A 56298-nucleotide genomic window follows, 5' to 3' on the forward strand; every position below is an offset into this window, starting at 1 on the left:
CGTTCATCCTGTGATTCGCGATCCGCAGCCGGTTTGGCACCCAGATGGATCCCGCGCAGACCGATGCGCACGAACACCAGCACCGGCACGGTGAGCATCGCCATCACAAAGAAGGTGCTCTGCCAGCCGAAGGCATTCAGCAGCCAGATAGAGAGAGGGAAACCAATCGCCGCGCCTACCGGGGTACCCAGCAGCCACAACATGGTGGCTCGCGCCTGCAGATGCTGCGGGAAGTTATGCCGCACAATGGCAAACGCCAGCGGAAACAGCGGCCCTTCTGCCACGCCCAGCAAAATGCGCAGGACGATCATGACCGTGTAGTTATGGGTAAACCCCATGGCCACCATCAGCACGCACCACACCACCATCATGCCGGTGAGCAGGCGAAGCGGCGCAATCTTGTCCCCCAGTCCGCTTAAAAAGACCGATGAGAAGCCGTAGCTCAGCAGGAAGGCGCTCATCAGAATGCCGAGGCGCGTGGTGTCAAAATCAATGCCCATCGCCTGCTGGAAATGGCTGTCGGAAAAGAGCGCCGCAATGCTGATTTTGTCGAAAAATGCCAGCAGCACGCAGGCCAGCAATGACAGCGGGATGGCCCAGCGCACCGCTTTTTCGGGCGTGCGGGTGCCCTCACCGCTTGCCTCAACCGGCGCGGTGTTAGTCTCAAATGTGGTCATGTCTCCCCCTACGGGTGCGGGTTAGCTATCTCAATGACATCAGTGAAAAAGTCGGGTCAGCCAGCGGCACCGCGGACAGATCCCTTCCGGCAGCCATCCAGCGCTTCGCCAGCTTGACGGTACGCGCATCGTTGAACGCCACCAGCTGGGTCAGCCGTCCGTTTTCATCCAGTGAGAAAAACAGCGCATTATCCCGGGCAAGGGTTGTGCAGCCGGCTTGCGGAATACCGAGGATCTGAATGTTGTGCTGGTATTGATCCGACCACAGCCACGGCGCGTCGTCATAGCCGGGGGCATCGGGATTGAGCATCGCCTTTGCCGTGGCAACCGCCTGATTCTGGGCAAAGGCCCACGACTGAATGCACAGCCCATAGTGATGGTGCTGGGCCACATCACCGGCAGCAAAAATAAACGGATCCGACGTTCGCCCCTGAGCATCCACCACGATCCCGCGCTCAGTCTGCAGACCCGCATCGCGTGCAAGCTCGAGATTGAGATCAACACCGATCCCGACGACCACGGCATCAAAGGTTTCACGCTGGCCGTCACAGTGAATGACCGGCAGACCATTGTTATCTTCCAGCTCCAGCGTTCCGCAGCCGATGCGGATATCCACGCCCTGTTCGCGGTGAAGTGTTTCCAGCTGCTGCGATACCTCGGCACTCACCGAACGCATGCACAGCGCGGGCTGCTGCTCAAACAGCGTCACGTCGACGCCACATTTACGCGCGGAGGCCGCAATCTCCAGGCCAATCCAGCCTCCGCCGATAATCGCCAGGTTTTGACTCTCTGCCAGGCGCGCCTTCAGCCGCTGTGCGTCCTGCCAGTGGCGCAGGGTATAGACCTGCGGGTGGGCCGCCCACGCGTCGCCCGGCAGACGCGCCCGACCACCGGTAGCGATTAAAAGAATGTTGTAACTAAGGCATTCACCGTTGCTTAAGCGCACCGTTTTCGCGTGACGATCGAGAGATTCCGCGCGCACCGGTCGGCACCATGTCAGGTTCAATGCCTGTTGCGCCGCTTCAGGAAAGAGACGCGGTAGCGGCGCGTCCGGCTCCAGTAACGCAGCCTTGGACAGCGGCGGGCGTTCGTAGAAATCCCACGCCTCTTCCGCCACGACGCAAATCTCGCCGTCGAAGCCTTCGTCACGCAGGGTTTTCGCCGCCCAGCCACCTGCCTGACCGCCGCCAATAATGACAATGCGCGAGGTCATACCGCCTCCGGCTTTTTCTGCTGACGGCGAGTGTCGTGGTCAATCCCACCCTCTACCGCCCACTCGGTGAACGACACCAGCGAATGTTCCAGCTCGCGCGGCTGCCAGTTTTCGGTGAGGTAATCATCGTTGGTGTAGTATTCAAACGCCCCGCCAGTTGGGCTGTTGACGTACCAGAAATAGGCCGAGGAGACCGGATGACGCCCCGGGCCAATAAAGGTGCTCCAGGCGTTTTTGTTCATCGCTATCCCACCACCAATCACCTCGTGAATGTCGCGTACGGTAAAGGCAACGTGGTTCAGACCCCGCTTACGGTGAGGCAGCTGAAGAAGGAACAGGTTGTGATGCCCGCCGCGCACGCCACAGCGCAGGAACACCGCACGGTTGATGTAGCGGTCAGACACCTGGAACCCAAGCACCTCACGGTAGAACGTCTCCACCGCCGCCAGCTCCTCCACGAAGAACACCACGTGGCCCACGTTAATAGGCTGGGCGCGATCGTAGACCGGGCTTGGCGTGTCGATACGGCGGGCATCGCCCCACTGGTTAATCGGCTCGACGTTCAGCTCCACCGGGACCTGATGGCTGACCTGTACGCGCAGGGTCATGCCGTTCGGATCGCGGCACTCCAGCGCGTCGCCCACCTCACGAAAACCGGGCTGCTTCTCAAGCTTCGGGCGCAGCGCCTCCAGATCGTCCCGGGTGGCGACTGCCCAGGTCATCCGGCGCAACGTATTTCCTGCTTCAAACGCTGGCGGCAGGTCAGGGCTGTCGACAGGATTAAGCTCCACGCGCGCGCCGCTCAGGGTAGTAAAACGCTGGCCGCTGGCATCGCCCGTCAGGCCAAAATCACGCATAAATTTGGCGCAGTGCGTCAGGTTCTCGACGCCAAATTCCAGCTTTTCAATTCCGGTTATACACATCGTTCGTTGCCTCGTCTGGCCCAGATTGGGCGTAAAACATGCCCGACGCAATGAAGCGCCTGGCGTTAACCTGATGATTTAACTGGCCTGTGACAAATACCCTAAGAAGCCAGAAATTTTATCCGCCGCCATGCGGACATCGTTTTGCAGGCGCTCGCGATCGGTCTGCGGGATCTCCTCCGAAGGCACCAGAATGCTCACCACGGCCGCCACCCTTCCGCTGCGGTCATACACCGGATAAACGATGGAGGAGATGCCATGACGGAAGAAGGATTCGCCGATCACATAGCCGCGTGCTTTGTCCTGCTGCACCATCTGCCACAACGCTTCACGGTCGTGGATCTGGCCCGGCGTGTTGCCCGGCAGACGCTCGTGCGGGAACAGCTGTTCGAAATCGGCTCGCGAAATATCGGTCAGCAGCATGCGCCCCAGCGACGTGCAGTGCACCGGCAAACGGGTACCAATGCTCACCTGATTGATGCGAGAACCGGCGGCGCTGACGCGGGCGATATAGATGATGTCGCGCCCGTCGCGGATCGCCAGATGACTGCTGCACTGGCTGACGTCACGCAGCTGCTCGATGACCGGCTGACCGACCTGCGCCACATCCAGTGAGGCGATGTATTCAAAGCCCAGACGCAGGACGTTCATGCCAAGCGAGAAGGTATTGGTTCGCGTGTTGCGCTCCAGAAAACCCATGTATTCCAGCGTTTGTACCACGCGGTAGGCGGTGGCTTTCGGCATATCGACCAGCCTGTGCAGCTCGGCAAAGGTCAGTTCACGGTGCTGCTCGCCAAAGGCCAGCAGCAGCTGTAAGCCTCGCTCCAGCCCGGGCACCAGGTACTTCACTTCGTGATCGCTTGCCATATTTGCTTTACCTCAGTTAAAGACAAAACCGCCGTTGACCGGAATCAGCTGGCCGGTGATAAACCGCGACAGATCGCTTAACAGCCAGACCACGCTGCCGGTGACGTCTTCCGGCTGCTGCGCCCCGGTGAGCGCCCGGCCGTTTTCGTAAAGCTGATGCCGCTCTGCAGGAACATATTCCGTCGCTTCGACGCGGGTTAAGCCCGGGGCGATGGCGTTAATACGAATGCGTTTTTCACCCAGCTCACGTGCCATTGAACGGGTCATGGCAATCACGGCGCCCTTGCTGGCCACGTAGGCCATCAGACGCGGCGCGCCCCACAGCGCGGTATCGGAAGCCACATTGACAATGGCTGCCCCTTCGCGCAGCAGCGGTACCGCATCCCGGGTAACCAGCCAGGTGCCTTTGACGTTAACGCTCATCACCCGGTCCCACAGATCCGGATCGTAATCAAGCATGTCCTTACCGCCGACCCCGGTCGCCATCGCCGCGTTATTGACCAGACCGTCGATCGGTCCCTGTTCGCCAATAGCGCTGAACACCCGCGAAATGGAGAGCGGATCGGCCAGATCGATAACGTGTGATTCAATCGCATAGCCCTTCTCACTTAAGCCATGCGCGCTTTCAGCCAGTTCGCCCTGAAGGATGTCGCACATCACCACCGCCGCGCCCTGCTCTGCGCAGGCTTTCGCGAAATGAAAGCCCAGCCCACGCGCGGCACCGGTCACCACGATGCGTTTCCCGTTCAGCAGCCCATTCATCAGGCGGCTCCCTGCTGAGCTTCACGCGCCGCCAGCTGCTCTTTCGCCGCTTTTTGCATCATGCGGCGCAGGCGCGAAAGGCCCACATCATGCTGGTAAAGGTATTCGTGTTCCCGTGCATCTGGCGCCATGCTCTCCAGCACCACGCGGTCCTGCTCAAGAACTTCCCAGTGCAGTTTTTCCAGACGGTTACGGTACATAAAACGCCACATATCGCGCTGCCAGCCCTGCACGCGGCGGATACGCCAGAAGAAGACGCGGCAGTTATCGTTATCTTCCGGCACCACCATGCCAACAATGAAGAAGTGACCGCCCGGCCCGAAACGCTTCTTATAAGGAATGGACAAACGCATCCAGTAGGTGCCGCTGTTGCCCAGCTCAACCCAGTCGAAGTTGACGCCGCTCTGGCCTTTTTTCTCGAAGATAAACCCGGTTTTCGTTGGCTGCAGAACCATATCCGCTTTGCGATCCCCTTCCGCCATGGAGTGCGACGAAGAGTGCAGATAGGTGCCGTGCATCGGGTCCATCACGTTTTCCAGTGCGTACTGGTAATTGCATTTCCACGCGGCGGTGCAGAGGAAATTGCTGTAGGCGTCGGTGTCAGCCAGTTCGTCCGGGAAGCTCAGTTCGTCGGGTTGCTGATCGGCGGTAACGCCAAACCAAAGGAAGATGGCCCCGTGCACTTCCTGCACGTTGTAGCTGCGCACACACTGCTGGCCGACCAGCGGACATTTGTCCACTGCAGGCACATCCTTCACTTCGCCGTTGCCCGCAACTTCCACGCCGTGATACCAGCAGGCGATACGATCGCCCAGATTCCAGCCCATCGACAGACGCGCGCCACGGTGCGGACAGCGATCTTCCAGCGCCTGCACCTGGCCATCTTTGTTGCGCCAGACCACAATCTGTTCGCCCAGACGGGTGATCCCCACGGGCGCAGACTGAACTTCCCAACTGGCCAGCACCGGGTACCAGAGGCCGCGCAGACCTTTATCAAGATAGTTTTGTACGGTAGTCGTCATCGCATTGCCCTCAGTAGCCGTTAACCTGTAAGAAAGCCTGGAAGCTGGCATCGCTCCATGGCTCGCCCTGCTGATCGTGCATACGTACCGCGTTCAGCCCGTTGACCAGTTCCGGCACGGTTTCAGCCCCCTGTTCGAAAAGGTCTTCCAGCGTGGAAATAAGCGTGATTTCCCAGTTTTCCGGTACGCGGCTGCGGGTCTGCCAGATCAGGTTCTGGTAATCACCGGGCTTATGGATGGCGCCGTTACCGCCCTCAGCCGGAGGGGTAAACTGACGGCTTTCCGGCAGCGCCGGGTTGAAGTTCAGACTTTCGCTCATGCCACTGTCTCCTCGACGAAGGTAATCTGGATCTGGTTTTCAAATACCCGAACCGGGTAACGATTGAGGTTACGTCCGCCGGGGCCGTGCAGGCACTGGCCGGTTTTGACATCGAAAACCGCCTCATGCAGCGGACATTCCACTTTACCGTCCTCGACGAAACCCTGACTCAGCAGCGCGTAAGCGTGCGGGCATACGTCTTCCAGCGCGTAATATTCGCCATCAATCAAATAAACGCCGATCTCTTTGCCCTCGACGTTACCGCTAAAAGGGAAATCTTCCTGTACTTGTTCTGCGTCACATACGCCTATCCAGCTCATCACGATCCTCCAGGCTTTTGTTTCATATATGAAACTCTGTTTCTTATTTAATACGGTCAATATAAAAGCGATGAATGTTTCGTCAAGCGCGAATGTGACGAATTTGTTAATCAGTCGAGGTTTAATTAGCTAAGTGTGCAAGCGATCACGAAAAAATGCAGCGATATGAAATTTTCATTATTAAGGCGTGAATGAATACATTTTTTTGATGATGTTTTATTTTTTAGAATAGAGATTGACTTCTTTTCTTTTTATTCCTTAAAAATTATATACGCGCATACCTATGGCGTTTCACCTGTGAAACTTTTATTTAATTTATCTCATTAAAACAAAGAGTTTCACAGGTGAATCATTTTAGTTACGTGACAATAACGTTCATAAAAAATATAAACAGACAGCACGATTAAGGCGGGTTAAATGACGGCAAGATGGCAAGGCACGGTGGCACTTCTGGTGCTCATTATTATTTCCTACGTTGACCGAGTAAATATCTCGGTGATGATTTTAAACCCTGAATTTGCCGAACATTTTCAGCTAAATGAAAACAGAATGTTACAGGGAATGCTCATGACCTGCTTTTTGCTGGGTTATGGTTTTTCCGCTTTACTATTGACCCCAGTTATCGAAAGCAAATTACATTATCGACAGGGATTGTTAACCAGCATTGCGATATGGGCCGTGGTTTGCGCCATCTCGCCACTGCTGGGGTCGCTGATGGGCATGCTCATCGCCCGCCTGATTTTGGGCATTGCCGAAGGCCCACTCTTTTCACTGAAAACACGCTTTATCAGCGATAACTTTAGCGCCGGGGAGATTGGCAAGCCCAACGCCGTTACCGCGCTGGGCGTTTCACTGGGGCTGGCAGTAGGCTTTCCGCTGATCACCTGGCTGATGGCACACCTTGGCTGGGCGGGCTCATTTTATGCCCTCGCGGCGATCAATCTGGCGCTGGGTGGGGGGTTAATCTGGCGTTTCCTGCCGGCCCCTCAACATTCGGAAAAGCGCCGAACGTCCGGGTTTGTACAGACCTTTACGCTTGCCTGGCAGACGCCGCTTCTGGGCTGGATCCTGCTGGTTGAAATCGCCACGCTGAGTTATCTCTGGGGCAGCAGCGCCTGGCTTCCGGCCTGGCTGCGCGATGAACACCACTTCTCCCTGCACGCGACCGGCTTTCTCGCGGCTATCCCCTTCCTGCTGAGTCTTGGCTCAAAGTTTCTGGGCGGTGTGCTGCTCGATAAAATGCGCCCGGACCAGGCACCGCTGCTGTTTGTGGTGGGCGGGATCTTAACGGCGAGTTCCGTCGTCATGCTGATGCTGAGCCACCAGCCCGGCTGGCTGGCGCTGTTTATGCTCTCTGCCAATATTTTCTGGGGACTTCAGGGGGCCGCCATTCCGGCGGTTATCCAGCATCATGCGGCGCGGGAAGCCGTTGGCAGTGCCTACGGGATCATCAACGGGATTGGGAATATTTGCGCGGCGTTTATTCCGCTGCTGATGGGGATGGTGATGAAATCGGTGGGTTCAGTCAGCTCAGGGTTTTCGGTGCTGGTCGTCTCGCAGGTTATCACCCTGCTGGCAGGAGGCATGTTGCTGCTGCGCATGCGTCGCGCAGCAGCAATCCGGGCGTAAGGCTTATTCGCCTTTTTTCGCGGCCTGGATGTAGAGCATTTCCAGCGCGAGGGTGGCCGCTGCCAGAGCAGTGATCTCTGACTGGTCGTAAGCCGGAGCCACTTCCACCACGTCCATACCCACGATGTTCAGATCCTTCAGGCCGCGCACCAGTTTGATGGCGCGGTCAGAGGTCAGGCCGCCGATCACCGGCGTGCCGGTGCCCGGGGCAAACGCCGGATCCAGGCAGTCGATATCGAAGGTCAGGTAAACCGGCATATCGCCGACAATCTGTTTTACCTGAGCGATGATGTCATCCACGCCGCGATCGTTCACCTGGCCGGCATCCAGCACGGTGAAGCCATTATCTTTATCAAACTCGGTACGAATACCAATCTGCACAGAGTGGTTTGGATCGATCAGACCTTCGTTTGGCGCGGTGAAGAACATGGTGCCATGGTCGAATTCACAGCCGTTCGCGTAGGTGTCGGTATGGGCATCAAAATGCACCAGCGCCATCTTACCGAAGTGCTTCGCGTGAGCACGCAGCAGCGGCAGCGTGACGAAGTGGTCACCCCCGAAGGAGAGCATGCGTTTACCGGCAGCCAGCAGTTTTTCGGCATGGGCCTGCAGTTTTTCACTCATCTCGCGCGCGTCGCCAAAGGCGTACACCAGGTCACCGCAGTCAACCACGTTCAGGCGCTCGCGCATGTCGAAGTTCCACGGGAAGCGGTTGTGCTCCCAGGCCAGGTTAGTGGAGACCTGACGAATAGCTGCCGGACCATGACGGCCACCAGCACGGCCTGACGTGGCCATATCAAACGGCACGCCGGTGATCACCCAGTCAGCGTCACTGTCGTACGGCTGGAAGTTCATCGGGAGACGTAAAAAACCAAACGCGTTAGATACCAGAGAGTTATCGTACTGATGGCCTAAAGTGCTCATGTCCTGACCTCTTTAAAGTCGATACATTAAAAACAGATGAAAAAAAATCCCCTCCGCGTCGTTAAACCCGACGAGGAAGGGATTGATTTGTAAATCGCTTATTGGGGCGAATTATCGCCGCTAATTCATACGGGTTCAAGTGAGTATAGGCGAGGGTACTGCCCCTTGCCCTCACGCCGCCCCTCTCCAACAGAGAGAGGCAGGTTTACTTACTCGTCTTCCAGATAGGTGTATCCGTAAAGACCCGCTTCAAACTCTTCCAGGAACTGCTGCTGCAGCGCATCGTCCAGACCGGTATTTTTCACCTGGTCACGGAACTGGGTCAGCAGCTTTTTCGGATCCAGCTGAACGTATTCGAGCATATCCGCCACGGTGTCCCCCTCGTCGGACAGCTCAACTTCCACGCTGCCGTCAGGGAAGACAAACACGTCAACCGCTTCGGTATCACCGAACAGGTTATGCATGTTGCCGAGGATCTCCTGATAGGCACCAACCATGAAGAAGCCCAGCATCGGCGGGTTCTCCGGATCGTACTCTGGCATAGGCATCGTGGTCGCGATACCGTCGCCGTCGACGTAGTGATCGATAGCACCGTCGGAGTCGCAGGTGATGTCCAGCAGCACCGCACGACGTTCCGGGGCGTGGTTCAGCCCTTCCAGCGGCAGAACCGGGAACAGCTGATCGATACCCCAGGCATCCGGCATCGACTGGAACAGCGAGAAGTTGACGTACATTTTGTCCGCCATGCGCTCCTGCAGTTCGTCAATAATCGGACGGTGGGCACGGTTGCTCGGGTCCAGCTGCTGCTGTACGTCGTGGCACATGTTCAGATAAAGCTGCTCTGCCCATGCGCGTTCCTGCAGGCTGAACGTGCCCGATGAATACCCCACATGAATATCATGCAGGTCCATCTGGCTGTCGTGCAGCCACTCGCGCAGCGAACGGCGGGTACCCGGCTCGTGCATCTCCTGCCAGGTCTCCCACATGCTTTGCAGCGCACGAGGCGCGTCCTCAGCCGGCGGGGTTACCTCGGAAATTTCACTGCGCTCAACGCCGATAATGTTCGATACCAGCACGGTGTGGTGTGCGGTAACCGCGCGACCAGACTCGGTGATCACAGTTGGGTGCGGCAGGCCGTGCTCTTCACAGGCATCGCCAATCGCCCAGATGATGTTATTGGCATATTCGTTCAGGCCGTAGTTCACGGAACAGTCGGACTGCGAGCGGGTACCTTCATAATCCACGCCCAGACCACCGCCCACGTCGAAGCACTGAATGTTTACGCCAAGCTTGTGCAGCTCAACGTAAAAACGTGCTGATTCGCGTACGCCGGTGGCGATGTCGCGAATGTTGGCCATCTGCGAGCCGAGGTGGAAGTGCAACAGCTGAATGCTGTCCAGACGACCACGCTCACGCAGAATCTCAACCAGCTGCAGAACCTGGGTCGCCGCGAGACCAAATTTGGATTTTTCGCCGCCTGAGGACTGCCATTTACCGGAACCCTGCGACGCCAGACGCGCACGCACGCCCAGACGCGGGATAACGTTCAGACGCTCTGCCTCTTCCAGCACGATAGCGATCTCTGTCATCTTCTCGATAACCAGATAGACTTTGTGGCCCATCTTTTCGCCAATCAGCGCCAGACGAATGTATTCACGGTCTTTATAACCGTTACAGACGATCACCGAACGGGTCATGCCAGCATGTGCCAGCACGGCCATCAGCTCCGCTTTGGAACCCGCTTCCAGGCCCAGCGGTTCACCGGAGTGGATCAATGATTCAATCACGCGGCGGTGCTGGTTCACCTTGATAGGGTAAACCAGGAAGTAATCGCCTTTATAGCCGTAAGATTCACGCGCGCGTTTAAACGCGGCGTTAATGGAACGCAGACGATGTTGCAGGATCTGCGGGAAGCAGAACAGTGCAGGCAAACGCTGGCCCTGCGCCTCGCGTGCTTTCACCAGTTTGGCGAGATCCACGCGCGCTTCAGGAACGTCAGGATCCGGGCAAACGCTGATATGGCCCAGTTCGTTGACGTCGTAGTAGTTATTGCCCCACCAGGCAATATTGTAAGTGCGCAGCATCTTGCTGGCTTCCTGGGAGCTCATCGCAACCTCCTGCATGGAACGTAGTACACCCTGTTCGCCCGCTGACGAAGGCGAAAGCGAAGACATGTCGTCAGACATAGCGAACCTCAACTCTTTGTATTAAGTGTAAAACAGTTGACTACTATCGCAGCGTTATACGGCGATAACAACCCATAAACGGATCCATTTCCCAGCAGACTATGCTGAAAACCAGACCGTGCGACCGGTTTCATATTCATATCATTGTAAACACGTGTCCGAACTTAATTATGACAACGTTCGGCGAAACCACGAGAAAACTCTTGTCTTAACAAGAGCGCCCTTGTTCAGTTTTCACAAAGCGTGACCGGCCCTGGAATCCTGAGAAGCCCCGAGATGGGTATAACATCGGCAGGTTTGCAGATTAGAAATGCGGGTTGCGGGAATCAAATACGCGCCAGAACGGCTGCGCTGAATTAGCGGAAAACACTGGTTCATTATCTCGTATCACCTCCACGGCCGCTCCTGCTGAAACGGACCACAAGCCAAAGCTAAAAGTTCACTGCTTAACCCGGCTGGAAGTGGCGACACGATGAGTTCATCGAGCGCTTATTGGTATGAGCCGCGCGCCGCGTTTTATACCGAGAACAGGGGTAAATTGCAAAAGATAAATGCGCGGGTTGCCAGCGCCGTCAGGAAAAATTTCCAGCAGCGAATTCAACTCAGTGAGAGGTTAGTCAAAAAAAACTGGAAATCGGGCGAAGAACTGACCTAAAATAGCCATCCAGATGTTAATCCATCCATACTGATTAACACTCAGACTGCCAGTGTCATTAACCTGCAGGCCTTGGTAGAATTATCTCCTTTGGCTATTCCACACAGCAGCTTGAGCTAAACAAATTCCTTTTAGGTGAAATAAAACATGGCAAAACACCTGTTTACGTCCGAGTCCGTATCAGAAGGACATCCAGATAAAATTGCTGACCAAATCTCCGATGCGGTGCTTGATGCGATCCTGACGCAGGATCCAAAAGCGCGCGTCGCGTGTGAAACCTACGTCAAAACCGGCATGGTTCTGGTTGGCGGTGAGATCACCACCAGCGCATGGGTGGATATCGAAGAGATCACCCGTAACACGGTTCGTGAGATCGGTTATGTCCATTCTGATATGGGCTTTGATGCCAACTCTTGTGCGGTACTGAGCGCAATTGGCAAACAGTCTCCGGACATCAACCAGGGCGTTGACCGTGCCGATCCGCTGGAACAGGGCGCGGGCGACCAGGGCCTGATGTTTGGTTATGCAACCAACGAAACTGACGTGCTGATGCCAGCGCCCGTGACCTACGCACACCGTCTGGTGCAGCGTCAGGCTGAAGTGCGCAAGAATGGCACTCTGCCATGGCTGCGTCCTGATGCGAAAAGCCAGGTGACCTTCCAGTACGACGACGGCAAAATCGTCGGTATTGACGCGGTCGTTCTGTCTACTCAGCATTCCGAAGAGATCGACCAGAAATCCCTGCAGGAAGCAGTGATGGAAGAGATCATCAAGCCGGTTCTGCCAACTGAATGGCTGAGCTCCGCAACCAAATACTTCATCAACCCAACCGGACGCTTTGTTATCGGCGGCCCAATGGGTGACTGCGGTCTGACCGGCCGTAAAATCATCGTTGATACCTACGGCGGCATGGCGCGTCACGGTGGCGGTGCCTTCTCCGGTAAAGACCCGTCTAAAGTTGACCGTTCTGCTGCGTACGCTGCGCGTTATGTTGCGAAAAACATCGTTGCTGCTGGCCTGGCTGACCGCTGTGAGATTCAGGTTTCCTACGCTATCGGCGTGGCTGAACCGACCTCCATCATGGTTGAAACCTTTGGTACCGAGAAAGTGCCATCCGAGCAACTGACGCTGCTGGTGCGCGAGTTCTTCGACCTGCGCCCATACGGTCTGATTCAGATGCTGGATCTGCTGCACCCAATCTACAAAGAAACCGCTGCATACGGTCACTTTGGTCGTGAACATTTCCCATGGGAAAAAACCGACAAAGCCGCTCTGCTACGTGAAGCTGCCGGTCTGAAATAATCGACTGACAGCGAATGTTAAAAAGGCCAGCCCCGTGCTGGCCTTTTGCTTTTGTCAGCCAGAGAGCCTGACATTGCGCTTTGCGTGAAACCGATTACACCCCACCCGATATACCTCGCTTTCAGAATAATCTCTTTGCATGATCGCATGTCTTATGCTGTTACATTTCCTTTCAGTTAAGTCTGAAATTCATTCAAACGCGATGCACATCAACTAATTTACCTCTATATTTTCAAAGCTTTAATTTTATTTACGGTTGCACACCAGTGTAACCGATTACATCAATGTGATTTATCTCACATATTTATACGGGTTGCTCACTTACCCTTAACATCGATAAAACTGATAACCCAACTGGAGGGCATAATGCCTGACAATAAAAAACAGGGGCGTACGTCCAATAAGGCGATGACATTTTTCGTCTGCTTCCTCGCCGCCCTGGCAGGATTACTTTTTGGCCTGGACATTGGCGTGATTGCCGGTGCGTTACCCTTTATCACTGAAGAGTTCCAGATAAGCGCTCACACCCAGGAGTGGGTAGTAAGTTCCATGATGTTTGGTGCGGCCGTGGGTGCCGTGGGCAGCGGCTGGCTCTCTTTCAGGCTGGGCCGCAAAAAGAGCCTGATGATCGGTGCAATCCTGTTTGTTGCAGGTTCGCTCTTCTCAGCAGCGGCTCCAAACGTTGAGGTATTGCTGCTTTCTCGCGTGCTGCTTGGTCTGGCCGTGGGTGTGGCATCGTATACCGCCCCACTCTATCTCTCTGAAATCGCACCCGAGAAAATCCGTGGCAGTATGATTTCGATGTACCAGTTGATGATCACCATCGGCATCCTCGGAGCTTACCTTTCCGATACCGCGTTCAGCTACAGCGGCGCATGGCGCTGGATGCTTGGCGTGATCATTATCCCTGCCATTCTGCTGCTGATTGGCGTTTTCTTCCTGCCGGACAGCCCACGCTGGTTTGCAGCGAAGCGTCGTTTCGTCGATGCCGAGCGCGTGCTGCTGCGACTGCGCGATACCAGCGCGGAAGCCAAAAACGAACTGGAAGAGATCCGCGAGAGCCTGAAGGTAAAACAGTCAGGCTGGGCGCTGTTTAAAGAGAACAGCAACTTCCGTCGTGCGGTATTCCTGGGCGTGCTCCTGCAGGTAATGCAGCAGTTCACCGGGATGAACGTCATCATGTACTACGCACCAAAAATCTTTGAACTGGCGGGGTATACCAATACCACCGAGCAGATGTGGGGGACCGTCATCGTTGGGCTGACCAACGTTCTGGCGACCTTTATCGCTATCGGTCTGGTGGACCGCTGGGGCCGTAAGCCAACCCTGACGCTGGGCTTCCTGGTGATGGCCGCCGGTATGGGGGTTCTCGGCACGATGATGCACGTGGGGATTCACTCTCCAACCGCCCAGTATTTCGCTGTGGGGATGTTGCTGATGTTTATCGTCGGGTTTGCGATGAGCGCCGGTCCGCTGATTTGGGTGCTGTGCTCTGAAATCCAGCCGCTGAAAGGGCGTGATTTCGGTATCACCTGCTCCACCGCGACCAACTGGATTGCCAACATGATTGTCGGTGCGACGTTCCTGACCATGCTCAATACGCTGGGCAACGCGAACACCTTCTGGGTCTACTCCGGCCTGAACATCTTCTTTATTGTTCTGACGCTGTGGCTGGTTCCTGAAACCAAACACGTGTCACTGGAACATATTGAACGTAACCTGATGAAAGGTCGTCCACTGCGCGAGATTGGCGCACACGACTAATTCTCTGGCGGGAGGTGCCTCTTGCACCTCCCCGCTTCGCGCTTTATGCTCTGCCCCTATGAAAGCACCCCGTCTCCCCATCGCCCTTCAGCAAGCCGTTATGCGCAGCCTGCGGGAAAAACTCGCCCAGGCCAACCTGAAACTCGGCCGGAATTACCCTGAGCCGAAACTCGTCTACCAACAGCGTGGCACGGCGGCGGGTACGGCGTGGCTCGAATCCTATGAGATCCGTCTGAACCCGGTGCTGATGCTGGAAAATCAGCAGGCGTTTATTGAGGAAGTGGTGCCGCACGAGCTGGCGCACCTGCTGGTATGGAAACACTTTGGCCGCGTGGCACCCCACGGCAAAGAGTGGAAGTGGATGATGGAAGCCGTGCTGGGCGTTCCGGCACGCAGAACCCATCAGTTTGAACTTGAGTCGGTACGCCGCAATACCTTCCCCTACCGCTGCCAGTGTCAGCAGCATCAGCTTACCGTTCGCCGTCATAATCGCGTGGTGCGCGGCGAGGCCACCTACCGTTGCGTCAAATGTGGTGAACCGCTGGTCGCGGAATAACCAACTGAACTTTCAGGAACTTTCCTGATCTGACTGATTGCATACAGGAACAACATTCGTTACGTTGCGGGCTCGTTTTGACACGGAGTGTAAGATGTCCCGTAATTTTTCTCTCGCGGTCGCTTTTCTGGCGACAGCACTCTCCGGCCAGGCTCTGGCCGACGGTATTAACAGTTTCTCCCAGGCAAAAGCGGCGGGCGTGAAGGTCAACGCGGATGTTCCCGGTGATTTTTATTGCGGCTGTAAGATTAACTGGCAGGGTAAAAAAGGGATCGTTGATCTCGAATCCTGCGGCTATAAAGTGCGTAAGAATGAAAACCGCGCCAGCCGCATCGAGTGGGAACACGTGGTGCCGGCATGGCAGTTTGGTCACCAGCGTCAGTGCTGGCAGGATGGCGGTCGTAAAAATTGCGCCAAAGATCCGGTCTATCGCCAGATGGAAAGCGATATGCACAACCTGCAACCCGCGGTTGGCGAGGTGAATGGCGATCGCGGCAACTTTATGTACAGCCAGTGGAACGGCGGAGAGGGTCAGTACGGCCAGTGCGGCATGAAGGTTGATTTTAAAGAGAAAGTCGCTGAGCCCCCGGCCCGCGCGCGCGGCAGTATCGCCCGCACCTATTTCTATATGCGTGACCGTTACGACCTCAACCTTTCCCGCCAGCAGACGCAGCTGTTCAACGCATGGGACAAGCAATATCCGGTGACGGAATGGGAATGCCAGCGTGACGCGCGCATCGCGAAAGTTCAGGGTAATCACAACCCTTACGTCCAGCGGGCTTGCCAGGCGCAAAAGAGCTAACCTACACTAGCGGCAATTCGCTTACACCGCATGACATATGGAATTTCTGACTATGCGCATTCCTCGCATCTACCACCCTGAGCTGATTACCGTCGGCCGCGAAATTGCCCTCTCTGACGATGCCGCCAACCATGTTGGTCGCGTACTGCGCATGGGAGCAGGACAAGCTATTCAGCTGTTTGATGGTTCTAATCAGGTTTTCGACGCGGAAATTACGCGTGCTGATAAAAAAAGCGTGCATGTAACGATATTGCGCGGCGAAGTGGATGACCGTGAATCTCCGCTGCACATACACCTGGGACAGGTGATGTCGCGCGGAGAAAAGATGGAATTCACCATCCAGAAATCCATTGAACTGGGTGTAAGCCTCATTACGCCACTTTTTTCTGAGCGCTGTGGCGTTAAACTGGATGCGGAACGTCTGAATAAAAAGATCCAGCAGTGGCAGAAAATTGCCATTGCTGCCTGTGAACAGAGTGGCCGCAACCGTATTCCGGAGATCCGCCCGGCGATGGATCTGGAGGACTGGTGTGCTGAAGAGGAAAGCGGGCTGAAGCTCAATCTCCATCCACGCGCCAGCGCCAGCATCAATACGCTGCCGCTACCCGTTGAACGTGTTCGTCTGCTGATTGGTCCGGAAGGCGGCTTGTCCGCTGACGAAATTGCCATGACGGCGCGTTACCAGTTTACTGATATTCTGTTGGGACCTCGCGTTCTGCGTACTGAGACAACGGCACTCACAGCCATTACCGCGCTACAGGTGCGTTTTGGCGATCTGGGTTAACGCTAAGCCTGAGCCCTCAGGCTTTTAACGGAGATGAAAATGATCAAGCTCGGCATCGTGATGGATCCCATCGCAAACATTAACATCAAGAAAGATTCCAGCTTCGCGATGCTGCTGGAAGCGCAGCGTCGCGGCTATGAACTCCACTACATGGAGATGAACGATCTTTACCTGATCAACGGTGAAGCCCGCGCACGCACCCGCATCGTTAACGTCGAGCAGAATTACGACAAATGGTATGAATTCGGCACCGAGCAGGATATTGCCCTTGCCGACCTCAATGTCATTCTGATGCGTAAAGATCCTCCGTTCGACACCGAATACATTTACTGCACCTATATCCTTGAGCGCGCGGAAGAGAAAGGAACGCTGATCGTCAACAAACCGCAAAGCCTGCGCGACTGTAACGAGAAGCTCTATACCGCATGGTTCTCTGACCTGACGCCTGAAACGCTGGTGACCCGCAACAAGGCACAGCTGAAAGCGTTCTGGCAGAAACACGGCGACATCATCATGAAACCGCTGGACGGCATGGGTGGCGCATCTATTTTCCGCGTGAAAGAGAGCGACCCGAATATTGGGGTGATTGCCGAAACGCTGACCGAGCTGGGCACGCGTTACTGCATGGCACAAAACTACCTCCCGGCCATTAAAGATGGCGATAAACGCGTTCTGGTGGTGGATGGTGAACCGGTGCCGTATTGCCTCGCGCGTATCCCGCAGGGCGGCGAAACCCGCGGTAACCTGGCGGCCGGTGGCCGCGGTGAGCCGCGCCCGTTAAGTGAAAGCGACTGGGAAATTGCCCGCCGCGTTGGCCCGACACTGAAAGCCAAGGGCCTGATTTTTGTCGGCCTGGATATCATCGGCGATCGCCTGACCGAAGTGAACGTGACCAGCCCAACCTGTATTCGTGAAATCGAAGCGGAATTCCCGATTTCGATCACCGGAATGCTGATGGACGCCATCGAGAAACGTTTACAGAAATAACCTTTCAATACTATTAGTGACAGCACCCCGGTTTGTCCGCATACTGGGGCTGTCGCTTTTTAAACCAGGAAACAGTACCTCTGACAATGAATTTACAGCATCACTTTCTTATTGCCATGCCTGCTCTCCAGGATCCGATTTTTCGCCGCGCCGTGGTTTATATTTGTGAATACAATGAAGACGGCGCGATGGGCATTATCATCAACAAACCGCTGGAAAACCTGCAGGTTGAAGGGATTCTGGACAAGCTGAAAATTTCGGCTGAAGAGCGTCTGCCGGAAATCAGGCTTGATAAACCGGTGATGCTGGGCGGGCCACTCGCAGAGGATCGCGGTTTTATCCTGCATACGCCGCCGGTCTTCTCTTCCAGTATTCGCATCTCTGACAACACCGTCATTACGACCTCTCGCGACGTGCTCGAAACGCTGGGTACCGCTGAGCAGCCGTCGGAAGTGCTGGTGGCCCTGGGCTACTCCTCCTGGGAGAAAGGCCAGCTTGAGCAAGAGATCCTCGATAACGCCTGGCTGACCGCGCCTGCGGACATGAACATTCTGTTTAAAACCCCTATTGCCGATCGCTGGCGTGACGCCGCAAAACTGATCGGCATTGATATCCTGACTATGCCTGGCGTAGCGGGGCATGCCTGATGAGCGGAACACTTCTGGCCTTCGATTTTGGCACCAAAAGCATAGGCGTCGCCGTGGGTCAGCGAATCACGGGTACCGCACGCCCGCTCACGGCCCTGAAGGCCAGTGACGGCACACCGGACTGGAACCTCATCGAGCGCCTGCTAAAAGAGTGGCAGCCGGATGACGTCATCGTTGGGTTACCGCTGAACATGGATGGCACTGAACAACCGCTTACCGCCCGAGCGCGGAAGTTCGCCAATAAAATCCATGGCCGCTTTGGCGTCTCCGTGAAGCTCCACGACGAGCGTCTGAGCACCGTTGAAGCACGTGCAGGTCTTTTTGAACACGGCGGCTTCAGGGCTCTCAACAAAGGCAGCGTTGACTCCGCGTCCGCTGTCATCATTCTCGAAAGCTATTTCGAACAGGGTTATTGAGCGCCGGGGCCTGGAGTTGCCCCTGCGCCCGTCTTTCAGCCAGGCTCTGGTCAAAGTTCTGCATCCCCGCCTGCTGGCCGGTTTGAATAATACCGGGCAATTGCCACGTTTTTCCTTCGCGAATGAGATTCGCCGCCGCCGGAGTATTCACCAGCAGCTCATAAAGCGCCACGCGCCCGCCCTGCGCATCGGGGAGGAGCTTTTGCGCCAGCACCGCCCGCAGGCTGCCGGCCAGCTGATTACGCACCGGATCTTTCTCCTGCGCCGGAAACGTATCAACCAGCCGCTCAATCGCCTGCGCTGCCCCGCGAGTATGCAGTGTCGCGAGCACCAGATGTCCGGTTTCTGCCGCCGTCAGCGCGAGGCGGATTGTTTCACTGTCGCGCAGCTCACCCAGCAGTATGACATCAGGATCCTGGCGTAACGCCCCGCGCAGCGCGTCGGCAAATGACGGGCTGTGTTGGCCAATCTCGCGCTGCTGGATCAGGCAACGTTCGCTCTGGTACAGAAACTCCACCGGGTCTTCGAGCGTCAGAATATGCCCGTCAGTATGGTGATTAAGAAAATCTACCATCGCTGCCAGCGTAGTGGACTTACCGCTGCCGGTTGCCCCGGTGACCAGGATCAACCCGTTGTCACTGGATAACAGCTCAGGAACAACCCGGGGCACCCCCAACGCGGAGAGTTGCGGGCAGACCCCGGGCAACAGCCGCAGCGTCATAGAGACGCCGCTTGTCTGTTTAAACGCGCTTCCGCGCAGGCGCTGATTGCCCGCCAGGGTGACGGCAAAATCCACCTGCCCGTTCGCCCACCACGTTCCCTGCTGTTCGTCGTTAAGCCACGCTTTTAATAGCGTATCGACTTCGGGAGGCGGAAACGGCGCGGGTTCAAGACGACCTGATCTGCGCCAGCGCGGTGGCGAATCACTGCACAGGTGTAGATCGGAGACATTATGCTTTACACTAAGGGCCACAATTTCTTCCACATCCATACAATACTCCTCGGAAAATGAACGACATTGCGCACAACCTGGCACAGGTCCGGGACAAAATCTCAGCTGCAGCAACACGTTGCGGCCGTGCTTCAGAAGAAATTACGTTACTTGCAGTGAGTAAAACCAAGCCTGCGAGCGCCATCGCAGATGCGATTGAGGCGGGTCAGCATGCGTTTGGTGAAAACTACGTGCAGGAGGGCGTGGATAAAATTCGCTTCTTCCAGGAACAGGGGAAGACGGATCTGCAATGGCACTTTATTGGCCCCTTGCAGTCGAACAAAAGCCGTCTGGTCGCTGAACATTTCGACTGGTGCCATACCATTGACCGTTTGCGTATTGCTTCGCGCCTGAACGACCAGCGCCCTGAAGCGTTACCGCCGCTGAATGTGCTGATTCAGGTCAACATCAGTGACGAAAACAGCAAGTCCGGTATTGCGCTGGAAGAACTGGATGCGCTGGCAGCAGACGTCGCGGCACTGCCGCGCTTAACCCTGCGCGGGTTGATGGCCATCCCGGCACCGGAGTCAAGTTATGAAAGGCAGTTTGCCGTGGCACAGCAAATGGCTGTAGCATTTGAGGCGCTTAAAGCGCGCTATCAAACGGTAGACACGCTTTCTCTGGGCATGTCGGATGATATGGAAGCCGCCATCGCGGCAGGCAGCACTATGGTGCGCATCGGCACGGCAATTTTCGGTGCGCGCGATTACACCCAATAATAAGGAAACCTGAGGAACGCCATGAAGACGTTGACTTTCCTGCTTTCAACGGTCATTGAGCTGTATACGATGGCGCTGTTACTGCGCGTCTGGATGCAGTGGGCCCGCTGTGATTTTTACAATCCGTTCTCGCAGTTTGTCGTGAAAATCACGCAACCTATCGTAGGACCGCTGCGTCGCGTCATTCCGGCGATGGGCCCCATTGACAGTGCTTCTCTGCTGGTCGCGTTTATTCTGAGCGTTATCAAAGCGATTGTGCTGTTTATGGTTATCACCTTCCAGCCGATAATCTGGATTGCCGCCGTACTGATCCTGATAAAAACCGTCGGTCTGCTGATCTTCTGGGTGCTGCTGGTCATGGCGATCATGAGCTGGGTAAGCCAGGGCCGTAGCCCGGTGGAGTACGCGTTAATTCAGCTGGCTGAGCCGCTGCTGCGTCCAATCCGTAACCTGCTTCCGTCGATGGGCGGCATCGATTTCTCTCCGATGATCCTGGTTCTGCTGCTGTACGTCGTGAATATGGGGATCGCTGAGCTGTTACAGTCCACGGGCGATATGCTGCTGCCGGGGCTGTGGATGGCGCTATGAGTGCAGTGAGCACTTGCGCTGACGGGCTGGTTTTACGGCTGTATATTCAGCCGAAAGCCAGCCGTGACAGTATTGTTGGACTGCATGGCGACGAGCTAAAAGTCGCCATCACTGCCCCACCGGTTGATGGCCAGGCGAATGCGCATCTGACCAAATATCTGGCAAAACAGTTTCGTGTCGCCAAAAGCCAGGTAATCATCGAGAAAGGTGAACTTGGGCGGCATAAACAGGTAAAAATTCTCAACCCGCAATCTATCCCGACGGAAGTCGCGGCGCTGACAGAGCAGGATTAAACCATGCAGAAAGTTGTTCTCGCTACCGGTAACGCCGGTAAAGTGCGCGAGCTGGCCTCGCTATTAAATGATTTTGGACTGGATGTTGTTGCACAGACCGAACTGGGTGTGGATTCCGCCGAAGAGACAGGGCTGACGTTTATCGAAAACGCGATCCTGAAAGCGCGCCATGCCGCACAGATTACCGGTTTGCCCGCGATTGCCGACGACTCCGGTCTGGCGGTAGATGCCCTTGGCGGTGCGCCGGGTATCTACTCCGCACGCTATTCAGGCGTCGATGCCACCGACCAGCAGAATCTGGAAAAGCTGCTTGTCGCGCTGAAAGACGTGCCAGATGATAAACGCCAGGCTCAGTTCCACTGCGTACTGGTCTATCTGCGTCATGCCGAAGACCCTACGCCAGTCGTCTGCCACGGCAGCTGGCCGGGTGTGATTACCCGTGAAGCGGCAGGCAGTGGTGGCTTTGGCTACGACCCGATTTTCTTTGTCCCGTCTGAGGGCAAAACCGCTGCGGAACTGTCCCGCGAAGAGAAAAGCGCGATTTCCCACCGTGGACGCGCCCTGAAACTGTTACTGGAAGCACTGCGTAATGGCTAATTTGCCGCCTCTGAGTCTTTATATTCACATCCCGTGGTGCGTGCAGAAATGCCCGTACTGCGATTTCAACTCGCACGCGCTGAAAGGTGAAGTGCCGCATGATGACTACGTTGCGCATCTGCTGGCCGACCTGGATGCCGATGTACCTTACGCACAGGGACGTGAAGTTAAGACCATTTTCATTGGTGGCGGTACGCCGAGCCTGCTTTCTGGCCCGGCGATGCAAACGCTGCTGGACGGCGTGCGTGCGCGCCTGAACCTGGCCGCGGATGCTGAAATAACAATGGAAGCCAACCCCGGCACCGTTGAAGCCGACCGTTTTGTCGATTATCAACGTGCAGGCGTGAACCGCATCTCGATCGGTGTCCAGAGCTTTAGCGAGCCGAAGCTGAAACGTCTGGGACGCATTCACGGCCCGGAAGAGGCAAAGCGCGCGGCAAACCTGGCCACTGGCTTAGGTCTGCGCAGCTTTAACCTGGATTTGATGCACGGTCTGCCGGACCAGTCGCTGGAGGAAGCGCTGGACGATCTGCGTCAGGCGATCGCGCTTAACCCACCGCATCTCTCATGGTATCAGCTGACTATTGAGCCAAACACGCTGTTTGGTTCCCGTCCGCCGGTGCTGCCGGATGATGACGCCCTGTGGGATATCTTTGAGCAAGGTCATCAGCTTTTGACCGCGGCAGGTTATCAGCAATACGAAACCTCCGCATACGCGAAGCCGGGTTACCAGTGTCAGCACAACCTGAACTACTGGCGCTTTGGTGATTATCTGGGGATTGGCTGTGGCGCACACGGTAAAGTGACCTTCCCTGACGGGCGCATCCTGCGTACCGCCAAAACGCGTCATCCGCGTGGTTACATGGAAGGCCGCTACCTTGAACGTCAGCATGATGTTGAGGCGGCGGATAAACCGTTTGAGTTCTTTATGAACCGCTTCCGCTTGCTGGAACCCGCACCACGTGCGGAGTTTGCGCGTTATACCGGATTGCCGGAAGCCACGATTCGTCCGCAGATTGACGAGGCGCTGGCGCAGGGATATCTCACCGAGTGTGAGGATTACTGGCAGATCACCGAGCACGGCAAACTGTTTTTAAACTCCCTGCTTGAGTTGTTCCTCGCAGAAGATTCCTGAAGGCTGATTCAGGATTTTGCACCCCATTCTGCCGGCTGAGGGAAAGGCTGGCAGAGTGTGGGGATGGATATTACTCGAACTTATGCAAAACAGCTCAGACGGGAGCTGACAAAAGAAGAAAGACGGCTTTGGTATCTACTGCGCAGCCGCCGTTTCGAAAATTATAAATTTCGTCGACAACATCCTGTAGATCACTACATTCTGGATTTCGCCTGCTGTGCGGCTCATCTGGCTATTGAACTGGATGGCGGGCAAAATGATGAAAAAGGAATACGATCGTCAAAGAACGTGCTGGCTTAACGAGAAAGGCTGGTATGTCATTCGATTTTGGAACAACGAACTCTGGAATAACGAAGAAGCGGTGTTAGAAAAGATCCTTGAAACACTGCAACCCTTACCCCGGCCCTCTCTCTAAAAAGGAGAGGGAGCAAACCATCCCCTCGCCCCTTTGGGGAGAGGGTTAGGGTGAGGGGAAATTACTTCAGCGTCCCCACCAGCGCCTTACGGCTATCTTCCAGCGACACCACGCGCTTACAGACGTCTTTGCCGAACTGCTGGAAATCGTCTTCCTGGTTCTTCCACTCGTTCTGAATCGAAGTCTGCAGCCCACCCAGGCTACCGAGCACGCCCTGCAGTGGGTTACCGCCGCCTTTCAGCACCGCTTTAGCCCCCATCTCGTTAATGCTGTCCTGCAGGATGCCACCCATTGCCTGGTTCACCAGCTGCTGACCGTCGGCACGAACCTGATCGATTGCCTTGTAATGGAACGTCAGGCCGTCGGAGCGATGCTCAATAATGCGGTTCATCTGCTCTTTCAGCTGTTTGTCGAGCTTCGTCAGGCGGGTGCGCATGTTACTGCTCTCGCCCACCTCTTTGGTGATGATCTTATCCAGCGCGACGCGGCTCTTCTCTACGCGCGTCAGGGCACCTTCATCAATCCACGGCAGCGCGGTACGCAAATCGGCCTGGTAGTCTTTCGCCTGCTCACGCTGAGCGGGGGTCAGGTTGTACTGTTTACCGTTAAATGTGACGTTCCCGTCCGGCGTAATTACCAGATGACCGTTCTCGCCTTTGACCTGCACGGTTTGCGGGCTTAACACCACGTCATCACGCGGGGTGACGCTACATTTATACTCCGCATGAGCGGTGAATCCGGTTGCCATTAAGGCAACAGCCAGCAACGTTTTGCGCATCTTAAACACTCCCTCAGACAAAATGGGCCAGCTAATGCTGGCCCCTTACTGCTTAATTAGTCCCACCAAACATCAAAAAGTTCGCTGACGCGGACATCTTCCAGTTTGTGGTCTTCAAGCCATTTGCGTACAAGCGCCTGATGTTCTTCGGTGCATTTACCGACTTCCTGGGTGCAGATCAGACCTTCCCATGCCAGGTAACCGCTACCATCAAAGGCCAGCTTGTTTGGCTCGATCACTTCATTAATGAACGCATCTACGTCCTGATCGATCTGGTCTACGCTGGTGCCTTCCGGGAAACGCCACGCAACGGAGAAGCCCACTTCCTGGAATTCTTCGATGTGCATTTTTTTACGCAGACGACGGCTACGATTCTTTGCCATTATTTCACCCTCTCGAACATTAAGTCCCATACGCCGTGACCAAGACGATGGCCACGCTGTTCAAATTTTGTCACCGGACGTGAATCCGGACGCGGTACATAGTCGTTGCTTGCAGACTGGTTTTTATACCCGTCCAGAGACGACATGACTTCCAGCATATGTTCCGCATAAGGTTCCCAGTCGGTCGCCATATGGAAGACACCGCCCAATTTCAGCTTACTTTTTACCAGCTCAGCAAACGGCGCCTGAACGATACGGCGTTTATTATGCCGTGCTTTGTGCCACGGGTCAGGGAAAAAGAGCTGAACCATGGTCAAAGAATTGTCAGGAATCATTTTGTGCAGCACTTCAACCGCGTCGTGACACATAACGCGCAGGTTCTCAACGCCCTCTTCATGAGCCGTTGCCAGACATGCGCCTACGCCTGGTGAGTGCACCTCAATGCCGATGAAATTTTGCTCCGGGCGCGCGTGGGCCATGGTAACCAGTGAAGACCCCATACCGAAGCCAATCTCCAGTGTTACCGGCGCGTCGCGACCAAACAGCTCGGTAAAGTCCAGAGGCTGCTCGCTGAACTCAACGCCCATCACCGGCCAGTAGTTGTCCAGCGCATGTTGCTGCCCTTTGGTCAGGCGACCCTGACGGCGGACAAAGCTGCGAATACGGCGCAGCGGGCGACCGTTTTCATCAAATTCCGGTGAAATGACGTCGTTTTTCATAAAAGAGTTGTCTGCTTGTGAGAATGTTCGGGAAACGGGCATTATCCAAAGTTAAGGCTTCTATGCAAGCATGGGAAAGATCCGGTTTACAGCAGATTGACGCTGTGCTGCAATCGGCGTCCCTGATTATGCGAATCGATGACCATGCAAGCCTCTCAATTTTCAGCCCAGGTGCTGGACTGGTACGACAAATACGGGCGTAAAACCCTGCCCTGGCAAATTGAAAAAACGCCTTACAAAGTATGGCTCTCCGAAGTGATGTTGCAACAAACGCAGGTCGCCACGGTGATTCCTTACTTCGAGCGCTTTATGGCACGTTTCCCAACGGTGACCGACCTGGCCAATGCGCCATTAGACGAGGTGCTGCATTTGTGGACCGGTCTCGGTTACTACGCCCGTGCGCGCAATTTGCATAAAGCCGCGCAGCAGGTGGCGACCCGACACCACGGCACATTTCCGGAAACCTTCGATGAAGTGGCTGATTTGCCCGGCGTCGGACGTTCAACCGCTGGCGCAATCCTCTCCCTGTCTTTAGGCAAGCATTTCCCGATCCTCGACGGCAACGTGAAGCGCGTCCTCGCACGATGCTATGCCGTTGACGGCTGGCCGGGAAAAAAAGAGGTCGAAAAACGGCTGTGGGAGATCAGCGAAGCGGTTACCCCGGCAAAAGGCGTGGAGCGCTTTAACCAGGCGATGATGGACCTGGGGGCCATGGTCTGCACGCGATCAAAACCGAAATGCGAACTTTGCCCGGTCAATAATCTCTGCGTGGCTTATGCGAACCATTCATGGGCGCAGTATCCGGGCAAAAAGCCAAAGCAGACGCTGCCAGAGCGCACCGGCTACATGCTGTTGATGCAGCATGGCGATGGCGTCTTTCTGGCGCAGCGGCCGCCGAGCGGCTTGTGGGGTGGTCTATACTGCTTCCCACAGTTTGAAGATGAAGAATTGTTACGGGAATGGCTTAAACAGCGCGGCATCACTGCCGATAACCTGACGCAGCTGACCGCGTTTCGTCATACCTTTAGCCATTTCCATCTGGATATTGTACCGATGTGGCTTCCCGTGTCCTCAATCACCGCCTGCATGGATGAAGGAACGGCTCTCTGGTATAACTTAGCGCAACCGCCATCAGTCGGGCTGGCGGCTCCCGTGGAGCGCCTGTTACAGCAATTACGTGCCGGTGCAATGGTTTAGCATCAGCCACCAACAGAGGAATGAGTATGGCCAGAACTATTTTTTGTACTTTCCTGCAGCGTGACGCTGAAGGCCAGGATTTCCAGCTTTATCCGGGCGAACTGGGTAAGCGCATCTATAACGAAATTTCCAAAGAAGCCTGGGGACAGTGGCAGAAAAAACAGACCATGCTGATCAACGAGAAGAAACTCAGCATGATGAACCCGGAGCACCGCAAACTGCTTGAACAGGAGATGGTGAACTTCCTGTTCGAAGGCAAAGACGTCCACATCGAAGGCTATACGCCGCCGGAACAATAACAGCGTGCGGGGGCAACTCCGCCGTACAAGCAAACACAACACGCACTCCCGGAATGATGAAAAAATTTTTAGCGCTAGCCCTTGTTGCGCCGTTGCTTGTCTCTTGTTCTTCCAAAAAAGGCGATGATTACAACGAAGCCTGGATAAAGGACACCAACGGTTTTGACATTTTGATGGGGCAGTTTGCCCATAACATCGAAAATATATGGGGATTTAACGAAGTTCTTATTGCCGGACCTAAGGACTACGTTAAGTACACCGACGCCTATCAGACCCGTAGCCACATCAACTTTGATGAGGGGACTATTACGGTTGAAACCATCGCAGGCACCGAACCTGCCGCACGGTTACGTCAGGCGATCGTGAAAACCTTGCTGATGGGTGACGATCCAGGCTCAATCGATCTCTACTCCGACGCCGATGACATCACCATCTCCAAAGAACCGTTCCTGTACGGCCAGGTTGTCGATCAGACCGGACAGGCCATTCGCTGGGAAGGGCGTGCCACAAAATTTGCCGATTATCTGCTGCAGACGCGCCTGAAAAGCCGCTCTAACGGCCTGAAGATCATCTACAGCGTCACCATCAACCTCGTGCCGAACCACCTCGACAAACGTGCGCATAAGTACATTGGCATGGTGCGTCAGGCCTCGCGTAAGTACGGCGTGGATGAGTCGCTGATCCTGGCGATCATGCAGACCGAATCGTCGTTTAATCCGTACGCGGTAAGCCGTTCCGACGCGCTGGGACTGATGCAGGTCGTGCAGCACAGCGCAGGTAAAGACGTCTTCCGCGCTCAGGGTAAATCCGGTACGCCGAGCCGCAGTTATCTGTTCGATCCACAAAGCAACATTGATACCGGCACCGCCTACCTGGCGATGCTCAACAATGTCTACCTGGGTGGAATTGATAACCCGACATCACGTCGCTATGCGGTGATCACCGCGTATAACGGCGGTGCGGGCAGCGTCCTGCGCGTCTTCTCGAGTGACAAAGTGCAGGCGGCGAATATCATCAACAGTATGGCGCCGGGGGATGTCTATTCCACGCTTACCACCCGACACCCGTCTGCGGAATCGCGTCGTTATCTGTATAAAGTGAACACGGCGCAAAAAAACTACCGTCGACGCTAAACCCTTTACCCTGCCCTCTTCCTGTGGGAGAGGGCCAGGGTGAGGGCATCAGACCGCTCCCTCCCCGCCCCACCCATACGAAAATGTTATTTGCATCACAATCCAAACTGCAAATTAATGTGGATTGCATTTTTTTGCGGGAGGTAACAAAACATAACCTCGCCTGCTGATAGAATTGCATCAAATAACAACCCTGAATGTTCCTATAACAACATATCTCCCGCTCACTTGTGAGGAAAGTAACATGAACCTTAAACTGCAGCTTAAAATATTGTCGTTTCTGCAGTTCTGCCTGTGGGGTAGCTGGCTGACTACACTCGGCTCCTATATGTTTGTGACGCTCAAGTTCGATGGTGCGTCTATCGGTGCCGTCTACAGCTCGCTCGGCATTGCGGCTGTCTTTATGCCAACGCTGCTGGGTATCGTGGCGGATAAATGGTTAAGTGCGAAATGGCTGTACATGCTTTGCCATCTGGTGGGTGCGGGGACGCTGTTTATGGCAGCCCAGGTCACCACGCCGGGGGCGATGTTCATGGTGATCCTGTTTAACTCGCTGGCCTACATGCCAACGCTTGGCCTGATCAACACCATCTCCTACTACCGCCTGAAATCTGCCGGTATGGAAATCGTCACCGATTTCCCGCCAATCCGTATCTGGGGCACCATCGGCTTTATCATGGCAATGTGGGGCGTGAGCTTCGCAGGCTTCGAACTGAGCCATATGCAGCTCTACATCGGGGCGGCACTCTCCGTGGTGCTGGCGCTGTTCACCCTGACCCTGCCGCATATTCCGGTGTCTAACCAGCAGAAAAACCAGAGCTGGAGCACCATGCTCGGTCTGGACGCCTTTGCGCTGTTTAAAAACAAACGTATGGCGATCTTCTTTATCTTCTCCATGCTGCTGGGTGCGGAACTGCAGATCACCAACATGTTCGGCAACACCTTCCTGCACAGCTTCGACAATAACCCGCTGTTCTCTGGCAGCTTTATCGTTGAACATGCGTCAGTGATGATGTCCATCTCTCAGATCTCTGAGACGCTGTTCATCCTGACCATCCCGTTCTTCCTGAGCCGCTACGGCATCAAGAACGTCATGCTGATCAGTATCGCTGCATGGATGTTGCGCTTCGGTCTGTTTGCCTACGGCGATCCAAGCCCGTTCGGTACCGTGCTGCTGGTTCTGTCGATGATTGTTTACGGCTGCGCCTTCGACTTCTTCAACATCTCTGGTTCGGTGTTTGTGGAAAAAGAGGTGAAACCTGAAATCCGCGCCAGTGCTCAGGGTATGTTCCTGATGATGACCAACGGCTTCGGCTGTATTCTGGGCGGTGTGGTGAGCGGTAAAGTGGTTGAGATGTACACCACTAACGGCATCACCAACTGGCAGCCCGTGTGGCTTATCTTCGCCGCGTACTCGTTGGTACTGTTCTTCGCGTTTATCGCACTGTTCAAGTACAAGCACGTACGCGAACCGCACGCTGCGCAGCCTATCGCGCATTAATGATGATCCCCTCTCCTTTCAGGAGAGGGGTAATTTCGCCAGCACCCATCCTACCGACAATAAATCCGCACTGCCCCCCGGGCTTAAATTCCGTTCAATGAGCGCATTGTCCATCTGTATTAATGCATCACGATCCCAGCCACGCGTCAGTAATGCCCGCGCATAACCCTGCACATAGCGCAGCCCTTCCATACCGCCGCGCGACACCAGGTTACTGTCCTGATTCATCGCCATCAGGCGCAGCAGCAGGTCATGCAGCGCGTGCCCGTTCCATTGCGCCAGCGCTGCACGCACCGTAGCAAAACCGCTTTCCGCTTCGCCCCGCGCGCCGGTTAACCCATACCGCTGAAACTGCCGCTCCCCTGCCGTCGCCTGTCCACTGCGCGCTGCCAGCTCACGCGCTACCAGCCCGCGACAGAGGTGACTCACCTCACTACAGAGGCTCTCAGCCGTGGCGTGTTTCACACGTCCGGCGGCAAAGCACAGCAAACCGAGGGCAAAAATGCCGCCTTTATGCGTATTCACCCCGCACGTTGCAGCGTACATTGCCTGTTCACAGGCAATGCCCATCGGGCGAATGATCCGTATTTGTTCCGCCGCGGGTTTATCCGCATGGGTATGACCCAGCTCTGCAAAGCGCGCAAACCACGGGGTGATAGCCGCAATACTGCGGGCAAACAGCGCATGGTCCATATCGCGGTGTGCACCGTTGTTGAGCTTATCCACCAGACCCGGCTTTGGCGTCAACGCCAGCTCCTGCCATAACGCCTCTTCGGCGAGCCCTGGCACATCGCATGGCTGCGGGTTAGTCGCGAGCAAACCAGTCATCGATCATCTTCTCCACGCGAGCCACCACCTGCTCTACAGGATGCTTACGCGAACGGGAACAGGCGTGGGCAGGCTCATCACATACCAGACAGCGCCGGAGGTGTGACCCTAAAGACTGGCGCCCCACATGCCCCTGTACCGGGCAGATCACATCCAAATCCCACAGCCTGCCGAGCGGGTGAGTCTGCTCCAGATCCGTACAGTGCGCTTTGATTTCCGCCGCCGGATGCGCCACGCACCAGATTGCTTCTGGCCCGGTGGGCAGCCACAGCACCTGGCGGTCCAGCACCTGCCAGCGGTTTTCCCACAGCAGCTGGTCGCACATCTGCAATGCCACGCCCATCGTATTGCGATAGCGCAGGCTGTCTTTGATCTCCCCGGGGGTGACGAGCGTGAGAGAAATCACCGGTTGTTGATAGTGCGTGAGCCAGTCAGTCTGGCGTGCTGCACGGCGCTCTTTCGCCACCAGCAGCTCCTCCAGGCTGACACCCGCCCGCACGGGTGTCGCTACAGTCATCATTACTCCTTCACCTGTCGAACGGTGTCGATGACGCTGCCGTCGCGGTAGCGGATCACACCGACGATTTTGTCGGTAAACTCAATGGGTTTTGGTACGCCGGTCAGTGATATCGCCCGCTCGAAAAGCGCGTTGATATCGACAACGTTGAGGCCTGCGGCAAGCAGTCGTTCGCGGATTTCCGGGCGTGCCGGGTTAACCGCGATGCCGTGATCGGTAACCAGCACGTCGATGCTCTCCCCGGGCGTCAGCCGGGTGGTCACCCGCTTCACGACGGTTGGAATACGGCTACGCAGCAGGGGGGCGACCACGATGGTCAGGTTTGCCGCCGCGGCCACATCACAATGTCCGCCGGATGCCCCACGCATTACGCCGTCAGAGCCGGTAATAACATTGACGTTAAAATCGACGTCAATTTCCAGGGCGCTGAGGATCACCACATCAAGCTGGTCGCAGCTTGCTGCCTTGCTGCCGGGGTTGGCATAAACGTTGGTGGAGATCTCCACATGATTCGGATTTCGTGCCAGCGAGGCCGCGGCCTCGCCGTCGAAACACTGGGTATCGAGCAGCTTTTCGATCAGGCCTTTCTCGTGCAGATCCACCAGGCTGCCGGTAATGCCCCCGAGCGCGAAGCGCGCCTTCACGCCGCTGCGCTCCATTTTCTCCTCCATAAAGCGGGTACAGGCGGTAGCCGCCGCACCGGAGCCGGTCTGCATGGAAAAACCGGGTTTGAAATAGCCTGAATGTTCAATCACATCCGCCGCGTAGCGGGCAATCATCAGCTCACGCGGATTACTGGTCACGCGAGCTGCACCGACGCTGATTTTCGCCGGGTCACCCACGCTCTCCACCTGCACAATGTAATCCACCTGATCCTGCACCAGGCTGGCGGGCATATTCGGGAACGGCACCAGCGCTTCGGTCAGCAGCACCACCTTACGGGCGAAATGCGCATCCACCATTGCATAGCCAAGCGAGCCGCAGCACGATTTCCCGTGCGTGCCGTTGGCGTTGCCAAATTCATCGCTGCACGGCACGCCAAGAAACGCCACGTCGATATTCAGCTCGCCGTCCTGCAACAGCTTCACGCGCCCGCCGTGGGAGTGAATTTGTACCGGCTCGGCCATCAACCCGTGTGAGATAGCGTCCGCCAGCTTGCCCCGCATACCGGAGGTGTAAATCCGGGTGATAACGCCGCTTTCGATGTGTTCGATCAGCGCGTCGTTACAGGTCATCAGCGAGCTGGAAGCCAGCGTCAGGTTTTTAAAGCCCATACGCGCAAGCAGCGCCACGACGGTATTGATCACCCGGTCGCCTTCGCGAAACGCATGGTGGAAGGAGACGGTCATCCCGTCCTGTAACCCGCTGCGTAACACCGCCTCTTCGACCGAAGCACAGAGCTTACGGGTGTGTTTTTCGTCAGGGCTGTTCAGCCATGGCGTTGCGCTGTGGGCGGCATCAAACGGTTTTAAGTCCCGCAGATGGGGGAAATTCACATGGAGAAGTTCTGTCTGATTCATTGTGTAATCCTTAACGACGCACGCCGGAGGCCGCCGCGCGTTCCAGCACCATCTGCGCGTGGTTAATAATAGGGGCATCGACCATTTTGCCGTTGAGCGACACGACGCCCAGGCCGTTACGCTCCCCCTCTTCTGCCGCTTCAATCACCCGTTTCGCGTGATCCACTTCCTGCTGGGTTGGGGCATAGGCGTTATGTAACAGATCAATCTGACGTGGGTTAATCAGCGATTTACCGTTAAAGCCCATCTTGCGGATCAAATCGACCTCGCGCAGGAAGCCGGCTTCATCGTTAACGTCCGACCACACCACGTCGAAAGCGTCGATACCCGCGGCGCGGGCGGCGTGCAGCACGGCACAGCGGGCATAAAACAGCTCAGTGCCATCCCCGCGTTCCGTCTGCATGTCCATCACATAATCAAAGGCGGCCAGCGCGATCCCGATTAAGCGCGGAGAACTGCGGGCAATGGCCACGGCGTTAATCACCCCAATCGCCGATTCAATAGCCGCCATGACGCGGGTCGAGCCCGGCTCGCGCCCGCATTCACGCTCGATACGCGCCAGATGCCCTTCCAGCTCATCGATATCCTCCGGGGTGTCGGTTTTCGGCAATCGAATCACGTCCACCCCTGCCCGCACGGCGGCTTCCAGATCCAGCAAGCCAAACGGCGTGCTCAGCGGGTTAATGCGCACCACGGTTTCGATATCCTGATACATCGGGTGCTGCAGGGCATGAAACACCAGCATGCGCGCGGTATCCTTCTCGCGCAGGGCGACGGCGTCTTCAAGGTCAAACATGATGGAGTCCGGGCGGTAGATAAATGCCGTAGAGAGCATGGCGGCGTTTGCGCCCGGCAGGAACAGCATACTGCGGCGGAGTTTGCTCATTTCAGCGCCCCCCAGTTGAGTGTCGGCTCATCGGCTGCGCGCAGGAGCGCGCTTTGCAGGCGGGCGCGGATCACACAGTCCAGCGCCCCTTTGTCTTCAACAATAATTAATCCCTGGTGCACGTTCATGGCGCGCAATGTGTCGTTAACGACCTGGCGAATATGTTCGCCAAACTGCTTAATCACTTCACTGTGGATGATAATTTCCAGCTCACCCTGAGCGGGGGCAATTTTTACCATCAGGTCGCTGGACTCCTGCGTACCGGCCAGCGCCTCCCTTACAATTTTCATGATAAATTCCTGATAGTTATGCGACTTCCGCACTCGCACGGTAATGCGTTTCGAGGTGCGCGAAGGTGGAGTCCGGGACAATCTCCCGGATCCGGGAAAACTGCTGTGTCTTGAGCAAGCGGCGGACTTCCGACGCGGAAATAGCGTTGCCGGTGACCTTGATGCGCGGCATTTCCACCACGTCAATCTGCGAGGCCAGCAGGTCGTGCAGCGTCTGGTTGTACTGACGGGTGATATCGCAAAACGGCTCCGAGCCGATAAAGCGATGCGTAATACCCAGCGCCGGGGCGATGAAGTCCCGGAAGATCAGCACATCGATTTCGCTCCACGCCTGCTGTACTTTGCCGGTCTCTTTCAGGAAGTAGGCCGGGAACGTGGCGCGGGAGATGATGTACTGCGATCCTTCATGCACAATCACGTTCGGCAGATGCGCCACGCCCGCCCGTACCATCTCTAGCCGGGCGCTGAACGGGAAGAACGAGGCATCCTCGCGCACCACAAACAGATGCAGCGCATCGCACTGCCCCGCGGCCTGCTCGACCAGATGCCGGTGGCCGAGGGTAAACGGATTCGCATTCATCACGATCGCGCCAATCTTCTTCCCGGCCTTGCGCTGACACTTGAGCGCGCGGCAGTAGCGCTGGATCCCCTGCGGGGTGTTTTCCATCAGTACCGCGTTGTTCCCGCTCTGGGCAATCGGCCAGAAGCCGCTGCGGCCAAAGCGCTCCTTGTTACACGGACGGGTGCAGAGGAAGAGGTGAAAATGGCCGCGCTCCAGCGCCGCATTTTCCACCTCTGCCAGCAACCGTGCGCTGAGGTTCTCCCCACGAAGCTGCTCGTTTACCGCCACGCACTTGATGACGTTAGCGGCAAGCCCGGCACAACCCACCAGCTGCGTGCCGGACCAGGCTTCGACAAACAGCGTGATGTCGTTGTCCAGGCCAAGGCCGCTGTCTGCCAGCAGGTAACGGATCTGGCTTAAGCGTTCCGGGTGTTTCGCCACAAGGGTGTGGCGAAAATCAATAGTGGGTTGACTGTTCATGCCGTTTTACTCAGTGTGCTGCCGCAAGCCCGGTGGCGGGCGCTTCCATGATCACATTGCTCAGATGACCGATATGCTCGATCTCCACCTCAATGCGATCGCCCTCTTTCATGAACAGCGGCGGGTTGCGCTTTTTGCCCACGCCGCCAGGGGAGCCGGTGATGATCACATCGCCCGGGCTGAGGCGGGTAAAGGTGCTGATGTATTCGATAAGCTCCGCGACCTTGTGGATCATGCTGCTGGTGTTGTCTTCCTGCACCATACGGCCGTTAAGCCAGGTGCGGATCGCCAGCTGGTGCGGGTCCGGGATCTCATCAGCCGTCGCCATCCACGGGCCAAACGCTCCGGTCTGACGCCAGTTCTTGCCCGCCGTAAACCAGGTGTGCTGCCAGTCGCGGGCGGAGCCGTCCATATAGCAGCTGTAACCCGCCACATGGCGCAACGCCTCATCACGGCTGATGTTCTCTCCGGCTTTGCCGATGATGACCGCCAGCTCTCCTTCGTAGTCGAATTCACTGGAGTGACGCGGCTTCAGCACCGGTTCGTTGTGGCCGGTCTGCGAATCCGGGAAGCGGACAAACAGCGTCGGCGCCGGGTTGTGCTGGTCAAACTCTTTGCGTTTGTCGGCGTAGTTCATACCCACGCAGAGGATTTTTTCCGGCTGCTCAATCACCGGTAAGAAGGTGATGGCATTCAGAGGGACATCCACGGCGTCGTTGAGATAACGGGTGGCCTCGGCCAGCCCGTTGCCCTGCAGCAGCGCTTTGAGGTCGCTGTAGCGGTCGCCGAGACGGCGACCTAAATCAATCACACCTTCGGCCTGAACGATGCCGTAGCTGCGTGTTCCCTGGTATAAAAAGCTTGCGAGTTTCATTGTTCTTTCCTGAAAACTTAAACGAGGAAGTTGCCCAGTATCAGCAGAGAGATGGAGACGTTAATCGCGCCGCCAATACGGGTAGCAATCTGGGCGAAGGGCATCAGGCTCATACGGTTGCCTGCGGTCAGAATCGCCACGTCACCGGTACCGCCCTGGCCGCTCTGGCAGCAGGAGACGATGGCGACATCAATCGGGTGCATGCCAATCTTTTTGCCCACGAAGAAACCGGTCGCCACCAGCGCGGAGACGGTGCTGACAATCACCAGCAGGTTGGTCAGCGTGAATGCGGCGACCAGTTCATGCCAGGGGGTAATGGCCACGCCCACGGCGAAGAGAATGGGGTAGGTTACTGACGTCTGGAAGAATTTATACACCACCTGAGAGCCTTCCAGCAGACGCGGAGAAGCACCATTGCAAAGCTTGACCAGCACCGCCATAAACAGCATGCCAACCGGCGCGGGCAGGCCAATCAGCTTGTGGCCGAGCATCCCCAGCATGTAGAGCAGAACGGCCAGTAGTGCGCCAGAAGCGATCGTGGTGACGTCTGCTTTACCGGAGAACGCAGGCTGTGCGGTGGTTTCATCAGTATTCGCACGGTTAGGCATCAGCTGGCCTTCGCCGGTCAGGTGCGGGTAACGTTTACCGAGCTGATTGAGGCAGCCGGAGATGATGATTGCCGTCAGGCCGCCGAGCATAACCATAGGCAGAACGCGACCGAGCGCCACGCCCTGGTCCATATGCAGCAGGGTGGCATAGCCGATGGAGAGTGGGATCGCCCCTTCCCCAACACCGCCCGCCATGATCGGCAAAATGATAAAGAAGAAGATCTGGAATGGCTCAAGGCCCAGCGCTATCCCTACGCCCATGCCAACAATCATGCCGACAATTTCGCCGCACAGCATCGGGAAGAAGATGCGCAGGAAGCCCTGAATCAGCACGGTGCGGTTCATGCTCATGATGCTGCCGACAATGATGCAGCAGATGTAGAGATACAGAATGTTGGTGGATTTGTAGAACTTCGTGGTGGACTCCACCACCACATCCGGCAGCAGACCGTAATAGACCAGTGCCGAAGGAATAAAGGTGGCACAAATCGCCGCCGCGCCGAGTTTACCGACAATCGGCAGGCGCTTGCCAAACTCACCGCAGGCAAAGCCGAAGAACGCGAGCGTGGCGACCATCACCACGATATCGCTGGGCAGTTTGCCGCCGAGGCAATCAATGGCAATCAGCGCGCCGGCCAGGACAAACAGTGGCAGAGGGATAATTCCGATTTTCCACGTATCCATAATATGCCACCAGCGCTCTTTGAGTGATGGTCGCTGAATATCAATCGGGTCGTGGGTAACAGAGAAAGAATCGTCAGTTGTGCTCATAATAAGCCCCTTAGTTATTTTGTGCGTTCAGCTTAGAGTCACAAAGGCTTACTTTATGTGAGGGATGGCATATTAAAAGCGAAGTTTTTATGGCAGCTATGGTTTTAATGGTTTCTTTTATTTAATGTGATTTACGCCTTATTTATTGCCGTGGTTTTTATGGTTTCTTTTCTAAAACGAACAATCAAATAACATTTCTCCAGACTACTTCAGGCGCATAGGCTATTCGGAAAATTCTTTTACAGGGCCTGCTGTGCAAGGGATCACAAGTTTTCGGCAAACCGGGTATCCGCGCGAAAAAAGATGATATATTGGCAATCTTTGCTGCTACCTCGCGTGATAGTTATGAAAGTATCGTTTCAGATTAAGCTGTTTATTTCGCTGGTCGCCTTTTTCTCAGTACTTTTTGCGTTACTGGGCGGATATTATTACGTCGATGTCGGCAAGCAGCTTTATCAGGAAATGAGCGCACGTGCCAAAATACAGGCGGAAGAGATCGCACTTATTCCATCATTACGTGATGAGGTTGAACAAAAAGATATCAAAGCCATCCATGATTTTATGCAGAAAATTGCCGCTCACAGTGACGCCAGCTTTATTGTGATTGGAGATAATAAAGGTCTGCATCTTTTTCATTCGGTTTTTGCCGACAGAGTGGGCAAGACGCTTATCGGTGGAGACAATGAGGAGGTCCTGCAGGGAAAAAGCACCACCACCATCCGCAAAGGGGGGTTGGGTATTTCGCTGCGCAGCAAAGCGCCCATCTTCAACGATGCGGGGCAAGTGGTAGGGATTGTCTCGGTGGGTTATCTCACCAGCTACCTTGATACCATTACCGTCAGCAAAGTGGTCAATATCCTGCTGGCCGCCGTGCTGCTGTTGATTGCGCTCTTTATCTTCTCCTGGTTCTTTACCCGCAGTATCAAGAAGCAGATCTTCTCCCTGGAGCCACGGGAAATCGGCCTGCTGGTGCGCCAGCAAAAGGCGATGATGGAGTCTATCTATGAAGGGGTGATCGCCATTGATGATGAGCTGCGCATTGAGGTGATCAACCAGGCGGCGCGCAAGCTGCTTGGCCTGAGCCAGCCAGCCCGTGAACTGCGCGGGCAGCTGATTAGCCAGGTTATCGACCCTGTCCCGTTCTTCTCGACGCAGACGATGCTGGCAAAAGATACCCATGATGAAATTTGCCGTTTTAACACCCTCACGGTGATTGCCAGCCGGGTGCGCATCATGCTTGAGGATTCGCTGCAGGGCTGGGTGATCACCTTCCGCGATCGGAATGAAATTGACTCGCTTAGCGCCCAGCTCAGCCAGGTTAAACGCTATGTCGATAACCTGCGCATCATGCGTCATGAGCAGTTGAACCGCATGACCACTCTGTCCGGCCTGCTGCACATGGGCCGCTATGAAGAGGCGATTGGCTATATTCAGGCGCAGTCGGAACACGCTCAGGAGCTGCTGGACTTTATCTCTTCCCGCTTCAGCTCCCCGACCCTGTGTGGCCTGCTGCTGGGTAAAGCCGCCCGCGCGCGGGAGAAAGGGGTCGAGCTCAGTTTTGACCCGGCCTGCCGGCTGGACAGGCCGTTCCCGTCGCTGGCTGAAGAAGAGCTGATCTCAATCATCGGCAACCTGCTGGATAACGCCATCGAAGCAACGCAGCGCTCACCGCTCCCCCATGCACCGGTCGAAGTGCTGATCAAACTGAGCGAGCAGGAGCTGATTATCGAAGTGGCCGACCAGGGCGTTGGCATCAAACCGGAGATCCGTGACAGGATATTTGAACGCGGCATCACCACCAAAACACGCGGCGATCACGGGATTGGCCTGTATCTGATCGAAAGCTATGTTACGCAGGCTGGCGGCGCGATAGAAATTGCCGATAACACCCCGCGCGGCGCCATTTTCTCACTGTTTATTCCCGCCCGGCGTCCCGCCCAGCAACTGGAAGATACCGACTATGCAACATGAACTTATCGACGTATTGATTGTTGAAGACGAGAACGAACTGGCGCAACTGCACGCGGAACTTATCGGTAAACATCCGCGCCTGAGGCTGGTAGGGATCGCCTCGTCTCTCGCTGCCGCCCAGGTCCAGCTTGAAAGCAAACAGCCGCAGCTTATGCTGCTGGATAACTATCTGCCGGACGGTAAAGGGATCACACTGATCAATGACCCCATGCTCACCCGCGCCAACTGTTCGGTGATTTTCATTACTGCTGCCAGCGACATGGACACCTGCAGCCAGGCCATCCGAAATGGCGCCTTTGATTACATCCTGAAGCCGGTCTCCTGGAAACGCCTCAGCCAGTCGCTTGAACGCTTTGTGCAGTTTGCCGAACAACAGCGGGTCTGGAAGATTGTCGACCAGCAGAACGTCGACTCGCTCTACCAGCTGCAGGCGAAAAACTACCGTCTGGATAACGGCAGCAAAGGCATTGAGGAGAATACGCTGGCACGGGTGCAGGCGTTGTTTAACGACAAGGCGACACACTGTTTTTCCGTCGACGAGGTCGTGCAGGAGACAGGATTAAGTAAAACCACCACCCGACGCTATCTGGAGCACTGCGTGGAGGCGGGGTTTCTGAGCGTAGAGATGTTGTACGGGAAGATTGGGCATCCACGGAGGATGTATAAAAGAAGTGCGGTGTGAGCCCTGACCCTCTCTTTGGGGAGAGGGCCGGGATTACGGATGACGGCGACTATGACAAAACATACCCGTACAGTCGCTTAATCCCATCGGGATCCTTTTCGCTGTAAACGCCCTGCAGTTCCGGCGAGAAGCCAGGCAGCAGGTTGATGCCCTCCTCCAGCGCCAGGAAGTAACGCTGTACCGCCCCACCCCAGATTTCACCCGGCACCACGCACAGTACGCCAGGGGGATACGGCAGCGCGCCCTCGGCGGCAATGCGTCCGCCGGCATCACGGATGCGCACCAACTCCACCTTCCCGCGAATATACGCCTGATTCGCATCCTGCGGATTCATCGCTCGTTCTGGCAGACTCTCTTTACGGAACATTGCCTTCTGCAGATCTTTCACGTCAAAGCTCACGTAGAGATCGTGCATCTCCTGGCAGAGCTGGCGAAGGGTGTAATCGCGATACCGTACCGGGTATTTCTGGTAGATGGTCGGCAGGACGTCAGCGAGCGGCGTATCGTCTTCAATATGCTGTTCAAACTGACCCAGCATCGCCACCAGCTGCGCCAGCTTCTCACTGCTTTCGGCAGGCGTCAGCAGGAAGAGGATCGAGTTGAGATCGCACTTCTCCGGCACAATGCCGTTTTCACGCAGGTAGTGCGCAAGAATGGTCGCCGGAATGCCAAACTCGGTATATTCCCCGGTTTCCGCATCAATACCCGGCGTGGTCAGCAGCAGCTTGCACGGATCGACGAAATACTGCTCGCTGGCATAGCCTTCAAACCCGTGCCATTTAGCCCCCGGCTCAAAGCTGAAGAAGCGGCGCTCGCTGGCGATGGCGTGTGTAGGATGATCCTGCCACGGACGCCCAGCCACCATCGGCGGAATAAACGGTTTGATCATATGGCAATTGGCAATGATCGCCTTGCGGGCCTCAATGCCCAGCTCAACACACTCCGCCCAAAGCCGGCGCCCACTCTCCCCTTCATGGATTTTCGCGTTCACATCAAGAGCTGCGAACAGCGGATAGAACGGACTGGTCGAGGCATGGAGCATGAACGCATTGTTGAGGCGCTTGTGCGGACAGAAACGCGCCTGTCCGCGAATGTGATTATCCTTTTTATGGATCTGCGAAGTCTGCGAGAACCCGGCCTGCTGTTTATGCACCGACTGCGTCACGAAAATGCCCGGATCGTTCTCGTTCAGATCCAGTAACAGCGGAGAGGTTTCCGCCATCATCGGAATAAACTGCTCGTAGCCCACCCAGGCCGAATCAAACAGGATGTAGTCACAAAGATGGCCGATCTTGTCGATCACCTGACGGGCGTTGTAGATCGTGCCATCGTAGGTACCAAGCTGAATGATCGCCAGACGAAACGGGCGTTTCTCCATGGCCTTTTCCGGCGCAACTTCACGGATCTGATTTCGCAGGTACGCGTCGTCAAAGCACTGCGCGTCAATCCCGCCAATAAAACCAAACGGGTTACGCGCCGCTTCAAGATAAACCGGCGTGGCACCCGCCTGGATCAGCGCACCGTGGTGGTTGGACTTATGGTTGTTGCGATCGAACAGCACCAGGTCGCCGCGGGTCAGCAGCGCATTGGTGACCACCTTATTTGCAGCGGAGGTGCCGTTCAGCACAAAGTAGGTTTTATCAGCATTAAAGACTTTTGCTGCGAACTTCTGGGCATGCTTGGCGGAGCCTTCGTGGATCAGCAGATCGCCCAGTTTCACATCGGCATTGCACATATCGGCGCGAAATACGTTCTCACCGAAGAATTCATAGAACTGCCGTCCCGCAGGGTGTTTTTTAAAAAATGCACCGTGCTGGTGTCCCGGACAGGCAAAAGTACTGTTGCCCATCGCCACGTACTGGCTCAGGGTGTCAAAAAATGGCGGCAACAGATTCTCTTCATACCGGCTGGCCGCCGTCTCCAGTTCCAGAAACTCCTGAGCTTTACCTGATATCACTGCCGTTGCGCCATCAGGAACGTCAGACGGCTCTTGCGAGTAAATAAACACCGGAAGCTGAAAGCCCGTGCGTTTAAGCAATGCCAGAATGCCGCTGCAACTTTCCACGGGGGTAATGACGACTGCCGCCACATCCGTAAAATCAGTGTTATCCAGCGTCACCTTTTCGCGGTGCGTAGACACAGTAGAGACCAGCTCGCGGCTGACGGCGATTTTCATGGTTTTCATAAGTGCAGTTACCCTCACCGAACGGTGAGACAGGAGTAGATAATATCGATACGGGTGAGCGTTCGCGCAGCGACAGACAACATCATCATTGGCGGCTCCGTACACAGGAAGGAGAAATTTCGCGCAATCATGTCACCTTTTATTTTGAGGTGCAAGAAGCAATCAGTATGCGTTAACCCGCCTAAACCTAAGCTTAACAGGCCCCTGGCGTGTCATAATCCTGCAATACCCATGATTAACTAACAGGAGTTCACGGTGGTTATCGGACCCTTTATCAATGCCGGTGCCGTATTGCTGGGCGGCGTACTTGGCGCCGTATTAAGTCAGCGGTTGCCGGAGCGTATTCGCTCTTCCATGCCCTCAATATTCGGCCTGGCCTCGTTAGGTATCGGCACTTTGCTGGTGATCAAGTGCGCCAACCTGCCGGTGATGGTGCTTGCTACCCTGCTCGGCGCGCTCATTGGCGAGTTCTGCTATCTGGAAAAGGGTATTAACAGTGCGGTCAGCAAAGCCAAAAACCTGATTGCCCACCAGGGCAAGGCGAAAAACGGCACTCACGAGTCGTTTATTCAGAACTACGTCGCGATAATTATTCTTTTTTGCGCCAGCGGCACAGGCATTTTCGGTTCAATGCAGGAAGGCATGACTGGCGACCCCAGCATATTGATTGCGAAGGCGTTTCTTGATTTCTTCACGGCCACCATTTTCGCCACGACCCTCGGCATAGCCGTCGCCGCGATTTGCGTGCCCATGCTGCTTATCCAGCTGGCCCTCGCCACCTGCGCCACACTGATCCTTCCGCTCACCACGCCGGCGATGATGGCCGACTTCACCGCCGTCGGTGGCCTGCTGCTGCTGGCGACAGGGCTGCGGATATGCGGAATAAAGATGTTTGCGGTGGTGAATATGCTGCCCGCGTTGTTGATTGCAATGCCGCTATCCGCGCTCTGGACGCACTTTTTTGCTTAAGTTTACGGCGAACTGGTGAGAGAGTGTGCAGTCCGTTACGAAAACAACAAATTTCGTTGACGGCGGAGGGCATATCAGGTTTAATGCGCCCCGTTGCCCGGATAGCTCAGTCGGTAGAGCAGGGGATTGAAAATCCCCGTGTCCTTGGTTCGATTCCGAGTCCGGGCACCACTCTTCAGAAAACCCGCCCTCGTGGCGGGTTTTTGCTTTTGGGGTAAAGCAAAGCTAGGGATCGTTCCCATCCGAATCCAGCAGTTTATTTTTAAAGATAAACAAACAAGCCTCGTTGAAGTTCTCTGCCCCCAGCCGTTCTGAGAGCGCGGTCCGTTTACGGTAGAGGCTTTTAATCGACGTATTCAGTTCCTGTGCCACCTCTTCCATCGCCATGCCAGCCCTGAGCAACCGCAGCATAATGGCTTCATGCGTGCTCAGCCGTACGTTCAGCAGCCACTTTGTTGTCAGACGTTTGCCCTTCATGTTGAGTACCAGGTTGAATAACGACGCCATATCGGGTGCCGTGAGCGACGTGTTCATAAACAACTTCATGCTGAGCAGATTCTCCTCGCGATGCCGCATATCGAGCATAACGCAGCAGATTGTTTTTTTCGTTCTGGCCGGATGGCGTATCAGGTAATCATATAAACGCAGCGGTGCACGGCTATCAATCAATACAGAATATTCATCTGCGCCGTTATCAAATATCTTTCTGTCAATGGAGTCCAGCAGGATTATATCCGGAAAAAATATCCTCATCCCCCTGACAAGGTAGCGATCCTGTGTCACTAACACTATTGAAGTTGCCACTAACCATCCCTTTTAGATTAAAGCAAGAACGACCCTTCGGAAAGAAGTCCGCCTTCGTTTTATAGCGCTTTTATATTAACGATAAATGTATTCTGGCTTTGATTGACCCTCAATTCGCACATTCATTGATACGCCTTCCCATAGACTATCATTCAATGGCTGCCATTAATTATAAGTAAAAAACAATCTCAGAAAAGTCACTTTTATGGATATTAAGAATTTTTGTCATGAAACTTCCCAAACATGCACCGGAAAGTACTTTAATTCACACCAATAAGGCACATTAAAAATATAAACAAATTTGTCACAATATAAATAAAAACCAATAAAATCATAAAATTACAAATATAAACTCATTTCAAAATAATCGTTTAGGACAGCTCATTACAGAATTATCTCAAAACAACCACCCTGCTTTTCAACATATTTATCTGCCAACATATCGGGTGTACATTACCAGCCACTTAGCCCTGACCATAAGGACCCATAATTACCTTTAAGTAAGTACCCCATAACGTAACTGCATTCAGATTAAACGTTCTCAGTTATGGCCTTTAACCCCGTGCTTAAAGGCGGCCGTGTTATGCAATGGATTTATGATAAACAAATGGCAAATAGATATGGAAAGATCACTTCGCTTCAATACGTTATTCTTTTACCGCACTCCCGCTTTATTGTTTCTGTTATTACTTTTCCCCTTTCTGGTTCAGGCAGCAGAATCAGTATATGAACAACAGATTCAGCAGGCGCGTAACGGTAATTACGCACCTTTTCTGCAATATCTTCAGCGTTATCAGCAGCAACATGCCCTGACGCCTGAGCAGGTTGCGGACTGGTTGCAGGTGGCGTCCTGGGCGGGTCGTGATGACGACGTTATTCAGGTCTGGCTGCGTTATAAGGTCTATATGCCTCTTCCTGCCCGTGGCGTGGCTGCTGCTGCTCAGGCAAGGCGAAACCAAAAGGCGTGGCAACCTGCGTTAATGCTCTGGAAGGAGGCGTGTAACCTTGCACCGGATAACGACGATTATCGCATCGGCTACATCAAAACCCTCGCCGACGCCCGCATGGATACACTGGCTCTGCAGGAAGCCCGGCAACGGGTGGCGGAAAAGCCCTCTCTGGCTCACCTCCAGATGCTCTCTTATGTCTATTCACGCCTGGGGAAAAACCAGGAGCGGCTTTTAGCAGACATCCGCGCGTTGAATAGTGCGCCAGCGGATGACGCCCTTCGTACTGAGTTGATTGATGCGTTAACAGACAACCGGGCCGACACGCCTGCCCTGCGGCTTTCACAAACGGTGACGCTGCCCCCCGCGCAACGTCGCCGCCTGGCACTCAACGCCGCCGCCGAAATGGTACGCCTCGCCGATGTGCCTGCCCGTACTGAAACAGAGCGTTTGCAGCTCGCGCAAGCGGCGCTGAACCGCTATGACGAGCTGCTGTCCCGCTGGCAAAACGAACCTCAGGCAGCGGAGGACGTTATCCGGGCCCGTGTCGATCGGCTTGGCGCGCTTCACGCCCACGGTGATTATCCACAGGTCATCAGGGAATATCAGGCGTTAACGTCGGCTCAGCATCCCGTGCCGACCTGGGCAATTGGCTGGGTTATCTCCGCGTATCTGGAGGAGAAAAATGCCGATGCCGCCCTCTCGCTTCTCAAACGTTATCCAGACTATGCGCCGGATCCGCAGGACGACGATCATGCGCTCTTCTACGCCTGGCTGGATACCGGGCAGTATCAGGCCGCTCGCCAGTATGTTGAGCGAATAACCCGTAACACGCCCTGGACCCGCTACGATTTCGGTTCGCCAACCCCGCAACCCAACGATCAATGGCTCATCGGGCAGTCGCTCACCTTTAACTATTTGCTGATGACCAATGCCCTTCCGCAAGCCGAAAAGCTGGCGCAACGTCTGGCTGCGTCAGCGCCGGGAAATCAGGGATTACAGATTGACTACGCCACCTTACTTCAGGCGCGGGGTCTGCCGCGGGCGGCGGAGCAAAAGCTCAAAATGGCCGAGACGCTGGAGCCATCCAATATCGAGCTGGAACGGCAGCAGGCCTACGTCGCAATGGATCTGCAGGAGTGGCGACAGATGGATTTACTGGCCGATGACGTTATCGCCCGCGCGCCTGTCGACGGGAGCGCCCGACGTCTGGACAGGCTCAGAAACGTCCATCATCTGTCCGAACTGCGTCTGAACGCGGGCAAAGGACTGCACTCTGATAACCCCGTCAGCGGCACACACGATCTGAGCTGGGATGCCACGCTCTACGGCCCGCCCGTCGCGGATAACTGGCGGCTGTTTGGTGGAACCCGATTTGCGCAGGGCAATTTTGACGAAGGCAAAGGCAGCAGCCGCCACCTGTTTGCCGGCGTCGAATGGCGGCCTCGCGACCTTCTGGTCGAAGCAGAACTCTCCGGCAACCATTATCACGGGGCAAACAAGCCCGGTGCTCGCCTCTCGGCGGCGTACAGCCTGAACGATAGCTGGCAGGTGGGCGGAAACCTTGAACGTCTTTCACGCACGACGCCTTTACGGGCACTGCGTAATGGCGTCAGCGCAAACCGGGGAGAAGGCTGGGTCCGCTGGTATCAAAACGAACGCCGTGAGTACCAGTTTAACGCCTCTGCCAGCCACTTTTCCGACCATAACCGCCGCCAGGAGTTCGCCCTTACGGGTAAAGAGCGGCTGTGGCAGACACCCACCCTGACGCTGGATCTCGAACCGGGTATATCAGCGAGTACCAACACCCTGCGGGACACGCTCTATTACAACCCGGAGCGGGATCTCTCCGTAACGGCGGCCCTGTCCGTCGATCATCAGATGTACCGCCATTACGACACGCTCTGGAGCCAGCAGGTCGTTCTCGGAGGTGGGGAATACTGGCAGAAAAATCAGCCCGCTGGCGCCATCGCCCTGCTGGGTTACGGGCAGCGCATTCAATGGAACAACGTCATTGATAGCGGCGTGATGCTGAACTGGGACAAGCGCCCTTTCGACGGTAAACGAGAAAGCAATCTCTCCGTCACGTTTGATGCGAATTTACGCTTTTAAGGATGAATATGCTGAACAAACGTTTTTCTGTGAGCCTGATAATTATCGGCTGGTTATGCCTCAGCGCGAGCGTCTGCGCTCAGGCCCTCTCGTTTATGTCCCCCCAGGAACGGCCACAGCCTGAGGCGAGTAAACCCTGGCCAAAAAACCATTTTCTGGTTCTGGCCTACCATGACGTTGAAGATGATGCAGCCGATCAGCGCTACCTGTCCGTTCGTACCAGCGCCCTAAACGAGCAGATCGGCTGGCTTGTGCATCACGGTTATCACGCCATTAGCGTGCAGGATATTCTGGATGCGCATGAGGGCAAAAAAACGCTGCCGCCCAGAGCCTATTTACTCAGTTTTGATGATGGCTACAGCAGTTTCTACACCCGCGTCTGGCCACTTCTTCAGGCCTGGAACGTCCCTGCGCTGTGGGCACCGGTGGGCAGTTGGGTAGATACGCCAGCGAATCAGCAGGTCAATTTCGGCGGACTGATGACGCCCCGCGAGCGCTTTGCAACCTGGGATATGGTGCGGGAGCTAAGCCAGTCTCCGCTGGTTGAGATTGGCTCGCATACCTGGGCTTCGCATTACGGCATACCGGCTAACCCACAGGGAAGCCGTGAACCCGCCATCGCCAACCGCTTTTACGATAAAGCGACGGGGCGTTATGAAACCGATCGGCAGTTCAACCAGCGGATCGCTGATGACGTGCGCAAAGTTACCGACAAAATTACCCGGGTGACAGGAAAAGCGCCCCGCGCCTGGGTCTGGCCCTATGGCGCCGCGAACGGCACATCGCTCGCCATCGCCAGAAAGCAGGGTTATCAGTTGGCTTTTACCCTTGAGGATGGGCTGGCGGATGTGCGCGATCTCGGCAATATTCCGCGTCTTTTGATTTCCGGAAATCCCTCGCTCAAATCCTTTGCCAGCACGGTCAGCCAGATTCAGGAGGCCGATCCCGTGCGCGTCATGCATGTCGATCTCGATTATGTTTACGATCCCGATCCGGCCCAGCAAACCAACAACATCAACAAACTTGTCCAGCGGGTTTACGACATGAAAATCAGTCATGTTTTCCTGCAGGCGTTTTCCGATCCACTGGGCGATGGCACGATCAAAGCGCTCTACTTCCCTAACAGCCGGCTTCCGGTGCGCGCCGATCTGTTTAATTTTGTCGCCTGGCAGCTGCAAACCCGTGCAGGCGTAAAAGTCTATGCGTGGATGCCGGTGCTCTCTTTCGATCTCTCACCCGCACTCCCGCGGGTACAGCGCTGGGATCGTCAAACGGGCCAATTGCACGAGGCTACCGACCCCTACATCCGCCTCTCCCCGTGGAACCCCGAGGTTCGTCAGCAGGTCACGGAAATCTATGAAGATCTTGCCCGCTACGCCAGCTTCAATGGGATCTTATTTCACGACGATGCGGTGCTGACAGACTTTGAAGATGCCGGCCCGGATGCCCTGCGCGCCTGGAATAACCGCAGCATCGCCGCAATGCAACACGATCCGGCCGCCCTTCACGCCTGGAGTCGCTTTAAAAGTCAGACGCTCATCGGCTTTACCCGCAGCCTTAGCCAGGCGGTGAAAAACATACGCGGCCCGCAGATTAAAACCGCGCGGAATATGTTCGCCCTGCCCATCCTGCAGCCCGAGAGCGAAGCGTGGTTTGCACAAAATCTGGATGATTTTCTGATGACCTACGACTGGACGGTTCCGATGGCTATGCCGCTGATGGAATCCGTTCCGGCCGAGGAAAGCGATGCCTGGCTCACGCGGTTGATCGCCGCCGTTGCCGCACGGCCCGGTGCGCTCAATAAAACCCTTTTCGAGCTACAGGCCCGGGACTGGGAGCAGAAACCTCAACGTGCCGTGCCCGACACGCGTCTGGCCCAGTGGATGCGCGTACTCCAGCTGAACGGCATCAAAAATTATGGTGACTACCCCGACGATTTCATCAACAACCAACCTGATATTTCACGCATCAGGCCTGAATTCTCTTCGTACTGGTATCCTGACAATGACTGATCGCATTATCGCATTCTCTATTTTATGCCTGGTATTCGGGTTGCCTCTGGGCGTGGCTGCCCTCTTTACCGGAGAACTGATTCTGGATTTTGTCTTCTTCTGGCCACTGTTCATGTCCGTGCTCTGGATAACCGGGGGGCTCTATTTCTGGTTTCAGCTTGAACGGCACTGGTCATGGGATAAGCAGACGCCTGCTCCGACGTTAGACGGCGATCCGTTAATTTCAATCCTGATCCCGTGTTTCAACGAGGAAAGAAATGCCCGGGAGACTATTAGCGCCGCGCTGAATCAGCGCTACCCCAATATCGAAGTTATCGCGATCAACGATGGTTCTTCTGACAACACCGCAGAGGTGCTGCAGCAGCTGGCGCAGGAACAGCCGCGCCTGCGCGTCATTCACCTCGCAGAAAACCAGGGTAAGGCGGTGGCGCTTAAGGCCGGCGCGGCGGCGGCGCGCGGCGATCTGCTGGTCTGTATTGATGGCGACGCCCTGCTCGATCGTGATACCGCAGCCTATCTGGTAGAGCCGCTGATTAAGTATCCCCACGTCGGGGCCGTCACCGGGAATCCGCGTATTCGCACACGCTCAACGCTGATTGGCCGTATTCAGGTAGGCGAGTTCTCATCGATTATTGGTCTCATCAAACGGACGCAGCGGATCTACGGCAGGGTCTTTACCGTCTCCGGGGTTATTGCGGCCTTTCGCCGGCAGGCGCTGGCAGATGTGGGGTACTGGAGCCCGGATATGATCACCGAAGATATCGACATCAGCTGGAAGCTTCAGCTTCGACACTGGGATATCTTTTTTGAGCCGCGGGCGCTGTGCTGGATCCTGATGCCAGAGACGTTAAAAGGTCTGTGGAAACAGCGTTTACGCTGGGCGCAGGGCGGTGCAGAGGTCTTTCTGGTTAACCTTCGCAAGATCGTGCGCTGGGAACATCATCGCATGTGGCCGCTGTTTTTAGAGTACGCGTTGTCAACGCTATGGGCATTCGCCTATGCGGTGACCGTGTTGCTGTTCATTGTCAGCCATATCATTACGTTACCCACAAACCTGACCGTCGAGAGTCTGTTTCCTCCTGAATTTACCGGGTTACTTCTGGGGGTCATGTGTCTGATGCAATTCCTCGTCAGTTTGTATATCGAGCGGCGCTATGAAAGAAACGTGGCGAGTTCGCTTTTCTGGGTGATCTGGTTCCCGATGGTGTACTGGATGATTGGTCTGTTCACCACCCTCGTCGCCTTTCCAAAAGTCATGCTTAAACGTCAGCGTGCACGTGCGCGCTGGATCAGTCCGGACCGGGGAAAAGGAAGCATTCAATGAACGAAAATACGCTAATTCTGACTGAACATCGGCTATTGCCCCGTCTTTTTGATGCGGTGCTGACGCTGCTGGCATGGGGAGGTTTTCTGTTTTTCCTCTATGCCAATCTGTGGATGCAGGTAACCGAGGAGAGCAACTACCGCTGGGGCATTATTATTGCCTCGTTTAATACGGTGCTGATCTATTTGCTGATCGCCGCGCTAAACGGCTGGTTGCTCATTCTGTGGTATCAGTACAATCGCCGTCGCGCTCAGGTAAGGCGGCGGCGTCCCGATGCCTGGCGTCACGATGAGCTGGCGAGAAGCTTTAACGTCCCCCCGCAAATCATTTCAGAGATGAGTCAGTACAATTTGCTGACGGTCTATCATGACCAGATCGGCCGCATCATTGACCTGAAGATAAGTCAGCAGCACGACGAGCATCCCTGAGCCGCCAGAAAACGAAAAACACCCGCAAGGAACACTTGCGGGTGTGTGTTGACAGCCGGAACAGCTTACTTGTCTTTCACCACAATCAACGGTTCGATGTCGCTCTCTTTCTTCACCACCAGCGAATCATCCCCGCGCAGACAGGTGCCGCCGTAGTTACCGCCCACGGTAAACGTACAGACCTGGATATGCTTGCCATCCACCTTCGGCAGGCACCACAGCTGCTGGTAGATATTTTTGCGATCGACAAACTTGCCGCTCGACTTGTCCAGCACTTCATCCCCGGCGCTAATCAGATCGATATTGCTGCCGCAGCGTCCGGCAATCGGTTTGATGGCGTAACCGGTCTGTTTCAGCAGGTCGTTAACCTCGAAATCGGTATCGAGCAGATAACGGTGATTCGGGAACAGCTGCCAGAGCACCGGGAGGATCGCCTTGTTGCCGGGAATAACCGTCCACAGCGGTTCGAACACCAACACTTCCGGACGCAGCAGGACGTCAATCAGCCGTACGTCACCTGCCGGATGCCCGGTGCGGATCGGCACGGCGGCGTATTCGGTTTCGCTCACCTCGCGGATCTGCTCTATCGCCGTCTCCCACGCCCAGGTTTTCCACACGCAGTTAACGTGACGGCCTTCGTCGTCAATCAGTTGCCCGGCCGCATCCCAGCTGAGAGCGTTAAGCCCATGCAGAATTTTGGTTTCAAACCCGGCCTGCAGCAGAGAGCGCTGAATAAAGAGCGCGTGATAATCCTCTTCGACGTCATTGTCCTGCATGATGTGCACGAACGGACGCGCATGGCTGTGCTTCCACGCGCCGGTAAGTTCTTCCAGCAAACCTTCCGCCGGATTGTGGCCGTTACCGCGATAACCGTTCTTCACCCACTCTTCGAGGATTAATCCCCCTTCCGTGTGGCATGAGGCGGAATCGGCGTTGTACTCGTAAACCTTGATGCCACGCTCATCCATGCAGAAATCCATACGACCGGTGATCATATGGTGACGACGCCACTGCCATGAGAGGCGCAGACGCGGCCAGAGGATTTTAGGGATGTCAAAAAGCGCCAGTAAGTTATCGTCTTTCAGCACTTTGTCGGTCGCGTGCAGGTACATCAGGTGCAGTTCATTGGTCGCTTTGATCAGCTCCTGCTCGGCACTTTCGGTAATGGTAAAATACTGGCAGGGATCTTTATTGATAAAGTGGCCGTTTGCGCGGACATACGCCTGCTGCAGGGCGTCGTTTTCGTTGAGCCATTTCCCGTCAAACTGACGTTTATTCTTCAGCCGCGCACCGCTGATTTTGAGCAGTTCACCGTCGAGTTCCGGCTGCGGGATGCTGTGCTCCGTGTCGTCCGTCTGGATCATCCAGCCGAGAATTTCGGTATCGTTAAAGGTGTCATGCAGCGTGTAAGTACCGTTCTCAACGGTCATTCGCAGCTCGCGCGTCCACTGCTGTCCGAGCGGGAGCGGGGAGTGAATAACGTTCTGCTCGGCAATGCGCACCTTATCGTCCAACAGTTGCGCGATCACGGCAACGTGGCCGGTCTCATGAAACTCCCCGCCCTTTTGCCAGATAAGCAACGCCCCGGCCTGCGGCGCACGTTTCGACCCATTGGCAAAGGCCTGAAGCGGCAGGATGTTATCGTTCACGACCTGGCGCAAAAAGCGCAGAGAGAAGATCTCCCACGCCATACCGACGTCGGTGAAAACACATCCATAATTGAGGAACAGAAAACGGCGGGCGAACTCAACACACTGCCACTTGTGGCCCATGTATTCATTGCCAATATAGCTGCGAAAATCCGCGTCTTCCGGATAACGACGCGGATCGAGACTGCCGTAGTTTGAAGAGTAAATCGCCACGCCACCCGGCGCATAACCTAATAACGTCCCGAATGGCGCGTCACTGCTTAACTTTCCTTTACGCATGTATCCAACCTAAGACGGGCAGGCGGCAATGTTGAAAGGGTTGTCGTCGTCTGCACGTTGTAATTAACCTGACAGAGGTGGGATTTATCATACACCCGTTCCGCTGTCTGTGTAGTGTGGCGCGAAGGGGAAATGTATTGCGCTCAGTTCGCTAAACCCTCCCATGAACTCCTGCTACACTCCCTCAACACATCACAAAAAAGGCAGGCCAACATGTCAGACGAAAATACCTATCAGCCACCCAAAGTGTGGGAATGGAAAAAGAACGGTGGCGGCGCGTTCGCCAATATTAACCGTCCGATCTCCGGTGCGACGCATGAGAAAGAGTTACCCGTGGGTTCGCATCCGCTGCAGCTCTATTCTCTGGGCACACCAAACGGGCAGAAAGTGACCATCATGCTGGAAGAGCTTCTGGCGCTTGGCGTGACGGGTGCCGAGTACGATGCATGGTTGATTCGCATTGGTGAAGGCGACCAGTTCTCCAGCGGCTTTGTTGAAGTGAACCCGAACTCGAAAATACCGGCGCTGCGTGACCACTCCACGACACCGCCCACGCGCGTATTTGAATCCGGCAGCATCCTGCTCTATCTGGCAGAGAAGTTCGGCCATTTCCTGCCAAAAGATCCGGCGGGACGTACAGAAACCCTGAACTGGCTGTTCTGGCTGCAGGGCGCGGCCCCGTTCCTCGGCGGCGGTTTCGGCCACTTCTATAACTACGCACCGGTGAAGATTGAGTACGCGATTGACCGCTTCACGATGGAAGCCAAACGCCTGTTCGACGTGCTGGATAAACAGCTGGCGCGTAGCCGCTACGTGGCCGGTGAAGAGTACACCATCGCCGATATGGCGGTCTGGCCGTGGTTCGGCTGCGTGGCGCTGGGTAGCGTGTATAACGCCGCCGAGTTCCTCGACGCTGAGAAGTACACCAACGTTCAGCGCTGGGCGAAAGATGTGGCACACCGCCCTGCCGTGAAGCGCGGGCGTATCGTTAACCGCACCAGCGGCGAGCTCAACGAGCAGCTCCACGAACGCCACGCGGCGAGCGACTTCGAGACCAATACGGAAGACAAGCGTCAGGCGTAATGCTCTGCCGGGCGGACCACCGCCCGGCAACAGGGATCCCTGCAAGGGGCATGATTTGCTTAAGGGTTGAGCCGGTATTACTGGCACTATGCGGACGTTTTTCTCAGATCAGATGACGAGAAAAGCGGACTCAACCGACAGCAGTCACAAAGGATTTGTTATGAAATTGATGAAAACAGCGCTGATTATCAGCACCCTGATCTTTTCCACTTCTGGTATGGCGATAGATAAAACCGCCGCCGGTGCAGTGGCCGGTGCGGCAATTGGCGCAGCCACGGGCAAAGATTTGAAATCCACGGTAGGCGGTGCGGTCGTTGGCGCGGGTACCGGTGCGATGTTCAAAAACGGCGACAAAGGTAAAGCTGCGCGTAAAGGCGGCGCGGTGGGTGCCGTGGTGGGCGCAGGTGCTGCAGCGGTAACAGGCAACAGCGTACTGAAAGGGGCCGCCGTCGGTGCCGGCTCTGGCGCACTGATTGGTGAAGCCACCCACTGATAAGCGGCAGGCGGCGCTCCGTTTGGTTCGCCTGCATTTAACCGAAAAAAAGGCCGCACACGGCGGCCTTTTAACAGTGATTAAGCCGAGAGGCGGAATTTCTGCACCGACCGCTGGAGCTCTTCGGTCTGACGTTCAAGCGCGGAGGCCGCTGCCGAGACCTCTTCCACAAGCGAGGCGTTTTGCTGTGTCACGCCATCCATTTGCGTGATAGCAATACCCACCTGCGAAATCCCCTTACTTTGCTCCTCAGACGCAGACGCGATTTGCTTCATGATGGTCGTCACTTCCGTCACATCACGCAAAATGGCATCCATGGTGGTGCCCGTGTCGCCCACCAGCTTTGCGCCCTGCTCTACGCGGGAAACGGAATCGGTAATCAATCCCTCAATTTCTTTTGCCGCGTTGGCGCTGCGGCTTGCCAGGTTACGCACCTCGCCGGCCACGACGGCAAACCCACGTCCCTGCTCGCCCGCGCGTGCCGCTTCCACGGCAGCGTTGAGCGCCAGGATATTGGTCTGGAAGGCAATGCTGTTGATCACATTGGTGATTTCAGCAATCTTCTTCGAGCTCTCAGAAATACCGCTCATGGTGGTCACCACCTCTTCCACCAGCGAGCCGCCGCGGCTGGCCGTTGTTGACGCCACATCCGCCAGCTGGCTGGCCTGACGCGCACTTTCCGCGTTCAGCTTCACGGTGGCGGTCAGCTGTTCCATGCTGGCCGCCGTCTCTTCCAGTGCGGCGGCCTGCTCTTCGGTACGGGACGAGAGATCGTTATTACCGCTGGAGATCTCCGTCGCGCCGCGCCAGATATTCTCGCTGCCGGAGCGAATAGAGCTCACCGCTTCTCGCAGGCTATCCTGCATCGCGCTCAGCAGGGGAACCAGTTGCCCCACGCAGTTGCGACCGAACGGTTCAATCGGCTGACTGAGATCGCCCTGGGCAATCTGGCGGAACTGCTGGCGAATGCGAGCCAGCGGTTTTACCAGCATCGCCATCAGGTAACGGTCGGTGAAGAGCAGTATTAACAGGCCAATAATCGTGGCGGTGATAATCACCGTGCGGGTCATACTGGTCAGGCTGTCTACGACGACTCGGGTGCTGTCGAGTGCCCGGGCAGCCGCGTTGTTAAAGTTCTCCGCAGCAGCACCAAACGCACGACTCAGCGGAGGGGTGATGTTATTCGCCTGCTGACGGTAGCCCTCCAGAGAGGACTGCTTCGCCTGCTGCATTTGCGGCGTTACGCCCTGCTCAAGCAAAGCCTGCCAGCTACCGATCACCTGAGCTGAAACTTGCTCATCCATCGGTCCTGGTGAGATTGCCTTCATCTCAGCCAGTTTCTTCCCCATATTGTCCAGCGCCTGCTGGGCAGGGGCCAGGTCCGGTGTGCCACCCGCGGCTTTCACTTCCATCGCGCGACTCAACCGGGTTACAAAGCGAAAATACTGATCGTTACCCTGACTGAGTATGGTCATCTGTTTGACCAGCTGGCGATCCACCTCATTGCCCTCTGATACCCGTGACAGAGACCAGGTGCTGTAAAGCCCCACGCCCGCCCACATTAAACAAAAGATCCCGAGAATCGTCAGCATGACGAAACGGATCGTGAAATTACGCAACATATTCATAAGTCTTCCTTGCCGTGAGGGTGAATTCGCCCAGAGGCGAGTCTTACCCTCGTTATCGGCAGGAATGAGCAAATTCATCACCTTTCACACATTATTTTTATTAAAATTTTTACTGCCCCTGCGTTCATTCAGAAAAAAGAGACATTTTCGAAGGGGAAAATTACCCTGCTAAGAATGTGTTTTACTTTGTCAGTGGATAAATAAATGTAAAACTGGAGCGCATTAAATTAACGGCCATACCTCCTGAGGAGTACCTCATCAACAGGTTGCGTCAATCAATAGCGCTACCCTTTCGCGAAAACCCGCTTAATTTGCAGGGTAACTGTTCAGTTCTATTTATGACACAAATATATTAACACCTTATTATCAGATTTCCTGATTTAAATACCCCAATAACTTACTCCTTATCTTTTAAATTTCATTACATCCTTTACTTATGAGAATTTCCTTAAATTAAATAAATTCCTTTACAAGGATGTCGACGATTTTTATTAACGGAGTTTCAGATGCGAAAATTTATGAACCGCACATTGCTTTCGCAGTGTGTCTTAATGGCTTTAACCTCTTTCGGTACCCAGGCAGCAATGACGGCAGCGACACCGTGTGAGGATGGCGTGACGACGCAAACCTGTGGATTAACGAAATATACCGATGACAGCTTTTATCAAAATCCCGGTGTGACAAATGCGGTTATGGCCGACGCCACGGCGAATAATATTTTCATGGATGGTCATCGAGGTGATGGCGACACGCAGTCATTAACGGTATCCGGAACGGATATGTCAGGCCACTATATCCAGGGAAGCAACGGCGGTACCGCGAATATCACCCTGAATAACGGCGCTACGGCCGATATGATTGAAGTCGGTAGCGGAGGCGCGACCACCAATACC

Annotated in this window: 56 protein-coding genes, 1 tRNA gene and 1 pseudogene (2 of these 58 cut by a window edge); 31 read left to right on the top strand and 27 right to left on the bottom strand. The window is 55.5% G+C overall.

What is annotated here, in order from left to right; translation table 11 throughout:
* The 8 genes from F8561_RS04085 to F8561_RS04120 all read right to left on the bottom strand — a co-directional run.
* A protein-coding gene (locus F8561_RS04085; RefSeq protein ID WP_032680325.1) for an MFS transporter crosses the window boundary here: on the bottom strand, positions 1–677 show its 5' portion. Its footprint begins 580 nt before the window's first position; the window shows 677 of its 1257 coding nt (coding positions 1–677); it begins with the start codon at positions 675–677; its stop codon lies beyond the left edge, outside the window.
* Positions 678–702: 25 nt separating this feature from the next.
* Positions 703–1890, bottom strand: coding sequence for an NAD(P)/FAD-dependent oxidoreductase (locus tag F8561_RS04090; protein WP_151887176.1), 1188 nt, complete (start codon positions 1888–1890; stop codon positions 703–705).
* Positions 1887–2813 carry a VOC family protein gene (locus F8561_RS04095; RefSeq protein ID WP_025203264.1) on the bottom strand — a complete coding sequence of 309 codons (927 nt, stop codon included), beginning with the start codon at positions 2811–2813 and terminating at the stop codon, positions 1887–1889. The genes F8561_RS04090 and F8561_RS04095 overlap by 4 nt, the downstream gene beginning before the upstream one ends.
* A gap of 78 nt (positions 2814–2891) precedes the next feature.
* The gene (locus F8561_RS04100; RefSeq protein WP_020883705.1) at positions 2892–3680 is read right to left on the bottom strand and encodes an IclR family transcriptional regulator; all 789 of its coding nucleotides are present in this window, start codon (positions 3678–3680) and stop codon (positions 2892–2894) included.
* Positions 3681–3692: 12 nt separating this feature from the next.
* Positions 3693–4442, bottom strand: a complete 750-nt coding sequence (locus tag F8561_RS04105) for an SDR family oxidoreductase (protein ID WP_020883704.1) — start codon at positions 4440–4442, stop codon at positions 3693–3695.
* On the bottom strand, positions 4442–5464 hold the full coding sequence (locus F8561_RS04110) for an aromatic ring-hydroxylating oxygenase subunit alpha (RefSeq protein WP_020883703.1): 1023 nt from the start codon (positions 5462–5464) through the stop codon (positions 4442–4444). The genes F8561_RS04105 and F8561_RS04110 overlap by 1 nt, the downstream gene beginning before the upstream one ends.
* Positions 5465–5474: 10 nt before the next feature.
* On the bottom strand, positions 5475–5783 hold the full coding sequence (locus tag F8561_RS04115; protein WP_014171555.1) for a recombinase-like helix-turn-helix domain-containing protein: 309 nt from the start codon (positions 5781–5783) through the stop codon (positions 5475–5477).
* Positions 5780–6103, bottom strand: a complete 324-nt coding sequence (locus F8561_RS04120) for a Rieske (2Fe-2S) protein (RefSeq protein ID WP_013098654.1) — start codon at positions 6101–6103, stop codon at positions 5780–5782. Before F8561_RS04120 ends, F8561_RS04115 begins: the two co-directional genes overlap by 4 nt.
* A 417-nt stretch (positions 6104–6520) precedes the next feature.
* On the opposite strand from F8561_RS04120, the gene F8561_RS04125 reads away from it, so the two are divergent.
* Positions 6521–7732, top strand: a complete 1212-nt coding sequence (locus F8561_RS04125; RefSeq protein WP_025203263.1) for an MFS transporter — start codon at positions 6521–6523, stop codon at positions 7730–7732.
* Between the two features lie 3 nt (positions 7733–7735).
* On the opposite strand, the gene speB is transcribed toward F8561_RS04125, so the two are convergent.
* The 3 genes from speB to yqgB all read right to left on the bottom strand — a co-directional run bounded on the left by speB (position 7736) and on the right by yqgB (position 10982).
* Positions 7736–8656: an agmatinase gene (speB, locus tag F8561_RS04130; RefSeq protein WP_014071686.1), complete on the bottom strand. Its 921-nt coding sequence runs from the start codon at positions 8654–8656 to the stop codon at positions 7736–7738.
* 209 nt (positions 8657–8865) lie between these two features.
* A complete protein-coding gene (gene speA, locus F8561_RS04135) occupies positions 8866–10842 on the bottom strand; it encodes a biosynthetic arginine decarboxylase (protein WP_020883700.1) in 1977 nt (658 codons plus the stop codon).
* Positions 10843–10850: 8 nt separating this feature from the next.
* Positions 10851–10982, bottom strand: a complete 132-nt coding sequence (gene yqgB / locus F8561_RS04140; RefSeq protein WP_071605459.1) for an acid stress response protein YqgB — start codon at positions 10980–10982, stop codon at positions 10851–10853.
* A 332-nt stretch (positions 10983–11314) separates the two neighbouring features.
* On the opposite strand from yqgB, the gene F8561_RS04145 reads away from it, so the two are divergent.
* The 9 genes from F8561_RS04145 to ruvX all read left to right on the top strand — a co-directional run bounded on the left by F8561_RS04145 (position 11315) and on the right by ruvX (position 18755).
* A complete protein-coding gene (locus F8561_RS04145; protein ID WP_025203262.1) occupies positions 11315–11497 on the top strand; it encodes a hypothetical protein in 183 nt (60 codons plus the stop codon).
* 147 nt (positions 11498–11644) lie between these two features.
* The gene (gene metK, locus F8561_RS04150; protein WP_014171559.1) at positions 11645–12799 is read left to right on the top strand and encodes a methionine adenosyltransferase; all 1155 of its coding nucleotides are present in this window, start codon (positions 11645–11647) and stop codon (positions 12797–12799) included.
* 366 nt (positions 12800–13165) lie between these two features.
* A complete protein-coding gene (galP, locus tag F8561_RS04155; protein ID WP_014171560.1) occupies positions 13166–14563 on the top strand; it encodes a galactose/proton symporter in 1398 nt (465 codons plus the stop codon).
* Between the two features lie 58 nt (positions 14564–14621).
* Entirely contained in the window at positions 14622–15119 is a 498-nt protein-coding gene (locus F8561_RS04160) for a SprT family zinc-dependent metalloprotease (protein WP_032670169.1), read from the top strand.
* 94 nt (positions 15120–15213) lie between these two features.
* Positions 15214–15921 (top strand): deoxyribonuclease I, encoded by a 708-nt coding sequence (endA, locus tag F8561_RS04165; RefSeq protein WP_020883698.1) that lies wholly within the window; start codon positions 15214–15216, stop codon positions 15919–15921.
* 52 nt (positions 15922–15973) lie between these two features.
* Entirely contained in the window at positions 15974–16705 is a 732-nt protein-coding gene (gene rsmE / locus F8561_RS04170; RefSeq protein ID WP_020883697.1) for a 16S rRNA (uracil(1498)-N(3))-methyltransferase, read from the top strand.
* A gap of 39 nt (positions 16706–16744) precedes the next feature.
* Positions 16745–17692 (top strand): glutathione synthase, encoded by a 948-nt coding sequence (gene gshB, locus F8561_RS04175; RefSeq protein WP_020883696.1) that lies wholly within the window; start codon positions 16745–16747, stop codon positions 17690–17692.
* Between the two features lie 86 nt (positions 17693–17778).
* The gene (locus F8561_RS04180) at positions 17779–18339 is read left to right on the top strand and encodes a YqgE/AlgH family protein (protein ID WP_020883695.1); all 561 of its coding nucleotides are present in this window, start codon (positions 17779–17781) and stop codon (positions 18337–18339) included.
* Positions 18339–18755 carry a Holliday junction resolvase RuvX gene (gene ruvX / locus F8561_RS04185; protein WP_014171567.1) on the top strand — a complete coding sequence of 139 codons (417 nt, stop codon included), beginning with the start codon at positions 18339–18341 and terminating at the stop codon, positions 18753–18755. Before F8561_RS04180 ends, ruvX begins: the two co-directional genes overlap by 1 nt.
* Here the strand turns inward: ruvX and F8561_RS04190 are convergent.
* The gene (locus F8561_RS04190; RefSeq protein WP_032678947.1) at positions 18721–19746 is read right to left on the bottom strand and encodes a type IV pilus twitching motility protein PilT; all 1026 of its coding nucleotides are present in this window, start codon (positions 19744–19746) and stop codon (positions 18721–18723) included. The two genes, ruvX and F8561_RS04190, sit on opposite strands and share 35 nt — an antisense overlap.
* A gap of 17 nt (positions 19747–19763) precedes the next feature.
* Between F8561_RS04190 and F8561_RS04195 the strand changes: the two genes are divergently transcribed.
* The 6 genes and pseudogenes from F8561_RS04195 to F8561_RS04220 all read left to right on the top strand — a co-directional run bounded on the left by F8561_RS04195 (position 19764) and on the right by F8561_RS04220 (position 23493).
* Positions 19764–20465: a YggS family pyridoxal phosphate-dependent enzyme gene (locus F8561_RS04195; RefSeq protein ID WP_044865459.1), complete on the top strand. Its 702-nt coding sequence runs from the start codon at positions 19764–19766 to the stop codon at positions 20463–20465.
* 21 nt (positions 20466–20486) lie between these two features.
* Positions 20487–21053 carry a YggT family protein gene (locus F8561_RS04200; RefSeq protein ID WP_014171570.1) on the top strand — a complete coding sequence of 189 codons (567 nt, stop codon included), beginning with the start codon at positions 20487–20489 and terminating at the stop codon, positions 21051–21053.
* A complete protein-coding gene (gene yggU / locus F8561_RS04205) occupies positions 21050–21346 on the top strand; it encodes a DUF167 family protein YggU (protein WP_014885193.1) in 297 nt (98 codons plus the stop codon). Before F8561_RS04200 ends, yggU begins: the two co-directional genes overlap by 4 nt.
* Before the next feature lie 3 nt (positions 21347–21349).
* Positions 21350–21943, top strand: a complete 594-nt coding sequence (locus tag F8561_RS04210) for an XTP/dITP diphosphatase (protein WP_014171572.1) — start codon at positions 21350–21352, stop codon at positions 21941–21943.
* On the top strand, positions 21936–23078 hold the full coding sequence (hemW, locus tag F8561_RS04215; RefSeq protein WP_014171573.1) for a radical SAM family heme chaperone HemW: 1143 nt from the start codon (positions 21936–21938) through the stop codon (positions 23076–23078). Before F8561_RS04210 ends, hemW begins: the two co-directional genes overlap by 8 nt.
* Before the next feature lie 63 nt (positions 23079–23141).
* A pseudogene (locus F8561_RS04220) lies at positions 23142–23493 on the top strand (endonuclease domain-containing protein).
* Between the two features lie 61 nt (positions 23494–23554).
* Here F8561_RS04220 and F8561_RS04225 read toward each other — a convergent pair.
* From F8561_RS04225 to trmB, 3 genes are read right to left on the bottom strand one after another with little or no spacing between them, the layout of a single operon-like run.
* Positions 23555–24271 (bottom strand): DUF2884 domain-containing protein, encoded by a 717-nt coding sequence (locus tag F8561_RS04225; protein WP_020883689.1) that lies wholly within the window; start codon positions 24269–24271, stop codon positions 23555–23557.
* 56 nt (positions 24272–24327) lie between these two features.
* Complete coding sequence (locus tag F8561_RS04230) at positions 24328–24654, bottom strand: YggL family protein (RefSeq protein ID WP_020883688.1); 327 nt, start codon at positions 24652–24654, stop codon at positions 24328–24330.
* Positions 24654–25373, bottom strand: a complete 720-nt coding sequence (gene trmB / locus F8561_RS04235) for a tRNA (guanosine(46)-N7)-methyltransferase TrmB (protein ID WP_151887177.1) — start codon at positions 25371–25373, stop codon at positions 24654–24656. The genes F8561_RS04230 and trmB overlap by 1 nt, the downstream gene beginning before the upstream one ends.
* Positions 25374–25511: 138 nt before the next feature.
* On the opposite strand from trmB, the gene mutY reads away from it, so the two are divergent.
* From mutY to F8561_RS04255, 4 genes are all read left to right on the top strand, one after another.
* Entirely contained in the window at positions 25512–26570 is a 1059-nt protein-coding gene (gene mutY / locus F8561_RS04240) for an A/G-specific adenine glycosylase (protein ID WP_151887178.1), read from the top strand.
* Positions 26571–26596: 26 nt separating this feature from the next.
* Positions 26597–26869 carry an oxidative damage protection protein gene (locus tag F8561_RS04245; RefSeq protein WP_032678953.1) on the top strand — a complete coding sequence of 91 codons (273 nt, stop codon included), beginning with the start codon at positions 26597–26599 and terminating at the stop codon, positions 26867–26869.
* Between the two features lie 56 nt (positions 26870–26925).
* Positions 26926–28002: a membrane-bound lytic murein transglycosylase MltC gene (mltC, locus tag F8561_RS04250; protein WP_025203253.1), complete on the top strand. Its 1077-nt coding sequence runs from the start codon at positions 26926–26928 to the stop codon at positions 28000–28002.
* A 244-nt stretch (positions 28003–28246) separates the two neighbouring features.
* Complete coding sequence (locus tag F8561_RS04255) at positions 28247–29503, top strand: nucleoside permease (RefSeq protein ID WP_020883685.1); 1257 nt, start codon at positions 28247–28249, stop codon at positions 29501–29503.
* A gap of 18 nt (positions 29504–29521) precedes the next feature.
* Here F8561_RS04255 and citG read toward each other — a convergent pair whose 3' ends face one another.
* Genes citG through F8561_RS04295 form a run of 8 tightly spaced genes read right to left on the bottom strand, consistent with a single transcriptional unit; the run spans position 29522 to position 36839 of the window.
* Entirely contained in the window at positions 29522–30331 is an 810-nt protein-coding gene (gene citG / locus F8561_RS04260; protein WP_104440367.1) for a triphosphoribosyl-dephospho-CoA synthase CitG, read from the bottom strand.
* Entirely contained in the window at positions 30309–30848 is a 540-nt protein-coding gene (gene citX, locus F8561_RS04265) for a citrate lyase holo-[acyl-carrier protein] synthase (protein WP_151887186.1), read from the bottom strand. Before citX ends, citG begins: the two co-directional genes overlap by 23 nt.
* Positions 30849–30850: 2 nt before the next feature.
* Positions 30851–32368: a citrate lyase subunit alpha gene (gene citF, locus F8561_RS04270; protein ID WP_108647811.1), complete on the bottom strand. Its 1518-nt coding sequence runs from the start codon at positions 32366–32368 to the stop codon at positions 30851–30853.
* 10 nt (positions 32369–32378) lie between these two features.
* The gene (citE, locus tag F8561_RS04275) at positions 32379–33254 is read right to left on the bottom strand and encodes a citrate (pro-3S)-lyase subunit beta (RefSeq protein ID WP_014171585.1); all 876 of its coding nucleotides are present in this window, start codon (positions 33252–33254) and stop codon (positions 32379–32381) included.
* Complete coding sequence (citD, locus tag F8561_RS04280; RefSeq protein ID WP_020883681.1) at positions 33251–33544, bottom strand: citrate lyase acyl carrier protein; 294 nt, start codon at positions 33542–33544, stop codon at positions 33251–33253. The genes citE and citD overlap by 4 nt, the downstream gene beginning before the upstream one ends.
* A 16-nt stretch (positions 33545–33560) precedes the next feature.
* Entirely contained in the window at positions 33561–34586 is a 1026-nt protein-coding gene (gene citC / locus F8561_RS04285; protein WP_014171587.1) for a [citrate (pro-3S)-lyase] ligase, read from the bottom strand.
* Positions 34587–34596: 10 nt separating this feature from the next.
* On the bottom strand, positions 34597–35460 hold the full coding sequence (locus F8561_RS04290) for a fumarylacetoacetate hydrolase family protein (RefSeq protein WP_014171588.1): 864 nt from the start codon (positions 35458–35460) through the stop codon (positions 34597–34599).
* Positions 35461–35477: 17 nt separating this feature from the next.
* Positions 35478–36839, bottom strand: a complete 1362-nt coding sequence (locus tag F8561_RS04295) for a 2-hydroxycarboxylate transporter family protein (RefSeq protein WP_014171589.1) — start codon at positions 36837–36839, stop codon at positions 35478–35480.
* A 345-nt stretch (positions 36840–37184) separates the two neighbouring features.
* Here F8561_RS04295 and F8561_RS04300 point away from each other — a divergent pair, with 345 nt between their 5' ends.
* Both F8561_RS04300 and F8561_RS04305 read left to right on the top strand, forming a co-directional pair.
* On the top strand, positions 37185–38810 hold the full coding sequence (locus tag F8561_RS04300) for a sensor histidine kinase (RefSeq protein ID WP_025203246.1): 1626 nt from the start codon (positions 37185–37187) through the stop codon (positions 38808–38810).
* Positions 38800–39492, top strand: a complete 693-nt coding sequence (locus F8561_RS04305) for a response regulator (protein WP_014171591.1) — start codon at positions 38800–38802, stop codon at positions 39490–39492. The genes F8561_RS04300 and F8561_RS04305 overlap by 11 nt, the downstream gene beginning before the upstream one ends.
* A 49-nt stretch (positions 39493–39541) precedes the next feature.
* On the opposite strand, the gene F8561_RS04310 is transcribed toward F8561_RS04305, so the two are convergent.
* Positions 39542–41677, bottom strand: coding sequence for an ornithine decarboxylase (locus F8561_RS04310; RefSeq protein ID WP_047356735.1), 2136 nt, complete (start codon positions 41675–41677; stop codon positions 39542–39544).
* Positions 41678–41932: 255 nt separating this feature from the next.
* Between F8561_RS04310 and F8561_RS04315 the strand changes: the two genes are divergently transcribed.
* Both F8561_RS04315 and F8561_RS04320 read left to right on the top strand, forming a co-directional pair.
* Positions 41933–42646: a DUF554 domain-containing protein gene (locus F8561_RS04315; protein ID WP_151887179.1), complete on the top strand. Its 714-nt coding sequence runs from the start codon at positions 41933–41935 to the stop codon at positions 42644–42646.
* A 95-nt stretch (positions 42647–42741) separates the two neighbouring features.
* Positions 42742–42817 (top strand) — tRNA-Phe (locus tag F8561_RS04320).
* A gap of 54 nt (positions 42818–42871) precedes the next feature.
* Here F8561_RS04320 and F8561_RS04325 read toward each other — a convergent pair.
* Positions 42872–43399, bottom strand: coding sequence for a helix-turn-helix transcriptional regulator (locus F8561_RS04325; RefSeq protein ID WP_151887187.1), 528 nt, complete (start codon positions 43397–43399; stop codon positions 42872–42874).
* 671 nt (positions 43400–44070) lie between these two features.
* Here F8561_RS04325 and pgaA point away from each other — a divergent pair.
* The 4 genes from pgaA to pgaD are packed head-to-tail and all read left to right on the top strand — an operon-like array spanning position 44071 to position 50273.
* Positions 44071–46509 carry a poly-beta-1,6 N-acetyl-D-glucosamine export porin PgaA gene (pgaA, locus tag F8561_RS04330; RefSeq protein WP_151887180.1) on the top strand — a complete coding sequence of 813 codons (2439 nt, stop codon included), beginning with the start codon at positions 44071–44073 and terminating at the stop codon, positions 46507–46509.
* An 8-nt stretch (positions 46510–46517) separates the two neighbouring features.
* Positions 46518–48521: a poly-beta-1,6-N-acetyl-D-glucosamine N-deacetylase PgaB gene (gene pgaB / locus F8561_RS04335; RefSeq protein ID WP_151887181.1), complete on the top strand. Its 2004-nt coding sequence runs from the start codon at positions 46518–46520 to the stop codon at positions 48519–48521.
* Entirely contained in the window at positions 48514–49845 is a 1332-nt protein-coding gene (pgaC, locus tag F8561_RS04340; RefSeq protein ID WP_151887182.1) for a poly-beta-1,6-N-acetyl-D-glucosamine synthase, read from the top strand. The genes pgaB and pgaC overlap by 8 nt, the downstream gene beginning before the upstream one ends.
* Positions 49842–50273, top strand: a complete 432-nt coding sequence (gene pgaD, locus F8561_RS04345) for a poly-beta-1,6-N-acetyl-D-glucosamine biosynthesis protein PgaD (RefSeq protein ID WP_014171599.1) — start codon at positions 49842–49844, stop codon at positions 50271–50273. Before pgaC ends, pgaD begins: the two co-directional genes overlap by 4 nt.
* Positions 50274–50338: 65 nt before the next feature.
* On the opposite strand, the gene gss is transcribed toward pgaD, so the two are convergent.
* Positions 50339–52201, bottom strand: a complete 1863-nt coding sequence (gene gss, locus F8561_RS04350; RefSeq protein ID WP_025203162.1) for a bifunctional glutathionylspermidine amidase/synthase — start codon at positions 52199–52201, stop codon at positions 50339–50341.
* A gap of 213 nt (positions 52202–52414) precedes the next feature.
* On the opposite strand from gss, the gene yghU reads away from it, so the two are divergent.
* Both yghU and F8561_RS04360 read left to right on the top strand, forming a co-directional pair.
* Entirely contained in the window at positions 52415–53284 is an 870-nt protein-coding gene (gene yghU, locus F8561_RS04355; protein ID WP_020883668.1) for a glutathione-dependent disulfide-bond oxidoreductase, read from the top strand.
* Positions 53285–53444: 160 nt separating this feature from the next.
* A complete protein-coding gene (locus F8561_RS04360; protein WP_020883667.1) occupies positions 53445–53777 on the top strand; it encodes a glycine zipper domain-containing protein in 333 nt (110 codons plus the stop codon).
* Between the two features lie 80 nt (positions 53778–53857).
* Here F8561_RS04360 and F8561_RS04365 read toward each other — a convergent pair whose 3' ends face one another.
* Complete coding sequence (locus F8561_RS04365; RefSeq protein WP_014171604.1) at positions 53858–55405, bottom strand: methyl-accepting chemotaxis protein; 1548 nt, start codon at positions 55403–55405, stop codon at positions 53858–53860.
* A gap of 551 nt (positions 55406–55956) precedes the next feature.
* Here F8561_RS04365 and F8561_RS04370 point away from each other — a divergent pair.
* A protein-coding gene (locus F8561_RS04370) for an autotransporter outer membrane beta-barrel domain-containing protein (protein ID WP_226777983.1) crosses the window boundary here: on the top strand, positions 55957–56298 show its 5' end (the start). 2205 nt of this gene lie beyond the right edge of the window; 342 of the gene's 2547 nt are visible here — the first part of the coding sequence; the start codon lies at positions 55957–55959; its stop codon lies beyond the right edge, outside the window.

Origin of the sequence: Enterobacter sp. 198 (assembly GCF_009025585.1) — a bacterium.
Taxonomy (GTDB): Bacteria; Pseudomonadota; Gammaproteobacteria; order Enterobacterales; family Enterobacteriaceae; genus Enterobacter; species Enterobacter ludwigii.

Excerpts from the sequence above, each read along its gene's own strand:
- F8561_RS04090 (WP_151887176.1), bottom strand. The coding sequence starts at position 1,890 with ATGACCTCGCGCATTGTCATTATTGGCGGCGGTCAGGCAGGTGGCTGG.
- F8561_RS04095 (WP_025203264.1), bottom strand. The coding sequence starts at position 2,813 with ATGTGTATAACCGGAATTGAAAAGCTGGAATTTGGCGTCGAGAACCTG.
- F8561_RS04100 (WP_020883705.1), bottom strand. The coding sequence starts at position 3,680 with ATGGCAAGCGATCACGAAGTGAAGTACCTGGTGCCCGGGCTGGAGCGA.
- F8561_RS04105 (WP_020883704.1), bottom strand. The coding sequence starts at position 4,442 with ATGAATGGGCTGCTGAACGGGAAACGCATCGTGGTGACCGGTGCCGCG.
- F8561_RS04110 (WP_020883703.1), bottom strand. The coding sequence starts at position 5,464 with ATGACGACTACCGTACAAAACTATCTTGATAAAGGTCTGCGCGGCCTC.
- F8561_RS04115 (WP_014171555.1), bottom strand. The coding sequence starts at position 5,783 with ATGAGCGAAAGTCTGAACTTCAACCCGGCGCTGCCGGAAAGCCGTCAG.
- F8561_RS04120 (WP_013098654.1), bottom strand. The coding sequence starts at position 6,103 with ATGAGCTGGATAGGCGTATGTGACGCAGAACAAGTACAGGAAGATTTC.
- F8561_RS04125 (WP_025203263.1), top strand. The coding sequence starts at position 6,521 with ATGACGGCAAGATGGCAAGGCACGGTGGCACTTCTGGTGCTCATTATT.
- speB (WP_014071686.1), bottom strand. The coding sequence starts at position 8,656 with ATGAGCACTTTAGGCCATCAGTACGATAACTCTCTGGTATCTAACGCG.
- speA (WP_020883700.1), bottom strand. The coding sequence starts at position 10,842 with ATGTCTGACGACATGTCTTCGCTTTCGCCTTCGTCAGCGGGCGAACAG.
- yqgB (WP_071605459.1), bottom strand. The coding sequence starts at position 10,982 with ATGAATATGAAACCGGTCGCACGGTCTGGTTTTCAGCATAGTCTGCTG.
- F8561_RS04145 (WP_025203262.1), top strand. The coding sequence starts at position 11,315 with ATGAGTTCATCGAGCGCTTATTGGTATGAGCCGCGCGCCGCGTTTTAT.
- metK (WP_014171559.1), top strand. The coding sequence starts at position 11,645 with ATGGCAAAACACCTGTTTACGTCCGAGTCCGTATCAGAAGGACATCCA.
- galP (WP_014171560.1), top strand. The coding sequence starts at position 13,166 with ATGCCTGACAATAAAAAACAGGGGCGTACGTCCAATAAGGCGATGACA.
- F8561_RS04160 (WP_032670169.1), top strand. The coding sequence starts at position 14,622 with ATGAAAGCACCCCGTCTCCCCATCGCCCTTCAGCAAGCCGTTATGCGC.
- endA (WP_020883698.1), top strand. The coding sequence starts at position 15,214 with ATGTCCCGTAATTTTTCTCTCGCGGTCGCTTTTCTGGCGACAGCACTC.
- rsmE (WP_020883697.1), top strand. The coding sequence starts at position 15,974 with ATGCGCATTCCTCGCATCTACCACCCTGAGCTGATTACCGTCGGCCGC.
- gshB (WP_020883696.1), top strand. The coding sequence starts at position 16,745 with ATGATCAAGCTCGGCATCGTGATGGATCCCATCGCAAACATTAACATC.
- F8561_RS04180 (WP_020883695.1), top strand. The coding sequence starts at position 17,779 with ATGAATTTACAGCATCACTTTCTTATTGCCATGCCTGCTCTCCAGGAT.
- ruvX (WP_014171567.1), top strand. The coding sequence starts at position 18,339 with ATGAGCGGAACACTTCTGGCCTTCGATTTTGGCACCAAAAGCATAGGC.
- F8561_RS04190 (WP_032678947.1), bottom strand. The coding sequence starts at position 19,746 with ATGGATGTGGAAGAAATTGTGGCCCTTAGTGTAAAGCATAATGTCTCC.
- F8561_RS04195 (WP_044865459.1), top strand. The coding sequence starts at position 19,764 with ATGAACGACATTGCGCACAACCTGGCACAGGTCCGGGACAAAATCTCA.
- F8561_RS04200 (WP_014171570.1), top strand. The coding sequence starts at position 20,487 with ATGAAGACGTTGACTTTCCTGCTTTCAACGGTCATTGAGCTGTATACG.
- yggU (WP_014885193.1), top strand. The coding sequence starts at position 21,050 with ATGAGTGCAGTGAGCACTTGCGCTGACGGGCTGGTTTTACGGCTGTAT.
- F8561_RS04210 (WP_014171572.1), top strand. The coding sequence starts at position 21,350 with ATGCAGAAAGTTGTTCTCGCTACCGGTAACGCCGGTAAAGTGCGCGAG.
- hemW (WP_014171573.1), top strand. The coding sequence starts at position 21,936 with ATGGCTAATTTGCCGCCTCTGAGTCTTTATATTCACATCCCGTGGTGC.
- F8561_RS04225 (WP_020883689.1), bottom strand. The coding sequence starts at position 24,271 with ATGCGCAAAACGTTGCTGGCTGTTGCCTTAATGGCAACCGGATTCACC.
- F8561_RS04230 (WP_020883688.1), bottom strand. The coding sequence starts at position 24,654 with ATGGCAAAGAATCGTAGCCGTCGTCTGCGTAAAAAAATGCACATCGAA.
- trmB (WP_151887177.1), bottom strand. The coding sequence starts at position 25,373 with ATGAAAAACGACGTCATTTCACCGGAATTTGATGAAAACGGTCGCCCG.
- mutY (WP_151887178.1), top strand. The coding sequence starts at position 25,512 with ATGACCATGCAAGCCTCTCAATTTTCAGCCCAGGTGCTGGACTGGTAC.
- F8561_RS04245 (WP_032678953.1), top strand. The coding sequence starts at position 26,597 with ATGGCCAGAACTATTTTTTGTACTTTCCTGCAGCGTGACGCTGAAGGC.
- mltC (WP_025203253.1), top strand. The coding sequence starts at position 26,926 with ATGAAAAAATTTTTAGCGCTAGCCCTTGTTGCGCCGTTGCTTGTCTCT.
- F8561_RS04255 (WP_020883685.1), top strand. The coding sequence starts at position 28,247 with ATGAACCTTAAACTGCAGCTTAAAATATTGTCGTTTCTGCAGTTCTGC.
- citG (WP_104440367.1), bottom strand. The coding sequence starts at position 30,331 with ATGACTGGTTTGCTCGCGACTAACCCGCAGCCATGCGATGTGCCAGGG.
- citX (WP_151887186.1), bottom strand. The coding sequence starts at position 30,848 with ATGACTGTAGCGACACCCGTGCGGGCGGGTGTCAGCCTGGAGGAGCTG.
- citF (WP_108647811.1), bottom strand. The coding sequence starts at position 32,368 with ATGAATCAGACAGAACTTCTCCATGTGAATTTCCCCCATCTGCGGGAC.
- citE (WP_014171585.1), bottom strand. The coding sequence starts at position 33,254 with ATGAGCAAACTCCGCCGCAGTATGCTGTTCCTGCCGGGCGCAAACGCC.
- citD (WP_020883681.1), bottom strand. The coding sequence starts at position 33,544 with ATGAAAATTGTAAGGGAGGCGCTGGCCGGTACGCAGGAGTCCAGCGAC.
- citC (WP_014171587.1), bottom strand. The coding sequence starts at position 34,586 with ATGAACAGTCAACCCACTATTGATTTTCGCCACACCCTTGTGGCGAAA.
- F8561_RS04290 (WP_014171588.1), bottom strand. The coding sequence starts at position 35,460 with ATGAAACTCGCAAGCTTTTTATACCAGGGAACACGCAGCTACGGCATC.
- F8561_RS04295 (WP_014171589.1), bottom strand. The coding sequence starts at position 36,839 with ATGAGCACAACTGACGATTCTTTCTCTGTTACCCACGACCCGATTGAT.
- F8561_RS04300 (WP_025203246.1), top strand. The coding sequence starts at position 37,185 with ATGAAAGTATCGTTTCAGATTAAGCTGTTTATTTCGCTGGTCGCCTTT.
- F8561_RS04305 (WP_014171591.1), top strand. The coding sequence starts at position 38,800 with ATGCAACATGAACTTATCGACGTATTGATTGTTGAAGACGAGAACGAA.
- F8561_RS04310 (WP_047356735.1), bottom strand. The coding sequence starts at position 41,677 with ATGAAAACCATGAAAATCGCCGTCAGCCGCGAGCTGGTCTCTACTGTG.
- F8561_RS04325 (WP_151887187.1), bottom strand. The coding sequence starts at position 43,399 with ATGAGGATATTTTTTCCGGATATAATCCTGCTGGACTCCATTGACAGA.
- pgaA (WP_151887180.1), top strand. The coding sequence starts at position 44,071 with ATGGAAAGATCACTTCGCTTCAATACGTTATTCTTTTACCGCACTCCC.
- pgaB (WP_151887181.1), top strand. The coding sequence starts at position 46,518 with ATGCTGAACAAACGTTTTTCTGTGAGCCTGATAATTATCGGCTGGTTA.
- pgaC (WP_151887182.1), top strand. The coding sequence starts at position 48,514 with ATGACTGATCGCATTATCGCATTCTCTATTTTATGCCTGGTATTCGGG.
- pgaD (WP_014171599.1), top strand. The coding sequence starts at position 49,842 with ATGAACGAAAATACGCTAATTCTGACTGAACATCGGCTATTGCCCCGT.
- gss (WP_025203162.1), bottom strand. The coding sequence starts at position 52,201 with ATGCGTAAAGGAAAGTTAAGCAGTGACGCGCCATTCGGGACGTTATTA.
- yghU (WP_020883668.1), top strand. The coding sequence starts at position 52,415 with ATGTCAGACGAAAATACCTATCAGCCACCCAAAGTGTGGGAATGGAAA.
- F8561_RS04360 (WP_020883667.1), top strand. The coding sequence starts at position 53,445 with ATGAAATTGATGAAAACAGCGCTGATTATCAGCACCCTGATCTTTTCC.
- F8561_RS04365 (WP_014171604.1), bottom strand. The coding sequence starts at position 55,405 with ATGAATATGTTGCGTAATTTCACGATCCGTTTCGTCATGCTGACGATT.